Source organism: Halomonas garicola (genome assembly GCF_055382465.1).
Genome location: NZ_AP043931.1, coordinates 1466221 through 1523504, shown reverse-complemented (window position 1 = coordinate 1523504; position 57284 = coordinate 1466221). Strand labels below are relative to the sequence as shown.

General features: G+C 62.8%; 49 protein-coding genes, 2 tRNA genes and 3 rRNA genes (2 of these 54 only partly in view). 19 read left to right on the top strand and 35 right to left on the bottom strand.

Annotated elements, in window-relative coordinates; translation table 11 throughout:
• From ACZ46Y_RS07455 to ycaO, 4 genes are all read left to right on the top strand, one after another.
• Positions 1–586 carry the 3' portion of a microcin C ABC transporter permease YejB gene (locus ACZ46Y_RS07455; protein ID WP_311952695.1) on the top strand. The gene continues 488 nt to the left of window position 1, outside the view, so 586 of the gene's 1074 nt are visible here — the last part of the coding sequence; its start codon lies beyond the left edge, outside the window; its stop codon occupies positions 584–586.
• Between the two features lie 3 nt (positions 587–589).
• Positions 590–1624 carry an ABC transporter permease gene (locus ACZ46Y_RS07450; protein WP_311952693.1) on the top strand — a complete coding sequence of 345 codons (1035 nt, stop codon included), beginning with the start codon at positions 590–592 and terminating at the stop codon, positions 1622–1624.
• Positions 1621–3228, top strand: a complete 1608-nt coding sequence (locus ACZ46Y_RS07445) for an ABC transporter ATP-binding protein (protein ID WP_311952691.1) — start codon at positions 1621–1623, stop codon at positions 3226–3228. The genes ACZ46Y_RS07450 and ACZ46Y_RS07445 overlap by 4 nt, the downstream gene beginning before the upstream one ends.
• 99 nt (positions 3229–3327) lie before the next feature.
• Entirely contained in the window at positions 3328–5052 is a 1725-nt protein-coding gene (gene ycaO / locus ACZ46Y_RS07440) for a 30S ribosomal protein S12 methylthiotransferase accessory factor YcaO (protein ID WP_311952689.1), read from the top strand.
• Between the two features lie 2 nt (positions 5053–5054).
• Here the strand turns inward: ycaO and ACZ46Y_RS07435 are convergent, their stop codons facing one another.
• The 3 genes from ACZ46Y_RS07435 to ACZ46Y_RS07425 all read right to left on the bottom strand — a co-directional run bounded on the left by ACZ46Y_RS07435 (position 5055) and on the right by ACZ46Y_RS07425 (position 8185).
• Positions 5055–6491 (bottom strand): NfeD family protein, encoded by a 1437-nt coding sequence (locus tag ACZ46Y_RS07435; RefSeq protein ID WP_311952683.1) that lies wholly within the window; start codon positions 6489–6491, stop codon positions 5055–5057.
• Between the two features lie 91 nt (positions 6492–6582).
• Positions 6583–7287, bottom strand: a complete 705-nt coding sequence (locus ACZ46Y_RS07430) for a pseudouridine synthase (RefSeq protein WP_311953079.1) — start codon at positions 7285–7287, stop codon at positions 6583–6585.
• A gap of 64 nt (positions 7288–7351) precedes the next feature.
• The gene (locus ACZ46Y_RS07425) at positions 7352–8185 is read right to left on the bottom strand and encodes an amidohydrolase (protein ID WP_311952676.1); all 834 of its coding nucleotides are present in this window, start codon (positions 8183–8185) and stop codon (positions 7352–7354) included.
• Positions 8186–8323: 138 nt separating this feature from the next.
• Between ACZ46Y_RS07425 and rarD the strand changes: the two genes are divergently transcribed.
• Positions 8324–9220: an EamA family transporter RarD gene (gene rarD / locus ACZ46Y_RS07420; RefSeq protein ID WP_311952673.1), complete on the top strand. Its 897-nt coding sequence runs from the start codon at positions 8324–8326 to the stop codon at positions 9218–9220.
• 10 nt (positions 9221–9230) lie between these two features.
• Here the strand turns inward: rarD and ACZ46Y_RS07415 are convergent, their stop codons facing one another.
• A complete protein-coding gene (locus ACZ46Y_RS07415; protein WP_311952669.1) occupies positions 9231–10502 on the bottom strand; it encodes an O-acetylhomoserine aminocarboxypropyltransferase/cysteine synthase family protein in 1272 nt (423 codons plus the stop codon).
• A gap of 118 nt (positions 10503–10620) precedes the next feature.
• Here ACZ46Y_RS07415 and ACZ46Y_RS07410 point away from each other — a divergent pair, with 118 nt between their 5' ends.
• Positions 10621–12327: a SulP family inorganic anion transporter gene (locus tag ACZ46Y_RS07410; protein WP_311952666.1), complete on the top strand. Its 1707-nt coding sequence runs from the start codon at positions 10621–10623 to the stop codon at positions 12325–12327.
• Positions 12328–12421: 94 nt separating this feature from the next.
• On the opposite strand, the gene ACZ46Y_RS07405 is transcribed toward ACZ46Y_RS07410, so the two are convergent.
• The 6 genes from ACZ46Y_RS07405 to ACZ46Y_RS07380 form a co-directional block, all read right to left on the bottom strand.
• A complete protein-coding gene (locus ACZ46Y_RS07405; RefSeq protein WP_311952663.1) occupies positions 12422–13168 on the bottom strand; it encodes an ABC transporter permease in 747 nt (248 codons plus the stop codon).
• Positions 13152–14117 (bottom strand): ABC transporter ATP-binding protein, encoded by a 966-nt coding sequence (locus tag ACZ46Y_RS07400; protein WP_311952660.1) that lies wholly within the window; start codon positions 14115–14117, stop codon positions 13152–13154. The genes ACZ46Y_RS07405 and ACZ46Y_RS07400 overlap by 17 nt, the downstream gene beginning before the upstream one ends.
• A complete protein-coding gene (locus tag ACZ46Y_RS07395) occupies positions 14114–15226 on the bottom strand; it encodes an ABC transporter permease (RefSeq protein ID WP_311953074.1) in 1113 nt (370 codons plus the stop codon). Before ACZ46Y_RS07395 ends, ACZ46Y_RS07400 begins: the two co-directional genes overlap by 4 nt.
• 82 nt (positions 15227–15308) lie before the next feature.
• A complete protein-coding gene (gene osmF / locus ACZ46Y_RS07390; RefSeq protein ID WP_311953068.1) occupies positions 15309–16196 on the bottom strand; it encodes a glycine betaine ABC transporter substrate-binding protein OsmF in 888 nt (295 codons plus the stop codon).
• Positions 16197–16373: 177 nt separating this feature from the next.
• Positions 16374–17774, bottom strand: coding sequence for a cysteine--tRNA ligase (gene cysS, locus ACZ46Y_RS07385; RefSeq protein WP_311952656.1), 1401 nt, complete (start codon positions 17772–17774; stop codon positions 16374–16376).
• A 24-nt stretch (positions 17775–17798) separates the two neighbouring features.
• The gene (locus ACZ46Y_RS07380; RefSeq protein ID WP_311952652.1) at positions 17799–19478 is read right to left on the bottom strand and encodes a glutamine--tRNA ligase/YqeY domain fusion protein; all 1680 of its coding nucleotides are present in this window, start codon (positions 19476–19478) and stop codon (positions 17799–17801) included.
• Between the two features lie 147 nt (positions 19479–19625).
• Between ACZ46Y_RS07380 and ACZ46Y_RS07375 the strand changes: the two genes are divergently transcribed.
• A complete protein-coding gene (locus ACZ46Y_RS07375) occupies positions 19626–20138 on the top strand; it encodes a peptidylprolyl isomerase (RefSeq protein ID WP_311952647.1) in 513 nt (170 codons plus the stop codon).
• Positions 20139–20150: 12 nt separating this feature from the next.
• Positions 20151–20924: a UDP-2,3-diacylglucosamine diphosphatase gene (locus ACZ46Y_RS07370; RefSeq protein WP_311952644.1), complete on the top strand. Its 774-nt coding sequence runs from the start codon at positions 20151–20153 to the stop codon at positions 20922–20924.
• Between the two features lie 110 nt (positions 20925–21034).
• Here ACZ46Y_RS07370 and ACZ46Y_RS07365 read toward each other — a convergent pair whose 3' ends face one another.
• The 8 genes from ACZ46Y_RS07365 to ACZ46Y_RS07330 all read right to left on the bottom strand — a co-directional run bounded on the left by ACZ46Y_RS07365 (position 21035) and on the right by ACZ46Y_RS07330 (position 30538).
• Positions 21035–22858: a SurA N-terminal domain-containing protein gene (locus tag ACZ46Y_RS07365; RefSeq protein ID WP_311952639.1), complete on the bottom strand. Its 1824-nt coding sequence runs from the start codon at positions 22856–22858 to the stop codon at positions 21035–21037.
• 165 nt (positions 22859–23023) lie between these two features.
• Entirely contained in the window at positions 23024–23296 is a 273-nt protein-coding gene (locus ACZ46Y_RS07360; RefSeq protein ID WP_079550908.1) for an HU family DNA-binding protein, read from the bottom strand.
• A 201-nt stretch (positions 23297–23497) separates the two neighbouring features.
• Complete coding sequence (gene lon, locus ACZ46Y_RS07355) at positions 23498–25921, bottom strand: endopeptidase La (RefSeq protein WP_311952631.1); 2424 nt, start codon at positions 25919–25921, stop codon at positions 23498–23500.
• Positions 25922–26121: 200 nt separating this feature from the next.
• Positions 26122–27402: an ATP-dependent Clp protease ATP-binding subunit ClpX gene (gene clpX / locus ACZ46Y_RS07350; RefSeq protein ID WP_311952628.1), complete on the bottom strand. Its 1281-nt coding sequence runs from the start codon at positions 27400–27402 to the stop codon at positions 26122–26124.
• A gap of 72 nt (positions 27403–27474) precedes the next feature.
• Entirely contained in the window at positions 27475–28092 is a 618-nt protein-coding gene (gene clpP, locus ACZ46Y_RS07345) for an ATP-dependent Clp endopeptidase proteolytic subunit ClpP (protein ID WP_311952626.1), read from the bottom strand.
• Between the two features lie 73 nt (positions 28093–28165).
• The gene (gene tig, locus ACZ46Y_RS07340) at positions 28166–29509 is read right to left on the bottom strand and encodes a trigger factor (RefSeq protein WP_311952622.1); all 1344 of its coding nucleotides are present in this window, start codon (positions 29507–29509) and stop codon (positions 28166–28168) included.
• 201 nt (positions 29510–29710) lie between these two features.
• Positions 29711–30073, bottom strand: coding sequence for a hypothetical protein (locus tag ACZ46Y_RS07335; RefSeq protein WP_311952619.1), 363 nt, complete (start codon positions 30071–30073; stop codon positions 29711–29713).
• Positions 30074–30538, bottom strand: a complete 465-nt coding sequence (locus ACZ46Y_RS07330) for a flavodoxin domain-containing protein (RefSeq protein ID WP_311952616.1) — start codon at positions 30536–30538, stop codon at positions 30074–30076.
• 149 nt (positions 30539–30687) lie between these two features.
• On the opposite strand from ACZ46Y_RS07330, the gene ACZ46Y_RS07325 reads away from it, so the two are divergent.
• The 4 genes from ACZ46Y_RS07325 (at position 30688) to ACZ46Y_RS07310 (ending at position 33298) form a co-directional block, all read left to right on the top strand.
• Positions 30688–30906: a DUF2788 domain-containing protein gene (locus ACZ46Y_RS07325; RefSeq protein WP_311952614.1), complete on the top strand. Its 219-nt coding sequence runs from the start codon at positions 30688–30690 to the stop codon at positions 30904–30906.
• Positions 30907–31059: 153 nt separating this feature from the next.
• The gene (locus ACZ46Y_RS07320) at positions 31060–31821 is read left to right on the top strand and encodes an amino acid ABC transporter substrate-binding protein (RefSeq protein WP_311952609.1); all 762 of its coding nucleotides are present in this window, start codon (positions 31060–31062) and stop codon (positions 31819–31821) included.
• A 17-nt stretch (positions 31822–31838) separates the two neighbouring features.
• A complete protein-coding gene (locus tag ACZ46Y_RS07315; protein ID WP_311952606.1) occupies positions 31839–32513 on the top strand; it encodes an amino acid ABC transporter permease in 675 nt (224 codons plus the stop codon).
• Positions 32510–33298, top strand: a complete 789-nt coding sequence (locus tag ACZ46Y_RS07310; protein ID WP_311952603.1) for an amino acid ABC transporter ATP-binding protein — start codon at positions 32510–32512, stop codon at positions 33296–33298. The genes ACZ46Y_RS07315 and ACZ46Y_RS07310 overlap by 4 nt, the downstream gene beginning before the upstream one ends.
• A 27-nt stretch (positions 33299–33325) precedes the next feature.
• Here ACZ46Y_RS07310 and ACZ46Y_RS07305 read toward each other — a convergent pair whose 3' ends face one another.
• The 9 genes from ACZ46Y_RS07305 to ACZ46Y_RS07265 form a co-directional block, all read right to left on the bottom strand.
• Positions 33326–33643 carry an integration host factor subunit alpha gene (locus ACZ46Y_RS07305; protein WP_311952598.1) on the bottom strand — a complete coding sequence of 106 codons (318 nt, stop codon included), beginning with the start codon at positions 33641–33643 and terminating at the stop codon, positions 33326–33328.
• 63 nt (positions 33644–33706) lie between these two features.
• Positions 33707–36088, bottom strand: coding sequence for a phenylalanine--tRNA ligase subunit beta (gene pheT, locus ACZ46Y_RS07300; protein ID WP_311952595.1), 2382 nt, complete (start codon positions 36086–36088; stop codon positions 33707–33709).
• A 26-nt stretch (positions 36089–36114) separates the two neighbouring features.
• The gene (gene pheS, locus ACZ46Y_RS07295) at positions 36115–37134 is read right to left on the bottom strand and encodes a phenylalanine--tRNA ligase subunit alpha (RefSeq protein WP_311952592.1); all 1020 of its coding nucleotides are present in this window, start codon (positions 37132–37134) and stop codon (positions 36115–36117) included.
• Between the two features lie 159 nt (positions 37135–37293).
• On the bottom strand, positions 37294–37647 hold the full coding sequence (rplT, locus tag ACZ46Y_RS07290; protein ID WP_311952587.1) for a 50S ribosomal protein L20: 354 nt from the start codon (positions 37645–37647) through the stop codon (positions 37294–37296).
• Positions 37648–37710: 63 nt separating this feature from the next.
• Entirely contained in the window at positions 37711–37905 is a 195-nt protein-coding gene (rpmI, locus tag ACZ46Y_RS07285; RefSeq protein WP_311952584.1) for a 50S ribosomal protein L35, read from the bottom strand.
• Positions 37906–37986: 81 nt separating this feature from the next.
• Positions 37987–38478, bottom strand: a complete 492-nt coding sequence (gene infC / locus ACZ46Y_RS07280) for a translation initiation factor IF-3 (protein WP_464380029.1) — start codon at positions 38476–38478, stop codon at positions 37987–37989.
• A gap of 60 nt (positions 38479–38538) precedes the next feature.
• A complete protein-coding gene (gene thrS, locus ACZ46Y_RS07275; protein WP_311952581.1) occupies positions 38539–40461 on the bottom strand; it encodes a threonine--tRNA ligase in 1923 nt (640 codons plus the stop codon).
• 209 nt (positions 40462–40670) lie between these two features.
• Entirely contained in the window at positions 40671–41540 is an 870-nt protein-coding gene (locus tag ACZ46Y_RS07270) for an OmpA family protein (RefSeq protein ID WP_311952578.1), read from the bottom strand.
• Between the two features lie 232 nt (positions 41541–41772).
• Positions 41773–42240, bottom strand: coding sequence for a DUF2489 domain-containing protein (locus ACZ46Y_RS07265; protein ID WP_311952575.1), 468 nt, complete (start codon positions 42238–42240; stop codon positions 41773–41775).
• A 192-nt stretch (positions 42241–42432) separates the two neighbouring features.
• Between ACZ46Y_RS07265 and ACZ46Y_RS07260 the strand changes: the two genes are divergently transcribed.
• Entirely contained in the window at positions 42433–42654 is a 222-nt protein-coding gene (locus tag ACZ46Y_RS07260; RefSeq protein WP_311952572.1) for a hypothetical protein, read from the top strand.
• A 67-nt stretch (positions 42655–42721) separates the two neighbouring features.
• Here ACZ46Y_RS07260 and rrf read toward each other — a convergent pair.
• The 7 genes from rrf to ACZ46Y_RS07225 all read right to left on the bottom strand — a co-directional run bounded on the left by rrf (position 42722) and on the right by ACZ46Y_RS07225 (position 50413).
• Positions 42722–42837 (bottom strand): 5S ribosomal RNA (rrf, locus tag ACZ46Y_RS07255).
• Positions 42838–42923: 86 nt separating this feature from the next.
• Positions 42924–45913 (bottom strand): 23S ribosomal RNA (locus ACZ46Y_RS07250).
• A 214-nt stretch (positions 45914–46127) separates the two neighbouring features.
• Positions 46128–46203: transfer RNA gene (locus tag ACZ46Y_RS07245), tRNA-Ala, on the bottom strand.
• 120 nt (positions 46204–46323) lie between these two features.
• A tRNA-Ile gene (locus ACZ46Y_RS07240) sits at positions 46324–46400 on the bottom strand.
• A gap of 168 nt (positions 46401–46568) precedes the next feature.
• Positions 46569–48101, bottom strand: a 16S ribosomal RNA gene (locus ACZ46Y_RS07235).
• Together the 16S, 23S and 5S rRNA genes with 2 tRNA genes alongside form the textbook arrangement of a ribosomal RNA operon.
• A gap of 289 nt (positions 48102–48390) precedes the next feature.
• Positions 48391–49401 carry an adenosine deaminase gene (locus ACZ46Y_RS07230; RefSeq protein ID WP_311956914.1) on the bottom strand — a complete coding sequence of 337 codons (1011 nt, stop codon included), beginning with the start codon at positions 49399–49401 and terminating at the stop codon, positions 48391–48393.
• A gap of 40 nt (positions 49402–49441) precedes the next feature.
• Positions 49442–50413, bottom strand: coding sequence for a calcium/sodium antiporter (locus ACZ46Y_RS07225; RefSeq protein ID WP_311956912.1), 972 nt, complete (start codon positions 50411–50413; stop codon positions 49442–49444).
• 153 nt (positions 50414–50566) lie between these two features.
• Between ACZ46Y_RS07225 and ACZ46Y_RS07220 the strand changes: the two genes are divergently transcribed.
• The 6 genes from ACZ46Y_RS07220 to ACZ46Y_RS07195 all read left to right on the top strand — a co-directional run bounded on the left by ACZ46Y_RS07220 (position 50567) and on the right by ACZ46Y_RS07195 (position 57278).
• Positions 50567–51934, top strand: a complete 1368-nt coding sequence (locus ACZ46Y_RS07220; RefSeq protein ID WP_311956911.1) for a paraquat-inducible protein A — start codon at positions 50567–50569, stop codon at positions 51932–51934.
• Positions 51927–53624, top strand: coding sequence for an intermembrane transport protein PqiB (gene pqiB, locus ACZ46Y_RS07215; protein WP_311956910.1), 1698 nt, complete (start codon positions 51927–51929; stop codon positions 53622–53624). The genes ACZ46Y_RS07220 and pqiB overlap by 8 nt, the downstream gene beginning before the upstream one ends.
• A gap of 45 nt (positions 53625–53669) precedes the next feature.
• Positions 53670–54257: a PqiC family protein gene (locus ACZ46Y_RS07210; protein ID WP_311956909.1), complete on the top strand. Its 588-nt coding sequence runs from the start codon at positions 53670–53672 to the stop codon at positions 54255–54257.
• A gap of 110 nt (positions 54258–54367) precedes the next feature.
• Positions 54368–55636 carry a DEAD/DEAH box helicase gene (locus ACZ46Y_RS07205; RefSeq protein ID WP_311956908.1) on the top strand — a complete coding sequence of 423 codons (1269 nt, stop codon included), beginning with the start codon at positions 54368–54370 and terminating at the stop codon, positions 55634–55636.
• A 47-nt stretch (positions 55637–55683) separates the two neighbouring features.
• On the top strand, positions 55684–56184 hold the full coding sequence (locus ACZ46Y_RS07200; RefSeq protein WP_311956907.1) for a hypothetical protein: 501 nt from the start codon (positions 55684–55686) through the stop codon (positions 56182–56184).
• A 20-nt stretch (positions 56185–56204) separates the two neighbouring features.
• The gene (locus ACZ46Y_RS07195; protein WP_311956905.1) at positions 56205–57278 is read left to right on the top strand and encodes an asparaginase; all 1074 of its coding nucleotides are present in this window, start codon (positions 56205–56207) and stop codon (positions 57276–57278) included.
• On the opposite strand, the gene ACZ46Y_RS07190 is transcribed toward ACZ46Y_RS07195, so the two are convergent.
• Positions 57275–57284, bottom strand: the final stretch of a protein-coding gene (locus ACZ46Y_RS07190) for an SRPBCC family protein (RefSeq protein ID WP_311956902.1). It continues 413 nt past the right edge of the window; only the last 10 of its 423 coding nucleotides appear in the window; its start codon lies beyond the right edge, outside the window — the gene reads right to left on this strand; its stop codon occupies positions 57275–57277. The genes ACZ46Y_RS07195 and ACZ46Y_RS07190 overlap by 4 nt on opposite strands.

Below are 57284 nucleotides of genomic sequence, written 5' to 3'. Positions count from 1 at the left end.
GTTTGTCATCGTGGGCTACGCCGTGCCCGGCTTTCTGTTCGCCATTTTGCTCATCGTGCTGTTTGCCAGCGGCGCCTACTTCGACTGGTTCCCCCTGCGCGGGCTAACCTCGCCGGACTTTGCCGATCTTAGCGCCTGGGGCAAGGTCAAAGACTACGCCTGGCACATGACGCTGCCGGTACTGGCCGCCTCCATCGGCAGCTTTGCCACCCTCACCATGCTGACCAAAAATAGTTTCCTGGATGAAATTCACAAGCAGTACGTGCTCACCGCCCGGGCCAAGGGCGCTGGCGAGCAGCGCATTCTCTACGGCCACGTGTTTCGCAACGCCATGCTGATCATCATCGCCGGGCTGCCCGCCGCGCTGGTGGGCATCTTCTTCACCGGGGCGCTATTGATCGAGGTGATTTTCTCCCTGGACGGCCTGGGGCTTCTGGGCTTTGAGGCGGTGATGCAGCGCGACTATCCGGTGATTTTCGGCACGCTGTTTTTGTATACCCTGGTGGGTCTGGTGCTCAAGCTGGTCTCGGACCTGACCTATGTGTGGGTGGACCCGCGCATCGACTTTGCCACCCGGGAGGCCTGAGCCATGCGCCTGTCACCCATTACCCGCCGGCGCATCGCCGGGTTCAACGCCAACCGCCGGGCGCGGGTCTCGCTGTGGCTGTTCGTGGCGCTGTTTGTGCTTAGCCTTGGCGCCGAGCTGATCGCCAACGACAAGCCCATCGTCATGCAGTTTGACGGCGAGTGGTACACGCCGCTGCTTCACGACTACCCGGAAACCGAGTTTGGCGGCTTTTTGCCCACCCGGGCGGACTACCTTGACCCTTTCATGCAGGAGCAGATCAGCGAGCACGGCTGGGCGCTGTGGCCGCCGGTGCGCTTTTCCTACCAGACGCTAGATATGCAGATGACCCGGCCCTCGCCCGCACCGCCGAGCGAGCGCCACTGGCTGGGCACCGACGACCAGGGCCGGGACGTTCTCGCCCGGGTGATCTACGGCTTTCGCCTGTCGGTGGTGTTTGCCCTCGTCCTGACCGCGGGCTCGCTGGTGCTCGGGGTGGTGATCGGCGGCGTACAGGGCTACTTTGGCGGCAAGGTGGATTTGATTGGCCAGCGGGTGACCGAGATCTGGTCCGGGCTTCCGGTGCTGTTTTTGCTGATTATTCTGGCAAGCTTCGTCCAGCCCGGCTTCTGGTGGCTTTTAGGGGTCATGCTGCTGTTTTCCTGGCTGGGGCTCGTCGATATCGTCCGCGCCGAGTTTCTCCGCGCACGCAACCTGGAGTACGTCCGCGCGGCCAAGGCCATGGGGCTGCCCTCGCGGCTGATCATGCGGCGCCACGTGCTGCCCAACGCCATGGTGGCGACGCTTACGTTCATTCCGTTTTTATTTACCGGGGCGATCAGCACGCTCACCGCGCTGGACTTTCTCGGCTTCGGCCTGCCGCCTGGCTCGCCGTCGCTTGGGGAGCTCGCCGCCCAGGGTAAAAACAACCTGCACGCGCCCTGGCTTGGCATCACCGCCTTTTTAACGCTGGGGATCATGCTTTCGCTGCTGGTGTTTATCGGCGAGGGACTGCGCGACGCCTTTGATCCGCGCCACGCTCAGGGGGCCCTCACATGACGCCATCCATCGCGCCACCGCTTTTGTCCACCGAGGGGCTATCCATTGCGTTTGACGGCGTACCCGTGGTGGAAGCGCTGTCGCTACACCTGAACGCCGGGGAAACCCTGGCGCTGGTCGGCGAATCCGGCTCGGGCAAGTCGGTGACCGCCCTTGGGCTTTTGAACCTGCTGCCGCCCAACGCCCGGGTGCAGGGCGCGCGCACCCTTGAAGGCACCGACCTTGCCCGGCTGAGCCGGAACCAGTGGAACGCCGTGCGCGGCGGCCGGGTGGGGTTTGTCTTCCAGGAGCCCATGACCTCGCTCAACCCGCTGCATAAGATCGGCAGGCAGATTGCCGAGACCCTGCGGCTGCACCAGGGGCTTACCGGCGCGGCGGCCCGGGCCCGGGTGCGAGAGCTTTTGGAGCGGGTCAAGCTGCCTCGGGCCGGCGAGCTTGTGGACGCCTGGCCGCACCAGCTCTCCGGCGGCCAGCGCCAGCGGGTGATGATCGCCATGGCCATTGCCAACAGCCCCAGGCTGCTGATTGCCGACGAGCCCACTACCGCGCTCGACGTCAGCGTCCAGCAGGAGATTCTTGCGCTTTTGCGCGAGCTGCGCGACGACTACGGCATGGGGCTTTTGTTCATCACTCACGATTTGAACCTGGTGCGCCGCCACGCCGACCGCGTCTGCGTGATGCGCGCCGGCCGCGAACAGGAAACCGGCGCGGTCGACGACGTCTTCAGCGCGCCGGCAACCGACTACACCCGGGCGCTTTTAGCCGCCGAGCCCGACGGCCGCCCGGCCCCGGTGACAGACAACCCGCCGCTGCTCACCGCCCGGCAGCTCGCCGTGAGCTTCCCCCGGCCTCGGCGCGGGCTCTTTCGCCCGGCGCCGCCGGCCTTTGCCGCCGTCAAGCCGCTGGATCTTACCCTGCGGCCGGGGGAAACCTTGGGGATTGTCGGCGAGTCCGGCTCGGGCAAGACCACCCTTGCCTCGGCGATTATGCGGCTGGTGGCAAGCCGGGGCCAGATTACGCTGGGTACCGCGCGGCTGGATACGCTTTCCGGCGGCGCCCTGCGCCGCCGGCGCCACCGCCTGCAGATGGTGTTTCAGGACCCCTACGGGGCGCTGTCGCCGCGGATGCCGGTGTTTGACATCATAAGCGAAGGCCTGCGCTTTCACTTCCCCAAACTCGGCGAGCAGGCCGTACGCGAGCGGGTCTATCAAACGCTTGAAGACGTTGGCCTGCCCCGGAGCGTGGCGGCGCGCTACCCCCACGAGTTTTCCGGCGGCCAGCGCCAGCGCATCGCCGTGGCCCGGGCGATCATCCTCGAGCCCGAGCTTCTGGTGCTGGACGAGCCGACCTCGGCGCTCGACCGCCAGGTACAAAAGCAGCTGATCGAGCTTTTACGCCGGCTCCAGGCCGAGCGCGGGCTGGGCTACGTCTTCATCAGCCACGATCTCGCCGTGGTGCGCGCCATGGCCCACCGGGTGATGGTGCTCAAGGACGGCGAGGTGGTAGAAGAGGGCGAGTGCGAGGCGCTGTTTGACGCGCCCCGCCACCCCTATACCCGCCGGCTGATCGAGGCGGCAAAGCCCGAGCGCGACACGCGCGTATAGCGACATCCCGGGCACAATGATACAGTGCGCGCCCTTGTTTGACGGCCTCGTATAACAGCCTCGCTGCCTGGGCCATTTTTCCACACTCCGGGACGCCCCATGACCGCTACGTTTATCCCCGGCAAGGATGCCGCCCTTGAAACCTCGCTGGATACGCTCAAAGGCCACATCGAGGGCCTCGGCTTTCACATCGTGGAGGCGCGCTGGCTGAACCCGGCGCCCTATATCTGGTCGGTGCACATCCGCGACCGCGACTGCCCCCAGGTGTTCTCCAACGGCAAGGGCGCTACCCGCAAAGCAGCGCTGGCCAGCGCCTACGGCGAGATGCTCGAACGCCTGGCCACGCGCTATCTGTGGGCGGATTTTTACCTGACCCCGGCGCAGAACCACTTCCCCTTCATTCATCAGGCCGAAGAGCAGTGGTTTGCCCCGGAGACGCCGCTCGCCGACGTTCTCGATGACGTTTTTTATCGGCGCTACGGCGACGACCTGACCCTGGCCGAGCTCCGCGACATGAACGGCGGCGATGCCGCCCAGAGCGTCTGCACCCTGCCCTACGTGCGCCAGCGCGACGGCAAGACCGTCAACGTGCCGGTTAACCTGATCGGCAACATGTTCGTCTCCAACGGCATGTCCGCGGGCAACACCCGGGACGAGGGCCAGGTCCAGGGGCTGTCGGAGATCTTCGAGCGCGCGATCAAGGAGCGCATCATCCGCGATGCGATCACGCTGCCCGAGATTCCCGCCGAGGTGCTGGCGCGCTACCCCCGGGTACAGCAGGGCATGGCCGCCCTCGAAGCCAGCGGCTTTCAGCTGCGCGCGCTGGACGCCTCCCTGGGCGGCAAGTACCCGGTGATCAGCGTGGTGCTGCTGAACCCCGACGACGGCGGCCTCTACGCCTGCTTTGGCGCCCACCCGCGCTTTGAAGTGGCGCTGGAGCGCGCGCTCACCGAGCTGGTTCAGGGCCGGGCGCTGGACGAGCTGGGCGGCTTTCCTCCGCCGACGGCGGATATGGACCTGGTCACCGATCCGCACAACCTCGAGCTTCACTTCATCGATGCCAGCGGCTACGTCAGCTGGGCGCTTTTGGGTGAGACGCCGGACGTGGCGTTCAGCGACTGGGACGACTCGCACAGCAACGCCGAGCAGCGGGAGAGCCTGATCGAGCTTTTGCACGACGAAGGCCACGACGTCTACATCGCCGAGCACACCGAGCTTGGCGCCTACGCCAGCCGCATTCTGGTCCCGGGCTTTTCCGACATCTACCTGCCCGACGAGCTGAAGTGGCACAACAACAACCAGGCCGTGCCCCACCGCGCTACCCTCTTTGCCCTGCGCGATGCCGGGCAAAACGCCTGGCAGGCGCTGCTGGACTGCCTGGAGGACGAAAACGTCAACGACCAGATGAGCGTGCTGGAGTGGGCCGGCATTGTGCCCGACCCCAACACCGCCTGGGAGCGGCTGCGGATAGGCGAACTCAAGCTGTGGCTGCTGCTGGCGCTGGGCGAGCCGGACGCGGCGTTTGAGCAGCTGGGTATGGTGCGCGCCTCGGGCAACCTGGTCGCTGAAGACGTGCGCCGCCTTGACGCCCTGGCGAGCGTGCTGGAGCTGACGGTGGCCGATGAGCCCATCGACGACTACGCCCGGGCGCTTTCCTTCTACCACGGTGAGGCCTTTGCCGACGCCAGGGCGCTGGCCGACGGAGTCGCGACGTTCCCCGGGCTTGACGCCATGAATCCGGACGCCCCTACCGTTGGCCACAAGCGCCTGCTGGAAGGCTACGCCAAGGTGCTCAGGGGCCAGCAGCGCGCCGCCCGCGCCTAGTTTTATTCCGCAGCCAGCGGCTCGACCTCCAGGACGAGGCCGTCGACCGCGGTCACGCGCACCGCCTGATCGCGGCTCAGCGGGCCCGCGCTGCGGGCCTTCCAGCGCTCGCCTTTCAGGCGCACGTGCCCGCTGCCCGAAAACGCCGCCTCCACCCGGGCCCGGCAGCCGACAAGCTCATCCTGGCCGGTGCGCGGCGGATGCCGGCGCAGGGCGAGAAAGCGGGTCACCACCCACAGCATCAGCCCCGCCGCCAGCAGGGCGATGCCGCCGATTATCGGCAGCGAGATCCTCAGGGACTCCGCGTCCATCAGCATAACTGACCCCATCACAAAGGCGACGATGCCGCCTATTCCAAGAATGCCGAAGCTGGGCATCAGCGCCTCGCCCACGATCAGCCCCAGCCCCAGGAGTATCAGGCCCAGCCCCGCATAGTTGATCGGCAGCACCTGGAAGGCGAATAACGCCAGCAGCAGGCTGACGGCGCCGATGGTGCCCGGCACCAGCGCCCCCGGGCTCATCAGTTCAAATACCAGCCCGTAAAAGCCGATGATCATCAGCAGATAGGCCACGTTGGGGTTGGTGATCACCGCCAGCAGCTCGGTTCGCCAGTCCGGATCGAAGCGCTCGAGGGTCAGATCCGCGGTGGCAAGCGTTTGCGTGCCCTCGGCCATGACCACTTCCTGGCCATCGATCTGGGCGAGCAGCGCTTCGATATCGCCCGCGACCACGTCGATGACGTTCTGCTCCAGGGCCTGGCGGGCGCCCAGGCTGACCGCCTCGCGCACCGCCTCTTCGGCCCAGTCGGCATTGCGGTCGTGACGCTCGGCCAGCGAACGGATATAGGCCACCGCGTCTTCCAGCACCTTGCGCTCCATGGCCGTCTCGCCGCGACGCTTCTCGGGCTCGGCTTCGTCGCTCCCCTCAGCGGGCGCCTCGCCCTCCGACGTATCCTCATCCTCGCCGTTGTCGGGCGTCTCCGGCTCGCCCAGGCCCGGAAGCCCACCGCCGCCGAGCTGCACGGGCGTGGCCGACCCCAGATGGGTGGCCGGCGCCATGGCCGCTACGTGGCTGGCATAGAGCAGGTAGGTGCCGGCGCTGGCGGCTCGGGCGCCGCTGGGCGCGACGTGGAAAACCACCGGCACCTCGGAGGCCAGCATGGCCGAGATCATAGCGCGCATCGAGGCGTCGAGGCCGCCGGGGGTATCCAGCTGCACCACCACCAGCTCGGCGTCATCCTCGGCGGCGATATCAAGGCCGCGCTGGAAATAGTCGCCGATGGCCGGCCCGATGGCGCCGTCGATTGTCATCACCAGCGCGCTGCGTTCGTCCTGCTGGGCCTGGGCCTGCCAGGCCAACAGGGCACCCAGCGCCAGACACAGCAGGCTTGCCAGCAGCAGAAAGCGCCCGGTCACGCCTTGGCGAAGTGGAGTCGTCATCTCGTGCCTACCCTGAAAAACTCAGTCGTTGCCGGTCTCAGCGTAGCACACGGCCTTCAAGGGCATGCCCTCCAGAAGAGAGAACGCCGGCCTAAAACAGGGCGATTTCGTCCTCGGTCAGCGCCCGCCACTCGCCGGGGGCGAGATCCGCATCCAGCTCAAGCGGGCCGATGGCCCGTCGGTGCAAATCCACCACGCGGTTGCCCAGGGCAGCGAACATGCGCTTGACCTGGTGGTAGCGGCCTTCGCTGATGGCAAGCTCGGCCTCCCTGGGGCCCAGCATCCGCAGGGTCGCCGGCCGAGTGGGCGTCTCGTCGCCGTCAAGCCACAGGCCTTCGGCCACCCGGGCAATGGCGTTCGCGGCCGCCTCGCCTTCCAGCGGCTCGGCCAGGGTGGCACGGTAGACCTTGCCGCAGCGGCGCTTGGGCGCGGTAATGCGGTGCAGCCACTGGCCGTCGTCGGTCATCAGCAAAAGCCCGGTGGTATCCACGTCGAGCCGGCCCACCGGCTGCAGCCGCTCGACTTCGGGTACGTCCAAAAGGTCGATGGCGCGCGGGTAAAGCCCGCGGCGGGCCGTGCACTCCACCTCCAGCGGCTTGTGCAGCATAAGGTAGCGCTTGCCCAGAAGCGCCAGCGGCTCGTCCTGCCAGGTAACGGCGTCTTTTTCAGGGTCGATTTGCCGGGCGCCCTGCTTAACCGGCTCGCCGTTAAGCGCAACCTCCCCGGCCTTGAGCGCACGTTTGGCCAGGCTGCGGGTCAGCGGCGTGGTTTCGCTTAAGAAGCGGTCAAGACGCATGGTGGCGGGTTGGCTCATAAAGGGGCACTCGCTTGGCTGTGTTTCATGCTTGGCTATTTATAGCTCATGGGGAAGTGACGTCGTCGGCAGCGGTACCGGGCAGCAGCTGAAAGCGGTCGGCGTCCTGCCAGGCGGGAAACTTCTCGCGGAAGGCCGCCAGCGCTTCGGTATCCAGGGTGCCGGTTTCAATGCAGGCCGTCTCTGCCGGCGGATCGATCACCGCCTCGCCCTTGAAGTCCACCAGCATCGAATCCCCGCTGTAGGACAGGCCGTTGCCGCCTTCGCCGACGCGGTTGACGCCGATGACGTAGCACAGGTTCTCGATCGCTCGGGCCTGGAGCAGGGTGCGCCAGGCATGGCGGCGCGGCGTGGGCCAGTTGGCCACGCACAGAAGCGCATCGTACTCGAACGGCGCCTCGCCTTCGGGCTGCTGGCGAAGCCAGACGGGAAAGCGCAGATCGTAGCAAACGGTCAGCAGCAGGCGCACGCCCTTGTACTCGATTACCGGGCGCTCGCTGCCGGCGGCGTAGCGTTCGTGCTCTCCGGCCATGCGGAACAGATGGCGCTTGTCGTAAAGGATCAGCTCGCCGTCGGGCTGCGCCCAGACCAGGCGATTATAGTGCTTCCCGCCGTCTTCGACGGCCACGCTGCCGGTGATGACGCAGCCGCGCGCCTCGGCCTGGCGGCAAAGCCAGGCCACGCTTTCGCTCTGCGCCATGGGCTCGGCCATCTCCCGAGAGTTCATGGTAAAGCCGGTGGCGAACATTTCCGGCAGCACGATCACGTCGGTTTCGTGACTGCCAAGCTCGCCCAGCTGATCCTCCAGCTGCCGGTGGTTGGCGTCCGGGTTCTCCCAGCGCAGGTCGCACTGCACCAGGCTCACGGTTAGCTTGCTCATTGTGTTCTCCCTGACTCTCGGGTGAATGTGGTAGGTTAGCGCGGTTCTGCCGTGCTTTTCCGGCGCTGTCCGCCGGGTTTGTCAGGCACGAAGTCGCATCCGCTATCCTGCAGCCACCATCTCCCTAGCGAGGCCGCCATGTCCAGCCATTCCGTTCGTGACCCCGAGGCCGCCAAGGGCGTCGGCTTCGGGCTCGTTGCCTATCTTATGTGGGGCTGTTTCCCGCTGTTTTTTGCCCTGTTCGACGGCGTGCCGGCGTTTGAGATCGTGCTGCACCGGATCATCTGGTCGTGTCTGTTTCTCGCCGGGCTGATCACTCTGCTGCGGCGCTGGTCGCCGGTCAAGGCAGCGCTGCGCCACCCCGAGCGCCTGGGACGGGTGCTGGCCTGCGCTATTCTTATCGGCCTGAACTGGGGCATTTACATTTACGCGGTGGAAACCCGGCACGTGCTCCAGGCGAGCCTGGGCTATTTTCTGACGCCGCTGGTCAACGTCGGCCTAGGCGTTATCGTGCTGCGCGAAACCATGGTCAAGGCCCAGCTGGTGGCCCTGGGCCTTGCTACCCTGGGCATCGGCATGCAGTTTTTGCTGCTCAACGAGCTCCCCTGGCTCAGCCTGATGCTGGCGTTTTCCTTCGGCACCTACGGGCTCTTTCGCAAGCAGGTTCCCCTTGATGGCCTTTCCGGGCTGTTTGTAGAAACGCTGCTTCTGCTGCCGGTGGCGCTGCTGGTCTTTGCCTGGCTGGAAACCCAGGGGCTTTCGCACTTTACCCAGTCGACGCGCTCCATGACGCTGCTCATGGCCGCCGGGGTGGTCACTGCCCTGCCGCTGCTGGCCTTTGCCGGCGCGGCGCGGCGGCTGCGCCTGGCAACGCTTGGGTTTTTAATGTATCTCAACCCCAGCATCCAGTTTTTTATCGCCCTGCTGGTGTTCCAGGAGCCGCTGAGCCCCGTCCAGCTGGGCACCTTCGCGCTGATCTGGACGGGGCTTGCGCTCTACTCCTGGTCCGCCTGGCAGCAGTCGCACAGCGAGTAACGCCGCCTGCTTAGCGGCTGGCGGCAAGCGCCTGGTCGAGATCGGCGAGGATATCGTCCCGGTGCTCGATGCCGATGGAAAGACGCACCATCTCCGGCGTCACACCGGCGCTTTTCAGCTCCTGCTCGTCGAGCTGGCGGTGGGTGGTGGCGGCGGGAATCGACGAGCAGCTCTTGGCATCGCCGATGTTAACCAGCCGCAGGATCAGCCCCAGGGCATCGTAAAAGCGCTCGGCGGCGGCCTGCCCGCCCTCGATGCCGAAGCTTAAAATGCCCGACGCCTGGCCGTTCATGTAGCGCTTGGCCAGGGCGTGGTCCAGGTGGCTCTCAAGGCCCGCGTACTGCACCCAGCTGACCCGGGGGTGGGCTTCCAGGTGGCGCGCCACGGCCAGGGTGTTGTCACAGATGCGCTCGATGCGCAGCGACAGCGTTTCCAGCCCCTGGAGCAGATTCCACGCCGCCTGGGCGGAAAGCGCCGCGCCCATGTTGCGCAGCGGCACCACCCGGGCCCGGGTGATGAACGCCGCCTCGCCAACGTCCCGGGTATAGCTGATGCCGTGGTAGGAGGCGTCGGGCTCGGTAAGCAGCGGGAAGCGGTTGGCATTCTCCGCCCAGGGAAACTTGCCGCTGTCCACGATCACGCCGCCAAGGGTAGTGCCGTGGCCGCCGATATACTTGGTCGCCGAGTGGATGACGATATCCGCCCCGTGCTCGATGGGCCGCCAGAGAAACGGCGTGGCCGTGGTGTTGTCGACGATCACCGGTACGCCGTGGCGATGCGCCACTTCGGCGAGGCCGGCGATATCGACAACGCCGCCGGAGGGATTGCCCACGCTTTCGCAGAATATCGCCTTGGTACGGCCGTCGATGCATGATTCGATGGCGTCCAGGTCGTCCTTGTCGGCAAAGCTGACGCTGATGCCCTGACGCGGCAGCGTGTGGGCAAAGAGGTTATAGGTGCCGCCGTAGAGCTCGCTGATGGAGACGATGTTATCGCCGGCCTCGGCAAGGGTCTGGATCGCGCAGGTAATAGCGCTCATCCCCGAAGCCAGGGCCAGGCCCGCGATGCCGCCTTCCAGCGCCGCCACGCGCTGCTCGAGCACGCCGCAGGTGGGGTTCATGATGCGCGAATAGATGTTGCCTTCTTCTTTCAGGTCAAACAGGTCCGCGGCGTGCTGAGCGCTGTCGAAGCTGTAGGACGTGGTTTGATGAATGGGAACGGCAACGGCGTTCTGGCTATCCGCCGAATAGCCGTGGTGCAGGGCAATAGTATCGCGCTTCATGTGAGCTCCTTGGGAGACAAAAACGGGCCTGATAAAAGCCCAATGCTAATCAACCCTCAACCTTCAGGCCAATATCGTTTAGGCTTATCGCCATGTTATTCGATGCTGCGCTGATTCCATGCTGAAACGCTACCTGCCCGCGCTGGCCTGGCTGCCGCACTATCAGGCACGACTTTGTGGCGCCGACCTGCTGGCCGGGGCCATCGTCACCGTCATGGTGATACCGCAGTCGCTGGCCTATGCGCTGCTGGCCGGCCTGCCGGCCGTCGTCGGGCTATACGCCAGCATTCTCCCCCAGCTGGTTTACGCAGTCTTTGGCACCAGCCGCACACTGGCGGTAGGACCCGTGGCGATTATCGCGCTGATGACCGGGGCGGCGCTGAGTCAGATCGCCGTGCCCGGCAGCGCCGAATACCTGGAAGCCGCGCTCGTACTGGCGCTGCTTTCCGGCGCCATTCTGGTGGTCATGGGCGCGCTGCGCATGGGCTTTTTCAGCAACTTCTTGAGCCACCCGGTGATTTCCGGCTTCCTTACCGCCTCGGGCATCCTTATTGCCACCAGCCAGCTCGGCGGCCTGCTGGGCGTGGAAAGCGACGGCTTTACCCTCTGGGAACGGCTGGCGTCGCTGTGGCGCAACCTGCCCGGGGCTAGCCTGCCCACCCTGCTGATGAGCGTTCTCGTGCTGGGCTTTCTGGTCGGGGTGCGCCGCTACGGCAGCACGCTGCTCAGGCGGCTGGGACTGGCCGCCGGCACGGCCAACCTGCTGGCCCGAGCCGGGCCGATCCTTGCCGTGGTGGCCACAACCCTGGCAACCCGACAGTGGCAGCTGCAGGACGCCGGGGTAGCGGTTGTCGGCGCGGTGCCCGGCGGACTGCCGCCGCTTGCCCTGCCCTGGCCCGACGCGGCGCTGTGGCAAACGCTGCTGGTACCGGCGCTGCTGATCAGCCTGGTAGGATTTGTGGAGTCGGTCTCCATGGGCCAGATGCTGGCCGCCAAGCGCCGCCAGCGGATCTCGCCTAACCAGGAGCTCATCGGGCTGGGGGTTGCCAACCTCGCTGCCGGCGTTTCCGGCGCCATGCCCGTCACCGGCGGCCTGTCGCGTACCGTGGCCAACTTCCACGCCGGCGCGCAGACCCCCGCGGCGGGGGCCTTTGCCGCGCTGGGCATTGGCGTGGTCACCTATACGCTGACCGACTGGCTCTACTACCTGCCCATCGCTACGCTTTCAGCGTTCATCACGGTGTCGATTCTGACCCTGGTGGATATCGCCACGCTGCGCGCCACCTGGCGCTATTCGCGCAGCGATTTTGCCGCTCAGGCCATCACCATCGGCCTGACCCTGGCCGAAGGCATCGAGGCCGGCATCATCGGCGGCATCGCCGTCTCCGTGGCGCTGTTTCTCTACCGCACCAGCCGTCCGCACAGCGCGCTGATCGGGCGCGTGCCGAACAGCGAGCATTTTCGCAACATGGCCCGCCACGAGGTGGAAACCACGCCCGGGGTCGCCCTGCTGCGCATCGATGAAAGCCTCTACTTTGCCAACGCGCGCTATCTCGAAGACACCCTGTACAACCTGGTCGCCAGCCGGCCGGCGCTGGAAAACGTGGTGATTGTGTGCTCGGCAGTGAATCTGATCGACGCCTCGGCGCTGGAAAGCCTCGAGGCGATCAACGCCCGCCTCAAGGATTCCGGCGTCACGCTGCACCTGGCCGAGGTTAAGGGCCCGGTGATGGACCGGCTGAACCACAGCAGCTTCCCCGAACAGCTCACCGGCCGGGTCTTCCTGAGTACCTACGCCGCCTGGCAGGCGCTGCGCGATCGATAAACTGATGTCGGAAAGGCACAGTTTTAGTGGGAGCGCTGCAGAAGATAACGGTATAAATTTCATCCCTGAGAAGCACCCGCTCGACACACTGCCCTCAGGTGCGCCGCATCCGCTGCTGCCATACGCTGAACAGGCTATCTACGCTCAGGGCCAGCAGCGCAATCATCACCGTTCCCTGCACCACGTAGGCGGTATTGCCGTTGACGATGCCGGCGATAATCGGATCGCCCAGGTTGCTCGCGCCCACGGTGGCCCCCAGCGCCGCCGTGGCAATATTGATGGTGATCGAGGTGCGCACTCCGGCAAGAATCACCGGCGCGGCCAGCGGCAGCTCGACCTGCCAGAGCCGCTGGCCGGCGGTCATGCCTACGCCCCTGGCCGCCGTTATCGCGGCGGCATCGACGCCCTTGAGCCCGGCGATGGTATTACGGACCACGGGCAGCAGCCCGTAAAGCGACAGCGCCACCACGATGGGAAACAGGCCAAAGCCCAGCGCCGGCACCGCCAGCGCGAGTACCGCCACCGGCGGAAACGTCTGCCCTAACGACGCCAGCTGAGCCACCAGCGGCAAAAAGTCTCGCCCGGCGGCGCGGGTTACGGCAATGCCCGCGGCAAGGCCCAGGCTCACCGTAATCGCCGCGGCCAAGCCGACGGTCAGCGCATGGCGGCCCAGCAGAGTCAAAAACGCCGCGCGCTGGTAAACCAGCTGACGAGCGTCCGGCGCCAGCCACTGCCACAGCGGCTCGGCCAGCGGCATGGCCCAGCCGGCGAGCAGCAGTAGCCCAAGCCACGCCGCGGGCATCAGCCAGCGACTCGGGGGGGCTTCAAGTCTCAGCGGCATCGGCCTGCTCCGTTCGCGCGTTGGCGACCAGTCGGCCAAGGGTCAGCTCGCCCACCGGCGCGTCGTGCTCGTCTACGGCAATCACGCGCTCGCAGCGATCGCGCAGCATCACCGACAGCGCCTGGCGCAGGGTATAGCTAGCGGGCAGGCGCGGGGCATCGGCGGAGGCAGGCCCCAGGGGGGCCAGGTGATCGCGTACCCGGGCCAGCGACGCCTGCTTGAGCCCCCGCTCAAGGCCGCCCAGCAGCGACTCGACGAAGGCGTTCGCGGGCTGCTGCAGCACCGTCAGCGGGCTGCCCTGCTGAACGATCCGACCGTCGCGCATGACCACCAGGTGATCCGCCAGGCGCAGGGCTTCGTCCATGTCGTGGGTGACCAGCACCACGGTTTTATGCAGGCGCGCCTGGAGCTTTGCCAGCATGGTCTGCAGCTGCTCCCGGGTAATCGGGTCCAGCGCGCCGAACGGCTCGTCCATCAGCAGGATATCGGGGTCCGCCGCCAGCGCCCGGGCAACGCCTACGCGCTGGGCCTGGCCTCCGGACAGCTGGTGTGGGTACTTGTGCGCAAACTCGGCGACCGGCAGGTTGAGCATGGGCATCAGCTCTTCCACGCGTTCGCGCACTCGATCGCTCGACCACTGCAGCAGCCGCGGCACGGTGCCGATGTTGCGCGCCACGCTCCAGTGGGGAAATAGCCCGGTATCCTGGATCACGTAGCCGATGCGGCGGCGCAGCTGCACCGGATCGTAGGCGCCGATCGCCTGACCGTCGAGCACAATCTCGCCGCTGCTGTGCGCGGTCAGCCGGTTGATCATGCGCAGCGTAGTGGACTTGCCGCACCCCGAGGTGCCCACCAGCGCGCAAAATTTGCCCCGGGGGACGCTAAGGCTGATGTCGTCCACCGCCGGCGTTTCGCCGAAGCGTTTGCTGACGTTGCGTAGCTCGATCACGGCGCGTCTCCCCGGCGAAAGTGGTCGGCCAGAGCGCCCAGCAGCATATCGGCCACCAGCGCCATGGCAATGATCGGCAGCGCGCCCAGCAGCACCATGTCCATGGCGGCCTGCCCCAGCCCCTGAAAGATGAAGTCGCCCAGCCCGCCGGCGCCGATCAGCGCGGCCACGGCGGTAAGCCCAATGGCCTGCACCGTGGTAATCCGCACGCCTTCGAGCAGCACGGGAAGCGCCAGCGGCAGGCGCACCTGCCAGAAACGCTGGATCGGGCGCATGCCCATGCCGCTGGCGGCGTCCAGCACCGCCGGATTGACCGCCTCCAGCGCCACGCAGGTATTGCGCACCACCGGCAGCAGGCTGTAGACCGTCAAGGCCAACAGTGCCGGCGTCCAGCCGATGCCGCTAACGCCCAGCGCAGCCAGCCACTCGACGTTGGCCCCCAGCCAGGCAAGCGGCGCCAGCAGCAGGCCAAAAAGCGCCAGGCTGGGCACGGTTTGCAGAAAGTTGAGCACCGCAAAAGCCGCCGACTGGCTGGCGTTGAAGCGGCGAATCAAAAGCGCCGTGGCCACGCCGAGCACAACGCTTGCGCTAACGGCGATGCCCACCAGGGCCAGGTGCTCCCCAAGGGCACGGTAAAACAGCGCGCTGCGCGCCTGGAACTCCTGCACCAGCGCCAGCGGCTCGAGCCAGAGCGCCGCGCACAGCCACCAGACGCCGGCGACGCCGGCCAGCAGTAGCGCCATTCGGCTTCGCGTCAGGCCCATGGTCAGGCGCAACTCCACCAGGCAAAGGGAGAGCACAAACAGCATCACCCAGCTCGCGGGGCCCAGGCTCAGCCTGGCCTGGGGCATATCTGCGCTGATCAGGCGCTGGGCGGCCAGCATCAGGCCAAACGGCAGCAGCACCAGCAGCAGCGTGCCAAGCGCGAGCAGCGCCGGATAGCGGTAGCGCGCCGGATACGCGGCGAGCGCCGCCATCGCCCCCCACAGCAAGGTAGCGAGCCCGGCGGCGGGCCAGCCCAGCGCCTGCCACAGCGGATAGCCGGTACTTTCCACGATGCGGTTCGGCGCCACGCTTGCCGCGTCCAGCCCCCAAAGTGCGACCAGCATGGCCACGGCCAGGCTGAACAGCACCCGGTTGGGCAAAAAACGCCCCTGATGCCCCGACCGGGCTTTCCTCAATAGCACAGGATCAGCGATCCAGGCCGTCGAGATAGTCGCCGGCCACCTTGTCGGCGGCCCGGCCGTTCACCGCAACGTCGGCGTTAAGCCCCTGCAGGGTGGTTTCATCGAGGGTATCGAACACGCTTTCCAGCGCCGCTTCTACCTCAGGGTAGGCCTCGAGCACCCACTCCCGCGCCACCGGCGCCGGCTGATAAATCGGCTGCACGTTGCGGGTGTCCTCCAGCACCGTAAGCCCAAGGGCAGCGAGACCGCCGTCGGTGCCATAGGTCATGGCGCCGTTGACGCCGCTGGTCTGGCGAGCGGCGGCGCGCATGGTCGCCGCGGTGTTGCCGCCGGACAGGACCAGCAGCTGATCTTCGTCCAGAGTGAAGCCGTAGGCCTCCTGAAACGCCGGCAAGGCCTGCTCCGACTCGATGAACTCAGCGCTGGCGGCGAACTTGAACTCGCCGCCGTCGGCCAGGTAGCCGGCCAGGTCGTCGAGGGTGGCCAGGTCGTGCTCTTGGGCCAGATCCTCGCGCACGCTCATTGACCAGGTGTTGTTGGCGCTTGCCGGCGACAGCCACACCAGCCCGTTGTCGGCGTCTTTATCGCGGACGGTCTGCCAGGCTTTCTCGGCGTCGTTCCACACGGGGCTTTCGGTCATGTCGAAGAAAAACGCGCCGTTGCCGGTGTATTCGGGGTAGAGATCGATTTCGCCGGTCTTGAGCGCCTGGCGCACCACGCTGGTCACGCCGAGCTGCAGCCGGTTTTCCACGGGCACGTCATTGCGCTCAAGCGTCTGCAGCACCAGCTCGCCGAGCACGGCCCCTTCGGTATCGATCTTGGAGCCAATCACCACGGCCCTGTCTTCCGACGTCGAGGCGGCAACCGCCTGAGTGCCGATCGCCGGCGCCATCAAAACCGCCGCCCCGAGGCCGGCGTACATCCAGGAAAGAGACCAGCGCATTGTCATCGTCCTTTTTATCGTGGCGTGAGGAGTCTGGGTTCGTGCCGAGCCCTGCCGGCACCAACCATAACCGCACTATAGCCGCACAGGCCGGCCGGTAATAGCCAAAAGTCATTCAAATGACGCTCAGGCGTCACCCGCCTGAAAGACCCAGCGCGTGCCTTCCCGGGAGTCCTTGAGTATCACGCCTTCGGCGGCGAGCTCGTCGCGGATGGCGTCGGCCAGAGCAAAGTCTCTCTCGGCCTTGGCCGCGGCCCGCCGGGCGATCTGCTCCTCGATATGGGCTTCATCCAGCGCCGCGTTTTCGCCGTGGAGGAAAGCCCCCGGCGGCTGGGACAAAATCCCCAGCACGCCGCCGAGTGCGCGCAGCTCGCCGGCCAGCCGAGGGGCACTAGCGGCGCTTTCGGCCTTGGCGCGGTTCAGCTCCCGGGCAAGCTCGAACAGCACCGCCAGCGCTTCCGGGGTGTTGAAGTCGTCATCCATGGCCTGGACAAAGCGCCGGGCGCAAGGGCTCTGCGGGTCGGCCACGTCGGTAGCCATCGGCTCGGCCTCGACGCCTTCCAGCGCCGTGTACAGCCGCGTCAGCGACCTGCGCGCCTCAACCAGGGAATCCGCCGAGTAGCTGATCGCGCTGCGGTAGTGGCTCGCCACCAGCAGGTAGCGCACCACTTCGGGGTCGTGCTCGGCCAGCACGTCGCGGATGGTAAAGAAGTTGCCCAGCGACTTGGACATTTTTTCCTCGTCGACCCGCACGGCGCCGGCGTGCATCCAGGTATTGACGTAGGTCTGGCCGGTAGCCGCCTCGGACTGGGCGATCTCGTTTTCGTGATGGGGAAAGGTCAGATCCGGCCCGCCGCCGTGGATGTCGAAAGTGTTGCCAAGGCTGCAGGTGGACATGGCCGAGCACTCGATGTGCCAGCCCGGCCGGCCCTTGCCCCAGGGCGACGGCCAGTGCGCCTCTTCGGGCTTGGCCGCTTTCCACAGCACAAAGTCCAGCGGGTCTTCCTTGTTATCGTCCACCTCGACCCGGGCCCCGGAGCGCATGTCGTCGAGCCGTCGATTGTTGAGCTTGCCGTAGTCGGCGAACTCGCGCACGCGGTAGTAGACGTCGCCGTTGGCGGCCGGGTAGGCGTAGCCTTTATCGATCAGCACCTCGATCATGGCGATGATCTCGTCGACGTGGCCGGTGGCCCGGGGCTCGGCGTCCGGAGGCAGTACGCCGAGCCGCGTTTCGTCTTCGTGCATGGCACCGATCATGCGCTCGGTCAGCGCCTCGATGCTTTCGTTATTGTCGGCGGCGCGCTTGAGGATCTTGTCGTCGATATCGGTGATGTTGCGCACGTAGGTGACGTCGTAGCCCCGGGCGCGCAGATAGCGGCTGATCAGGTCGAACGCCACCATGACCCGGGCGTGGCCCAGGTGGCAGTAGTCGTATACCGTCATGCCGCAGACGTACATGCCGATTTTTCCCGGCTCGCGCGGCGTCAGCGGCTCCTTGCGCCGGGTCAGGGTGTTGTAAATTTGCACAGCGGTCTCCTCGGTCCTTGCCGTTTAGCCTTTTTTTCGGATCTTCGCCCAGGTGTCCTTGAGCCCCACGGTGCGGTTGAACACCAGGTGCTCAGGCGTTGAGGCGTGACGGTCGGTACAGAAGTAGCCCACGCGCTCGAACTGGAAGCGCGTTTCGGGCGCCGTGCCGGCAAGGCTCGGCTCGCCGATGGCCCGGTAGGTAATCAGCGACTCGGGATTCAGGTGATCGAAAAAGTCGGCGTCCTTGTCGCGGTCGGGCTGCTCTTCGGTGAACAGGTTGTCATATAGCCGCACTTCCAGGGGCACGCCGTGCACCGCGCTGACCCAGTGAAGCACGCCCTTGACCTTGCGCCCTTCGGGGTTCTTGCCCAGGGTGTCGAAGTCGACCGAGCAGCGCAGCTCGACCACCTCGCCGCTGGCGTCCTTGATCACCTCATCGCAGCGGATGACGTAGCTGTTGCGCAGGCGTACTTCCTTGCCCGGCGCCAGACGGAAGAACTTCTTCGGCGGCTCTTCCATAAAGTCGTGGTGGTCGATGTAAAGCTCCCGGGTGAGCGGCACCCGGCGCACCGCCATGTCGTCCCGGGCGGGGTGGCCGGCGACGTCGTAGGTTTCCTCGAAGTCCTCCGCCACGTTGGTCAGTACCACCTTCAGCGGCCGCAGCACGCACATGGCCCGGGGGGCGTTGTCTTCCAGGTCCGAGCGAATGGCGTGGGTCAGCATGGCGATATCCACCAGCCCGCTGTCCGAGCGGCTAACGCCGACCATGTCGCAGAACTTGCGGATCGAGGCCGGCGTATAGCCCCGGCGGCGCATGCCCGAGATCGTCGGCATGCGCGGGTCGTCCCAGCCGTCGACGATGCCCTCGTCCACCAGCAGCTTGAGCTTGCGCTTGGAGGTCAGGGTGTAGTTGAGGTTCAGCCGGGCGAATTCGATCTGGCGCGGCCTGGCGGGCACCGGCAGGTTGTCCAGAAACCACTCGTAAAGCGGCCGGTGATCCTCGAACTCCAGCGTGCACAGCGAGTGGGTAATGCCTTCGATGGCATCGGACTGGCCGTGGGTGAAGTCGTAGGACGGATAGATGTGCCACTTGTCGCCGGTCTGATGGTGGGTGGCGTGGCGGATCCGGTAAAGGATCGGGTCGCGCAGGTTGATATTGGGCGAGGCCATGTCAATTTTGGCGCGCAGCACCTTGCCGCCTTCGGCGAATTCGCCCTGGCGCATGCGCTCCAGCAGGTCGAGGTTTTCGTCAACGCCGCGCTCGCGGTACGGGCTCGGCGTGCCAGGCTCCGTAAGCGTCCCGCGGTACTCGCGAATGTCGTCCGGCGAGAGGTCATCGACGTAGGCCTTGCCTTCGCGCACCAGGTGCTGCGCCCAGGCGTAAAGCTGGTCGAAGTAGTCCGAGGCAAAGCGCACCGGGCCTGCCCACTCGAATCCCAGCCAGTTGACGTCCGCCTTGATCGCATCGATGTAAACCTGCTCTTCCTTGGCCGGGTTGGTGTCGTCAAAGCGCATGTGGCACTGCCCGCCGGTCTCCTCGGCGAGGCCGAAGTTCAGGCAGATCGACTTGGCGTGACCAATATGCAAAAAGCCGTTCGGCTCCGGGGGGAAGCGCGTCACGATGCTTTCGACCTGGCCGCCCGCAATCTCTTCGCGTACCTGATTGCGGATAAAGTTGGGCGCTTTAGGGGTCTCGGTGGTCATGGTGGCGTTGAAAACCTCATAGTCGATGGCGTGCCGGCCTTCGCGGTACCGGGCAAAACCCGTATTATAACGTGACGCCGCTGCCGAGGGCCAAGGCAAATGCCCTGCCGGGCAGGGCGAACGCCCTTATTGAACAGGAATTTATCCATGATCGTACTACAGACCAATCGCGGTGATATCACCGTCAAGCTGAATCACGACAAGGCCCCCAAGACCGCGGCCAACTTCGAGCGCTACGTGCGCGACGGCTTTTACGACGGCACGCTGTTTCACCGGGTCATCGACGGCTTCATGGTCCAGGGCGGCGGCTTTGATCAGGACTTCAACCAGAAGCCCACCCGCGCGCCCATCAACAACGAAGCCGACAACGGGCTGAAGAACGTCAAGGGGGCGCTGGCCATGGCGCGTACCCAGGACCCGCACTCGGCTACCGCGCAGTTTTTCATTAACGTCGGCGACAACGACTTTCTCAACCATACCGGCAAGAATCTCCAGGGCTGGGGCTACGCCGTGTTTGCCGAGGTGGTGGACGGCATGGACGTGGTCAACGACATCAAGGGTGTCGCCACAACCCGCCGGGGCATGCACGCCGACGTGCCCGCCGATGACGTGATCATCGAGCGCGCCTATGTAAAGGACGCGGCCAAGGACGCCGACTGATACGGAGCTTCCATGCGCACGCTACTGGTCGCCGACCTGCACTTGAGCGAGCACACCCCGGCCATGACCCGGGGATTTATCCGCTACCTGAAAACCACCGCGCCCGGCGCCCGGGCCCTTTATATCCTCGGCGATCTGTTCGACGCCTGGCTTGGGGATGACCTGCTCGACCAGCCCCACCCGATGGCCGAAACGGCCTGGCGAGTGATCGACGCGCTGCGCCACCTGGCCGACAGCGGCACCGCGGTGTACTTCACCCACGGCAACCGCGACTTTTTGATCGGCGAGCGTTTCGCCGGCGCCTGCCGGGCGACGCTGCTGCCCGACGTGCAGGAAGTCGAGCTGCACGGCATGGCCGCGGTGCTGCTGCACGGCGATAGCCTGTGCACCCGGGATAGCGCCTACATGGCGTTTCGTCAGCAGTCCCGGGACCCTCAATGGCAGGCGCAGATGCTGGCCATGCCCATCGCCGAGCGCGCGGCGCTGGCGCGGCAGCTGCGCGAGACCTCCGGCGAAGCCAACGCCGCCAAGGCGGAGGACATCATGGACGTCACGCCGTCCGAAGTCGTCGAGCTGATGGACGCCTACGGCGTGGCCACCATGATTCACGGCCACACCCACCGCCCCGACGTTCATGACGTCACCGTGGCAGGCGCGCCCGCCAGGCGCTACGTGCTCGGCGACTGGAGCGACGAGTACGGCTGGGACATCGTGGTTGACGAAGGCGACACGCCCTCCCCTCGGCTGCGCCGGTTTTCGCTGGACGCTCCGCCCGACGCCGATTGAGCTTTTAGCAGATTGAGCCTTTAGCAGACATCAAAACGCCGGCTTGAAAGCCGGCGTTTTTTTACGCGCGTTCTCTACTGCTTACGTTGCCAGGCCCCCAGGGGCTTGGCTCAGAGGTCCGACTCGATCGAGCCTTCCTCGCGCAGATAGTCGACCAGCCCCTGAACCGCCGCCTGGGAGCGCATCTGCTCGGCCATCCGGGAGACAAAGGCTTCCACCTCGTCATTGGGCTCACCTTCGGCGACGCGCTCAAGGGCAATGACCGCCACGCCGTCGGGCGTGATGACATGCCCGTAGGTGGTCTGCCCGCCGTCGGGCTTGGGCAGGCGGAAAGCGGCGCCGACGATATCGCCGGGGACAGAAGTCTCGGCCTGGCGGGAAACGTCGTTGGCCTGCTGCCAGCGAAGATCGACGTCTTTGTCCGCTTTGAGACGCTCAATCAGCGTCTCTGCCCGACCGGCCAGCGCTTCTTCCTGCTGCTGCGCCGTGACCCGCTGCTCAACCTCGTCGCGCACGTCGGCAAGCGGTAGCGTAGTGGCGTCGCGATGTTCGGTCACGCGCAGCACCAGGCGCCGGTCTTCATCCAGCTCGATCACATCGCTATTATAGCCGTCTTCCAGCACGTCTTCGGCAAACGCCTTGTCCATGACGCCGGGTTCGGACAGCACGCCGTCGCCGCCTTCCCGGGAGACCCAGCCGCTGTGCTGCACGGTGAGGCCGATGTCGTCGGCCACGCCCTGCAGATCGTCGGCGGCAAAGCTTTCGTCGATCAGCTGCTGGGCGCGGTCGTTAAACTCGCCCTCTACCTGGCGAGCCGCGAGCATCTGGCGCAGCTTGTCGCGCTGCTCGTCAAACGGCGGCCGGTCAATATCGGTCACCTTGATGATGTGCAGGGCATTGTCCATGACCACCGGCTCGGAGACGTCGTTTTCCTCGAGCGAGAACGCCGCTTCGTCAAAGGCGTCGCCGAAAAAGCCGCGGCTGATCTCGCCCAGGTCGCCGCCGTTTTCGGCGCTGGCGGTATCGTCCGAGTAGCGCGCGGCGGTATCGGCAAAGCTTTCCCCGGCTTCAAGATCAGCGCGCGCCTCGTCGGCAATGGCCTTGGCGTCTTCGCGGCTGCGCTCGTCGCCAAAGCCGACCATGATGTGGGAAATGCGCCGATCGGCCTCGTCGTTTTGCTCGCGCCACACCTGGCGCAGCTTCTCTTCGCTGACCTCGGCGGTATCGGCCATGGTCTGGCGATCGAGCACGACGTAGTTGAGCTTGACCTGTTCCGGCCGGCGGAAAAGCTCGGTGTGGGAATCGTAGTAGGCCTGGAGGGCCTCTTCGTCGGGGCTTACCTCGACGTCTACGCTGTCCGGCGTCAGCAGGGCGTAGCGAAAGCTGCGCGACTGGCGCTGCAGACCGGCCAAGCGTTCGCGCTCCGCGTCAAGGGTAAAGTCGCTGAGGGCAAGCCCCTGCTGCAGCTGGCGGCGCATGATATCGGCGCGCAGCTCGTTACGAAACGCCAGCGGCGTATAGCCGGCGCTGGACAGACGATTGCGGAACAGCTCGGATGAGAAGTTGCCTTCCTGGTCCTCGAACTCGTCCAGGTTGACGATGAGCTGATCCAGCTGGTCGTCGGAGACCCGGAACCCGCCGTCTTCGGCATACTGGGTCAGCAGTTTTTGCGTGATCAGCTGGTCGAGCATGTCCCGGCGCAGCGCCTTTTCCTGCTCGGGGGGTACCTGCCCCGAACGCATGGTGCGCTGCACTTCCAGCTCGACCTGCTGGCGGGTAATGGTCTCGCCATTGACCTTGGCCGTCTGTTCGGGGTCCTTGCCGAAGACGCTGAACAGCGACTCCACGCCAAACAGCGCCATGGCAGCGACCATGACGCCGATGATGATTTTCGCGGCCCAGCTTTTGGCCCCGTCTCGAATACTTTGCAGCATGCTTGCCTCAGATAAACACGACCCGTTCCGCGTTTTTTCCCGCGTTAAAAAATGACATGGGCGCACCGCTGTGGCGATGCGCCCATGTCACCATGTCTTGAGAGCGTTGTTGACAGCGCCACCGTTATCCGCGCCGCTCAAGTCTCGCCACAGCGCCCGACATCGTTAGTTGACGGCATCCTTGAGCGCCTTGCCGGCCTTGAAACTGGGCACCTTGGCAGCGCTGATTTCGATCGGCTGGCCGGTTTGCGGGTTGCGGCCGGTACGCGCGGCACGCTCTTTGATCGTAAAGGTACCAAAGCCTACCAGTGACACGCTCTCGCCTTGCTTGAGGCTATCGGTGACGGATTCCACCATGGCATCCAGCGCGCGGGTCGCCGCTGCCTTGGGTATATCGGCAGAGGCCGCAATGGCTTCAATCAGCTCGGACTTGTTCACTCTTCACCCCTTGACTGGTTCAAAAAATGGCTCTGAAAGGCACGGTTAGCGGTTGGCTTGACGATCAAAGCGTAGCTGCAATTTATAGCAACGCGGCGAAATGACTGTCAAGCGACCGTGCCGCAAAATGCCCGCCATACAAGGCTTTGGGCGCTACTCGGTTATCGAAAAGCCGCCACCTGGGCGGCCCCTCGATGCGTATTAATGGGTGTTGACCAGCGCTTCGTCTGCCGCCGCCTTGCTTCCCTGATCGGCCACCACACGGCTATCCTCGCCGCTTTCGCTCAAGGCAACCTCGAGCACGTCGTCGATCCAGCGCAGCGGGCGGATATCCAGCGCGTCCTTGATATTATCCGGCACTTCCTTGAGGTCCCGACGGTTTTCCTCGGGGATCAGGACGGTCTTTATACCACCGCGCCGGGCCGCCAGCAATTTCTCCTTGAGCCCGCCGATGGGCAGCACTTCGCCGCGCAGGTTGACTTCGCCGGTCATCGCCACTGCCGAGCGCACCGGGCGCTTACTGTAAGCCGACACCATGGCCGTGACCATGGCGACCCCCGCGCTGGGTCCGTCCTTGGGCGTGGCGCCTTCGGGCACGTGGATATGCAGATCTTCCTTTTCGAAGCGCTCGGCGTCGATACCATACGCCTCTGCGCGGGCGCGCACCACCGTATGAGCGGCACTGACGGATTCTTTCATCACGTCGCCAAGCGAGCCGGTCTTGTTGACCCGCCCCTTGCCCGGCGTGACCACCGACTCAATATTCAAAAGCTCGCCGCCTACGGACGTCCAGGCAAGCCCGGTCACCCGGCCGACCTGATCGTTCTGATCGGCCAGGCCGTAGCTGTAACGGCGCACGCCGGCGTAGCCCTCGATGTCCCGGGCGGCCAGCACGCTGTCCGTTTCGCCGTCTTTTTTCGCCTCGCCCTTGCGCTCCTGCTCGACCTGCTCGCGCAGCACCTTGCGCGCCACCTTGGCGATCTGGCGCTCGAGCTCGCGCACGCCGGCTTCGCGGGTGTAGTAGCGGATCAGCTCCAACAGCGCCTCGTCGTCCAGGTCGAACTCGCCTTTTTTCAGGCCGTTGGCCTTGATCTGCTTGGGCAGCAGGTAGCGTTTGGCAATAGCCAGCTTTTCGTCTTCGGTGTAGCCCGGCAGCCGGATGATTTCCATCCGGTCGAGCAGCGGCTCGGGAATGTTCATCGAGTTGGCGGTGCAGATGAACAGCGTTTCCGACAGGTCGTAATCCAGCTCCAGATAGTGGTCGCTGAAGCTGTTGTTCTGCTCCGGGTCCAACACTTCCAGCAGCGCCGACGACGGGTCGCCGCGATGGTCCATGCCCAGCTTGTCGACCTCATCGAGCAGGAACAGCGGGTTTTTCACCCCCGCCCGAGTCATCCGCTGAATCATCTTGCCGGGGAGCGATCCGATATAGGTGCGCCGGTGTCCGCGAATTTCGGACTCGTCGCGCACCCCGCCCAGCGCCAGACGCACGTACTTACGGTTGGTGGCTCGGGCGACGGACTGCCCGAGCGAGGTCTTGCCCACCCCGGGCGGGCCGACCAGGCAGAGCACCGGCCCCTTCATCTTGCGCACGCGCTTCTGGACCGCCAGATACTCGAGGATACGCGACTTGACTTCGTCCAGGCCGTAGTGGTCTTCGTCGAGCACCTGCTGGGCCTTGACCAGGTCGTGCTTGATCCGGGTGCGCTTCTTCCACGGCACGGCGACCAGCCAGTCGAGATACGAGCGTACCACCGTGGCTTCGGCGGAGTTGGCCGACATCATCTTGAGCTTGTTGAGCTCCTGGGTGGCCTTCTCGGCGGCCTCTTTGGGCATGCCGGCAGACTCGATGGCCTGTTCGTACTTTTCGACCTCGTTGGGCACGTCATCCAGCTCGCCCATTTCTTTCTGGATGGCCTTCATCTGCTCATTCAGATAGTACTCGCGCTGGGTCTTTTCCATCTGCTCCTTGACCCGGGAGCGGATGCGCTTTTCTACCTGCAGAAGGTCGATTTCCGACTCGATCAGCGCCATCAGATGCTCGATGCGATCGCGAACGCGATCCATCTCCAGCAGCTCCTGCTTGTCACCGATCTTGAGCGACAGGTGCGCGCAGATGGTGTCCACCAGGCGGCTGGGATCTTCAATATCCGAAAGCGAATTGAGTACCTCGTTGGGCACTTTCTTGGACAGCTTGACGTACTGCTCGAACTGGTTGAGCAGGACGCGCACCAGGGATTCGCGCTCGCGATCGGTCAGCGGCTCGCTGTCCCGGGGCGTAATATACGCCTGGGTATAGCCTTCTCCGTGCTCTTCGATGCCGTCGACATCGGCGCGAAACCCGCCCTCAATGAGCACCTTGACCGTGCCGTCAGGCAGCTTGAGCAGCTGCATGATGTCGGCCACCGTGCCCATGGCATAGAGGTCGTCGTTGTCGGGTTCGTCCTGGGACGCCTCGCGCTGGGCCACAAGCAGCACGCGCTTGTCGGCCTCCATGGCCGCTTCGAGGGCCTGAATGGATTTTTCGCGTCCGACAAACAGCGGAAGAACCATCTGCGGGTAGACGACTACGTCCCGCAGCGGCAACAAGGGAAAACACTGTGACTTTTCGGCGTTCTGCTGCATCGCAGACGTTCCTCAACAAATCGGGTGAGCTCCCGGACGGGCAAGGGCGCCCGGGAAAAACTGAAGCGAATACCGGATACAGGCACGCCTCAACCGGCAACGCCGGCCGGGCAAGCGCCGCCGGCCAAACAAAAGGGGCCGCCAAGGCGACCCCTTCAACTGGCGCAAGCGGTATCAGCCAGGCCGGCACATGAGCGGCTTCAGCCGTCGGTGCCGTCGCTGCGTGCCTGCTCCTGTTGCGCATAGATCAACAGCGGCTCGCTTTCCTTGGCAATCACCGACGCGTCGATGACGACTTTGCTGACCCCTTCCAGCGAGGGAATCTCGTACATGGTATCCAGCAGCACCGACTCCAGGATGGAGCGCAGCCCGCGAGCCCCGGTCTTGCGCGACATGGCGTTGGCGGCCACGGCGCGCAGCGCGTCCTCGCGGAACTCAAGCGTGACGTCTTCCATTTCGAACAGCTTGACGTACTGCTTGATCAGCGAGTTCTTGGGCTCGGTCAAAATCTGGATCAGCGCGTCTTCGGTCAGCTCGGTCAGCGTGGCGATGACCGGCAGGCGGCCAACGAACTCGGGGATCAGGCCAAACTTGACCAGATCGTCGGGTTCCACGTCGGCCAGGATCTCGCCAACGCCGCGCTCGGTGTCCTTGCTCTTGACGCTGGCATTGAAACCGATGCCGGCCTTGTCGGAGCGGTCGCTGATGACCTTGTCCAGACCGGCAAAGGCGCCGCCCACAATAAACAGCATGTTGGCCGTATTGACCTGCACAAACTCCTGCTGCGGGTGCTTGCGACCGCCCTGGGGCGGTATCGAGGCCGTGGTGCCCTCGATCAGCTTGAGCAGCGCCTGCTGCACCCCTTCACCGGAGACGTCCCGGGTAATGGAGGGGTTATCGGACTTGCGGGAAATCTTGTCGATTTCGTCGATATAGACAATGCCGCGCTCTGCTTTTTCGACGTCGTAGTCGCACTTCTGCAGCAGCTTCTGGATGATGTTCTCGACGTCCTCGCCCACGTAGCCGGCTTCCGTCAGCGTGGTGGCATCGGCGATGGTAAAGGGTACGTTCAACAGCCGCGCCATGGTCTCGGCGAGCAGGGTCTTGCCGCTGCCCGTCGGGCCAATCAGCAGGATGTTGGACTTGCCGAGCTCGACATCATCCTCCGCTACGCCGGATTTCAGCCGCTTGTAGTGGTTATACACCGCGACTGACAGCACCATTTTGGCGCGATCCTGCCCGATGACGTAGTCATCCAGGGTGTAGCGGATCTCGCGAGGAGTTGGCAGACGCTCATCATCGCTCTCGGCATCGGCTTCGAGAACTTCCTCGCGAATGATGTCGTTACATAGATCGACACACTCATCGCAGATATACACGGACGGACCGGCAATCAGCTTGCGTACTTCGTTCTGGTTCTTGCCACAAAACGAGCAGTACAGCAGCTTGCCTTCTTCGTCCTTGCCTTTGCCGTCGGCCATTGGCGTACCTCTTTCGCTGCGGCGGCAACTGCCGCCGGAAAAGCTCGTTGGAAAAGCGGGCCCATCACGCTATCAGGATGTCGGCCGCTTATCCAGCACTGCGTCGATCAGGCCGTATTCGGTGGCCTGTTCGGCGTTCATGAAGTTGTCGCGGTCGGTATCGCGCGCCACCGTATCGATATCCTGGCCGGTATGGTGGGCCAGGATCTGATTGAGGCGGTCACGGATGCCGAGAATCTCGCGGGTGTGGATTTCGATATCCGACGCCTGACCCTGATAGCCGCCCAGCGGCTGGTGGATCATCATCCTTGAATTGGGCAGGCAGAAGCGCTTGTCCGCCGCGCCGCCGGCCAGCAGCAGCGCGCCCATGCTCGCCGCCTGGCCAATGCATACCGTGGAGACATCGGGCTTGATGAACTGCATGGTATCGTAAATCGCCATGCCGGCCGTTACCGAGCCCCCCGGCGAGTTGATGTAGAGATGCACGTCCTTGTCGGGGTTCTCCGACTCAAGGAACAGAAGCTGAGCAACGATCAGGTTGGCCGTGTAGTCTTCTACCGGGCCCACCAGGAAAATCACGCGCTCTTTGAGCAGGCGCGAATAGATATCGTAGGATCTTTCCCCTTTGGCGCTTTGCTCAACCACCATGGGCACTAAACCGCCGGCGTTTTGAATATCCAACTCACTCATTCGGGTGATTCCTTGCGTCCGGTCAGGGAAAGGCGCGCCGTTGGCACAGCGCGCCGCGTAGGGTCAGCGGGCGTCAGGCCTCCGCTTGTTCTTCGGCGCCTTCTTCCCCGCCCTGCTGCTGGGCCGCGGCAAGGGCCTGCTGGTAGCTCATCTCGACATCGCTCACCTGAGCCTGATCCATCAGCTGGGCCACGGCCTTGTCTTCGAGGATGGCGGACTTCACCTGGGTCTTCAGCTGGTCGTTACCCATGTAGTAGTCAACGACCTCCTGGGGGTCCTGGTACTGGCCGGCAAGCTCTTCGACCTTGGCCTTGATTTCGTCGTCGCTGGCGTCAAGCTCGCTCTGCTTGATGACCTCGGCCAGCAGCAGGCCGGTCTGAACCCGGCCCTTGGCCTGCTCTTCAAACAGCTCGTTGGGCAGCTGGCTGACGTCAAAGTCTTCGCCCAGGCCAAACTGCTGCGCGGCCTGGCGCTTCATGCCGTCGGTCTCCTGCTGCACCAGCGCGCCCGGTACCGGAATATCGTTGGCCGCCTTGAGCGCGTCGAGCACCTGCTGCTTGACGCGGTTGTCCACCGCCTGCTCGGCCTCGCGGGTCATGTTCTTCTTCACTTCCGCACGGAATTCGGTGGCGTCTCCGCCTTCCACGCCGAAGCGCTCGATGAACGCGGCGTCAACCTCGGGCAGCACCTGCGCCTTGACCTCGTGAACCTTGACCTTGAAGGAGGCTTCCTTGCCGGCCAGATGTTCTGCCTGGTAGTCCTCGGGGAAGGTAACGCTGATGGTCGTTTCGTCGCCGGGCTTGGCACCTTCCAGCTGCTCTTCAAAGCCGGGAATAAAGCTGTTGGAGCCCAGCACCAGCTCGTGGCCTTCGGCGCTACCGCCCTCGAAGGGCTCGTCGTCGATGAAGCCCTGGAAATCGATCTTGGCCTGGTCGCCTTCGGCGGCGGCGCGCTCGACGTTTTCCCAGTCGGCGTTCTGCTTGCGCAGGGTTTCGATCATTTCCTCGACGTCGGCATCGGTAACCTCGACGACCGGGCGCTCAACGGCGGTGCCCTCAATAGAGGCCAGCTCTACCTTGGGGTACACCTCCATGGTAGCAACAAACTCCAGATCCTTGCCGGCTTCGTTGACGGTGGCGTCAATGGAGGGATAGCCCGCCGGGTTCAGCGCCTCATCGGTAATCGCGCGAACGTAGCGCTCGCGCATGACTTCACCGACAATCTCGTCGCGCACGCTCTGACCATAGCGCTGCTCGACAACGGACATCGGCACCCGTCCCTGGCGGAAGCCATTCAGGCGCACGTTCTTCGCGGTGTCTTTCAAGCGAGCGCTGACGGCCTCGTCGATTTCGGCGGCCGGTACCTGGATGGTAAGGCGGCGTTCAATCGGGGTGGTCGTCTCGACGGAAACTTGCATGAAATGTCCTCTAGCGGCTGGGCGATATGGTGTTGGCGAAAAAGATCAAGGGATCGATTTTAAGAATCCTTGAGCACGCTGGCAAGCGCCATGCGCGTAATGATGGGGGCCCTTGCGTGGATTACAACCCTGCCGGCGCGGTGAGGGGCGTTTTTCGGCATCGCAAGGCGAAGCGGGCGTACCCGCAAGCCTGAAAGGCGCTCAGCGGCGCCACAGCGTAACGGCATAAAGCAGTAGCCCAAGCGTGGCCCCGTGGGAGAGCCCTACGGCCATCAATCCTTGAGCAGTGCCCACCGCCGCGTACCAGCCCAGGGCCAGCACAACGCCCAGGGCCAGCAGCCCGGCCAGGCGCGCAAAAAGCCCCGGCAGACGCTGCCTGCCGGCCTGATCCAGCCAGCGCCACTGTACCGCCGTCACCACCAGGATGGCGACTGCCCCCCCCAGCATGAGCACCAGGCGGGTGTCATGGCCGCCGGCAACGTAGCGCGGCAGCGTCGCCAGCATGATCGCGCAAAGCCCCGCGCCCAGACTGATCCGCTCGGGAGATGTTGGCTGTGCGTTCATTCAGGCGACCTTGAGCTGCTGCTCTTCGATCCACTCTTCCACCCAGGGAACCGCAGCATCGTCGGCCATGAAGGTCTCCATGGCGTCAACTTCCAGACGCTCGCCCAGCCGCGTAGCGCCCAGGTCTTCGAGCAGCGCATTAAGCGTACGCCCGGCGCCGCAGAAGCTCTCCCCGTAGGAGCTATCGCCCAGGGCGATAAGGCCGTAGCGAAGCCCGCCAAGGAAGGGGCTTTGCTCCTGCAGCGCGCGCGCAAAGGGCATAAAGTTGCCGGGAAAGTCGCCGCTGCCGGTGGTGGAAACGCAAAACAGCACCAGCGTTGTGTCCTGCGCGGTCAGCATGTCCGGCGTTGCCTGCTCGGTAATCTCGACGCTGTAACCGGCCTCTTCAAACAGCGGCATGACCTGCTCGGCCACGTCCAGCGCGCCGCCGTACATGGTGCCGACCAGTATTTTGAGCTGCGACATGTAACGTTTCTCTCCTTTTCATGGCATGACTGCCGAAGTTGCTGCGGCAAAAGTCGACAAATACCCGATGAATTTGCTCAAATATTAGCACGTTGATATTTGTTGGCACACGCCGCGAAGGCGCGCACACAAACCTAGCCGAGGACCCCATGTCACCCACCCTGCAACAGACATTCGAAGCCTGGATCACGCCGCTGATGATTGGCGGGCTCATTATCTTCATGTGCTTTATCATCTGGGATCTAGCCAAGAAGTCCAATGCCGGGCGCTTCGGCACCATCATGCTGTTTATCATACTGGGAGCGGGCATGTTCGGCTACGTGCTCAAGGTGGTGATCACCTGGATCCTTGAAGGTGGCCTGGGCTGACCGCATCGACGTAGCGCGCAAATCCGGCATTTTTTCACGCCGACCTGTTGGCGGCGGAAGCACTTTCCTTTATCGTCCCTCTAGCTCAGGAATAAGAAAAACCACTTTAATTCCTGTAAAGAATATAAATAGAGATGAATTGCTGGAGTACTCATGCTACGAACCTTTAGCCTGCTTCCCCTGCTGACCTCCACCGCCCTGGCGCTGGCCGGTACTGCTCACGCGGATGATGACGTGCTGAAGGTCGGCATGTCGGGCAGCTACTTCCCCTTCACGTTTGTCGAAAAAGACACGCTGCAGGGCTTTGAAGTCGATGTCATGCGCGCTGCTGCCCAACAAATGGATACCGACGTTGAGTTCGTCACCGCCAGCTTTTCGGGGCTGTTCGGCATGCTCGAGTCGGGGCGCGTGGATACCATTGCCAACCAGATCACCATCACCGATGAACGCCAGCAGAAATATCTGTTTTCCGAGCCCTACGTGTATGACGGCGCCCAGGTGGTAGTAAAGCGCGGCAACAAGGAGATCAAGGGCGTCGAGGATCTGGCCGGCAAAACTGTGGCCGTCAACCTTGGCTCCAACTATGAACAGCTGCTGCGCGAGCTGCCCTACGCCGACGACATCGAGATTCGCACCTACGAAAGCAACATCGAGCAGGATACGGCGCTGGGCCGCGTGGATGCCTTTGTCATGGACCGGATCAGCGCAAGCCAGGTCATCCAGGAAAAGCCGCTCCCCCTGGCGCTAGCCGGCAAGCCGTTTTCCAAACTGCGTAATGCCCTGCCCTTCCGCGACACGCCGGCCGGCCGCACGCTGCGCGATCGGGTCGACAGCGCTCTGGAAAAACTTCGCAAGTCCGGCAGGCTCGGCGAAATATCCAAGCGCTGGTTCGGCAATGATATTACTCGCCCCTGAGGGAACGTTGATTTTTCATGAACCTGCTTGACGTTCCCTACATGCTCGAGCTGGTGCCGATCCTGCTGCGCTACCTGCCCCTGACGCTGGGCATGGCCGCCGCGGGAATGGTGCTGGCGCTGTCGCTAGCCGCCGGACTGGCCGTCATTCGCGTGTTGCGCCTGCCGGTGCTTAACATGGCGACGCTGCTGTTCATCTCGTTTTTTCGTGGCACACCGCTGCTGGTCCAGCTTTTCCTGTTCTACTACGGCCTGCCCCAGATCATGTCGGTGCTGACCACCATTAACGGCATAACGGCTACCATCATGGGGCTGACGCTGCATTTTTCTGCCTATATGGCAGAGTCGATTCGCGCCGCCATTGTCGGGGTGGATCGCAGCCAGACCGAGGCGGCGCTGTCCATCGGCATGACCCAGGGCCAGCTGATGAGGCGCATCGTACTACCCCAGGCCACGCGTATTGCGGTACCCACGCTGATGAACTACTTCATCGACATGATCAAGGCCACCTCGCTGGCTTTCACACTGGGCGTGACGGAGCTGATGGGGGCAACGCAAAAGGAAGCAGCGGGCAGTTTTCTATATTTCGAAGCCTTTATTGTGGCGGCGGTGATCTACTGGGCCATTGTCGAACTGCTGGCCTGGTGTCAGCGGCGGCTGGAATATCGACTCAACAAGGCATATCGCCGATGATTCGGATAACCAACCTCGTCAAGCGCTTTGACGGCACCGCGGTCCTCGACGGCATCGACATGGATATTGCCCGGGGCGAGATTATCGTGGTGATCGGCCCTTCGGGCACCGGAAAGTCGACGCTGCTGCGCTGTTTGAATTTTCTCGAACGCCCCGACGCCGGGCACCTTGTACTGAATGATCTCGACATGGACGTGGCGACGGCCAGCGCGCGCTCGATACTTGCGGTCAGGCGACGCACGGCCTTTGTCTTTCAGAACTATGCGCTGTTTGCCAACAAGACAGCGCTGGAAAATATCGCCGAAGGTCTGCTCGTGGTCCATCGCTGGCCCAGACACAAAGCCCATGCCCGAGCGCGTGACATTCTCGAGCGTATCGGGCTGGCCGACAAGGGTGACGCCTATCCGGCCTCCCTGTCCGGCGGGCAGCAGCAGCGCGTCGGCATCGGGCGAGCCATGGCCGCGCGGGCCGAGGTCATTCTCTTTGATGAGCCCACCTCTTCGCTGGACCCCGAGTGGGTGGAAGAAGTCCTGGAACTGATGAAGCAGCTGGCCGCCGAGCGGCAGACCATGCTGGTGGTCACCCACGAGATGAACTTTGCGCGCGACGTGGCCGACCGGGTCATCTTCATGGAAGGCGGACGCATTGTTGAGCAGGGCCCGCCATCGCAGCTGTTCAGCGCGCCGCAGGATCCGCGCACCCGCGCTTTTTTACGCAAGATGCTTGCCGGTCAGCCCGCGGAAACCCTGCCGGACACTCCGACGGCAACGCTCTCCGATTTATAGCCGCAGCGGGCCGGGGAGACCATGACATCAGGCGTCCTGGTCAGAATCCTTTTTCGCCGTGAGCTCCTCGACCTGCTGCTTGAGCTTCTGCCCGGGACGAAAGGTCACCACCCGGCGGGCCGAAATCGGGATCTCTTCGCCGGTCTTGGGGTTGCGCCCCGGCCTTTCACGCTTGTCGCGGAGCTCGAAGTTACCGAACCCGGACAGCTTGACCTGCTCGTTTTCCCGCAGACAGCTGCGGATTTCCTCGAAAAAGGTTTCTACCACCGCTTTGGCTTCGCGCTTCGACAGCGCAAGCTCGGTGTGCAGATGCTCAGCAAGCGCTGCTTTGGTTAATGCACCCATATGGCCTCTCCTCCCGCCGGCGCCACCTTGCATGATGGCGCCGGCTTTCGGCGGCAGACTCAATTATCCGCGCAGCCCGGCATTAAACTCGCGCTTTACCTGCTCGACGATTGAATCCACCAACTGATTGATTTCATCGTCATTTAGCGTGCGCGATGGATGCTGCCAGGTCAAGCCCAGGGCCACACTCTTGCAGCCGTCGGCCACGCCCTCTCCGGCATAGACATCAAACAGGCGCGTTTCGCTCAGGTACTCTCCGGCGTGGGCACTGGCCACATCCAGCAGCGCCTGCACGGGCACGGAGTCGGCGACGCTGAAGGCCAGGTCGCGGCGCACTTCGGGGTAGCGCGACAGCGGCTCGAACCCGGGCACCCGGCCTTGGCTCAGGGCGTCGAGGCTGACCTCAAACCCGACCGCATCGACCTTGAGCCCTACCCGGCGGCGGACCTCGGGGTGCAGCGTTCCCAGCCAGCCGACGGCCTCTCCCCGGTAGAGAATGCGCGCGCGCTGCCCCGGATGCAGCGCCGGATGATCGCCTGGCTCCATACGCCAGTCCGTGGGGCAGCTGCCCAGGGCAAACAGGCTTTCCAGATCGCCCTTCACGTCGTAAAAATCCAGCGGCTCGGCGCTCTCGCTCCAGCTTTCGGGGTAACGCGACCCGCAGGCCAGCGCGCCGAGCATCGGCGTCTGGCGCAGGTTGTCGAGGTGGCCGTTGAAAACAAGGCCGGTCTCAAATAGCCGCACGCGCGGCTGCTGGCGCTTGAGGTTGTAGTCCATGGCCCGAACCAGTCCGGGAAGCAGACTTGCCCGCATCACGGAGAGATCGCTGGAAATCGGGTTGGCCAGCGCCGGCGCCACGGCTTGCGGCAGCAGGGCTTCCTGAAGCTCGGGGGCCACAAAGCTGTAGGTAATCGCCTCCTGGTAACCCCGGGCTACCATTTGCCGGCGCAGCTGTGCCTGGCTGACGCCGGCCTCGTTATCCGGGCGCAGCGCCAGGCGCGCCGCCGGCCGACGGACCGGGAAGTTATTGTACCCGTGGATGCGCGCCACTTCCTCGATCAGGTCTTCCTCGATCGCCGCATCAAAACGCCAGCTGGGCGCGGTCACGTCCCAGCCGTCGGCCGTTGCCGCCACGTCAAAGCCCAGCCGAGCCAGGATGTCTTCCACGTCCCCGGCGTCAAGCGCCTTGCCCAGCACTTTTTCCAGCCGCCGAGCGCGCAGGCTGATTTGCCGGGTATCGGGGCAGTGCGTTTCGCTTGTCACTTCGGTCAGCGGGCCGGCCTCGCCGCCGCAGATCTCCAACAGCAGCGCGGAAGCCCGCTCGATGGCCACCGCGGTCAGCCGGGGGTCCACACCGCGCTCAAAGCGGTGCGAAGCATCGGTGTGCAGCCCGTAAGAGCGCGCCTGGCCGGCAACGGCCAGCGGCGTGAAAAAGGCCGACTCAAGAAAAATGGTGCGAGTGGCCGGGCTGACGCCGGAATCCTCTCCGCCCATAACTCCGGCGATCGCCAGCGGCTTCTGGTGGTCGGCAATCAGCAGCGTTTCCGGGCGCAGCGAGATCTCCTGGCCGTCGAGCAGCGTCAGGCGCTCGCCGTCCCGGGCCTTGCGTACAACGATACCGCCGTCAAGGTTATCGCGATCGAAAGCGTGCAGCGGCTGGCCAAGCTCGAGCATGACGTAGTTGGTCACATCCACCACCGGATCAATGGCGCGAAGGCCGCTGCGGCGCAGGCGTTCGGTCATCCATAGCGGGGTCTCGGCGCCCACGTCTACGCCCCGGATGATCCGCCCCACATAGCGGGGGCACAGCGCCTCCGCCTCGACGTCAATCGGCAGCGCCGTATCGTGGCCGGCCGGCACCGGCGTCATGTCAGGCGGTGTGACAACCAGGCGATTCAGCGCGCCGACTTCCCGGGCCAGCCCTTTCAGGCTCAGGCAATCGCCGCGGTTGGGCGTCAGGTCGACTTCGATGGCGTTATCATCGAGAGCCATATAGCGGCGGAAGTCTTCGCCCACCGGCGCCGCCGCCGGCAGCACCAGAATGCCCGGCGAGGCTTCTTCTTCAAGTCCCAGCTCGGACGCGGAGCAGATCATGCCGCGGGATTCCACGCCGCGCAGCTTCGCCTTTTTGATCTTGAAGTCTCCGGGCAGCACTCCGCCCACCCGAGCAAAAGCCACTTTCTGCCCGGCTTCGACGTTGGCCGCGCCGCACACCACCTGCACCGGCTCCGCCGAGCCGTCGTTGACGGTGCAGAGGCTCAGCTTGTCGGCATCGGGGTGCGGCTCCCGAGTCAGCACTTCGGCCACGACAACGCCGGTAAACGCCTTGGCTACTGGCTCAATGGCATCGATTTCCAGACCTGCCATGGTGACCTGATCGGCCATGGCCTGGGTATCCAGCTGCGGAGATACCCACTCACGCAGCCACTGTTCAGAAAACTTCATGTTCTATCCCGTATTCAGCGCAAGGCTCAGGCAAACTGCTGCAAAAAGCGCAGGTCGTTATCGAAAAACAGGCGCAGATCGTTCACGCCGTAGCGCAGCATCGCCAAACGCTCGGCGCCCATGCCGAAGGCAAAGCCGCTGAAGCGCTCGGCATCGATAGCCGAGTGGCGAAACACTTCGGGGTGCACCATGCCGCAGCCCATGACTTCAAGCCAGCCGCTGTGGGAGCACACGCGACAGCCTTCGCCGCTGCACATCACGCATTGAATATCCACTTCCGCCGAGGGTTCGGTAAACGGAAAGTACGAGGGCCGAAAACGAACGGATAAATCCTCGCGCTCGAAAAAGCCGTGGAGGAAATCCTCGATGGTTCCCTTCAGGTCGGCAAAACTGATGCCTTCATCGACCAGCAGCCCCTCTATCTGATGGAACATCGGCGTATGGGTCAAATCCGAGTCGCTGCGATACACTCGCCCCGGGCAAACAATGCGGATGGGCGGCGCCTTGGCTTCCATGGTGCGCACCTGCACCGGCGAGGTGTGGGTGCGCAAAAGCCTTGTGGCATCAAAGTAGAACGTATCGGCCATGCCCCTCGCCGGATGGTGCGCAGGAATGTTCAGCGCCTCGAAGTTGTGATAGTCATCTTCGATTTCCGGACCCACGGCCACGTCAAAGCCGATCCGGGTAAAAAGCCCCTCGATGCGCTCGAGCGTGCGCGTCACCGGATGCAGACCGCCAGGCGACTGGCCGCGGCCGGGCAGCGTGACGTCCAGCGTTTCGGCAGCCAGCCGGGCGTCGAGCGCGGCCTTTTCCAGTTCCCGGCGCTTTTGTTCGATATCGCCTGCAAGCGCCTGCTTGGCCTGGTTGATACGCTCACCGGCGGCGGGACGCTCTTCCGCCGACAGCTTGCCCAGCCCCTTGAGCAAGGCCGTAACCTCGCCTTTTTTCCCCAAATAGCGGACACGCAGTTCTTCGAGCGCCGCGACGCTTTGTGAAGCCTGTATGGCGGCACGCGCGTCAGCGACCAGGCTAGGAAGATGATCCATCCGATTGACTCCGAGTTAGGCGTTTGCCTTTGCAGCAAAAAGTATCAAAAAATGGCGCGCTGGCAGTGACAAAAAAACAGGGGAAGAGCGGCTGCTCTTCCCCTGTATGGGTCACGTGATGAGACCTATGGCATTGCGTACACGCCGGTACGCAGTGCGTTATTGGGCAGCCTTGGCTTTTTCCACGATGGCCGCAAAGGCCGCTTTCTCGTGAACAGCCAGGTCAGCCAGCACCTTGCGGTCGATTTCGATGCCGGCTTTCTTCAGGCCGCCAACGAAACGGCTGTACGACAAGCCGTGCTGACGGGCGCCGGCGTTGATCCGCTGGATCCACAGGGCACGGAACTGACGCTTGCGGTTGCGGCGGTCACGGTAGGCATACTGGCCTGCCTTGATGACGGCCTGTTTGGCCACGCGGAAAACGCGCGACCGGGCACCGTAGTAGCCCTTGGCCTGCTTCAATACTTTTTTATGACGACGACGGGCGACAACGCCACGCTTGACACGAGTCATAACACACTCCTGACTTGGATAGGCTGGATGAGCGCAGCGATGCGCTCCCAGAAAATTCGACCTTTACAGATTCGGCAGCATACGCTGGATCAACGGCTTGTCGGCTTCGTGGATCTGCTTCATACCACGCAGCTGACGCTTACGCTTGGTCGACTTCTTGGTCAGGATGTGGCTACGAAAGGACTGCTTGTGCTTGAAACCGTTAGCGGTTTTCTTGAAGCGCTTGGCAGCACCGCTGTTACTCTTGATTTTCGGCATGAGGATATACTCCGCTCGATATTCTTTAGAAAACCCAAGGCCTGCCAGCGTCACCGCTGGCCCGTTTAACCGGCCGCTGGATCACTTCTTCTTGGGGGCAAGAATCATGATCATCTGGCGCCCTTCCATCTTGGGGAAAGACTCCACTGACCCTAAGCCCTCGAGGTCTTCGGCGATCCGTTCCATCAGCTTGCGGCCGATATCCTGGTGCGCCATTTCACGACCCCGGAAGCGCAATGTGACCTTACCCTTGTCACCACTTTCCAGAAAGCGCGTCAGGTTTTTCAGCTTCACCTGGTAATCGCCTTCATCAGTGCCAGGCCGGAACTTGACTTCCTTGACCTGGATGTGCTTCTGCTTTTTCTTTTGAGCCGCTTTTTGCTTTTTCTGCTCAAAAACGAATTTGCCGTAGTCCATGATCTTGCAGACGATGGGGTCGGCATTCGAAATTTGCACGAGATCCATACCCGCTTCCCCGGCACGCTCAATGGCGTCGCGCGTGGGCACAATGCCCAGCTGCTCGCCGTTGCTATCAATGAGGCGTACCTGGTCATCGGTAATTCGCTCGTTCATTGGTGGGCGTTTGTCTTGTGGACGCCCGCGCTGGTTGCTTCGCTTGATTGCTCCGTCTCCTTAGGCAATTGACGATGTCGTCAGAACCGCTCTCTCAGTGTCAAGACGCTGAATAAGCGCATCAACGGTCATGGTACCAAGATTTTCGCCGCCGCGCGTACGTACGGCGACCGAGTCAGTTTCAACTTCCTTATCTCCTACCACCAGGAGATAGGGAACTTTTTGCAGCGTGTGCTCACGGATTTTAAAGCCGATTTTCTCATTCCTCAAGTCGGCGTTGATCCGCAGCCCGGTTTGCGCCAGTCGCTGCTCCACGGCCAGGGCATAATCCCGCTGGGCATCGGTAATGGTCATGACCACGGCCTGCTGAGGGGCGAGCCACAGCGGCATGGCCCCGGCGTAGTGCTCAATCAGGATGCCCAGAAAGCGCTCGAAGGAGCCCAGAATGGCGCGGTGAAGCATAACCGGCACCTGGCGGCTGCCGTCTTCATCCACGTACTGGGCACTCAGCCGGCCGGGCAGATTGAAGTCGAGCTGTAGCGTACCACATTGCCACACGCGATTGAGACAGTCACGCAGAGAAAACTCGATTTTGGGGCCGTAAAACGCGCCTTCACCCGGCTGCAGCTCCCATTCGAGCCCGGTCGCGTCGAGCGCCGACTCCAGCCCTTTTTCTGCCTGGCTCCACAGCTCCGGCTCGCCCAGAAAATCATCCGGCCTCGTGGACAGCTTCAGCTCGACGTCTTCAAAGCCAAGCGTCTTGTAGACTTCCAGCGTTTGCGCAATAAACGCCTCGGCCTCGGACTGGATTTGCCCCTCGGTACAGAAGATATGCGCATCGTCCTGGGTAAAGCCGCGCACGCGCATCAGGCCGTGCAGCGAGCCCGAAGGCTCGTTGCGGTGGCAGCTGCCGAACTCTGCCAGGCGCAGCGGCAGATCGCGATAGCTTTTCAGCCCCTGGTTGAACACCTGGACGTGACACGGGCAGTTCATCGGCTTGACCGCGTATTCGCGCTTTTCCGACTCCGTGGTGAACATCAGCTCGCTGTAGTGCCCCCAGTGGCCGGACTTTTGCCACAGGGAAAGATCAACGACCTGAGGCGTCTTGATCTCCTGGTAGCCGTGCCGCAGCTGGACGTCGCGCATATAGTCCTCAAGCGCCCGATACATGCTCCAGCCGTTGGGATGCCAGAACACCATGCCCGGCGCTTCTTCCTGGAGGTGAAACAGGTCCATCTTGCGCGCAAGCTTACGATGGTCGCGCTTCTCGGCTTCTTCGAGACGCTTGAGGTAGGCCTTGAGCTGCTTCTTGTCTCCCCAGGCGGTGCCGTAGATGCGCGTCAGCATGGGGTTTTCCGCATCCCCGCGCCAATAGGCACCGGCCAGCTTGGTCAGTTTGAACGCCTTCAGGTGGCGCGTGTTGGGCACGTGGGGCCCGCGGCACATGTCAATATATTCTTCGTGATGATAAAGCCTGATGGTGGCGCCTTCGGGAATATCCCGCACAACTTCCTGCTTATAAGGCTCGTCACGGTGCAAAAACGTCAGCATCGCCTGGTCGCGATCGACGTACTCGCGAACTACGTCGTATTCCCGCTTGATCAGGGATTCCATGCGCGCTTCGATGGTTTCCAGGTCTTCCGGCGTTACCGATTGCCCGAAGTCGACGTCATAGTAGAAGCCGTCGTCAATGACCGGCCCGATTGCCATCTTCGCATCCGGATAGAGCTGCTTGACCGCATGCCCGACCAGATGGGCGCAGGAGTGGCGAATGATGTCCAGCCCTTCGGTATCGCGCGACGTAATGATGGCAACCTCAGCATCGTGCTCGATGACATCGGCGGCATCCACGAGTACGCCGTCAATTTTTCCGGCAATGCAGGCTTTGGCCAAACCTGGGCCGATGGACTCAGCCAGCTGCATAATGGAGCGGGGTTCATCAAGCGTGCGCTGGCTACCGTCAGGCAGGGTAACAATGGGCATTCAATTTTCCTTGAGCGCAGTGGTGATCCATACCAAGGATCACATGTCGCTATCAATGGGCTTTATCAGCGATATAGCAACAGCAAAAGCTGCAGCGGACAAAAGACTAACAAAAATAGCGGGCGGCTTAAATAAAAGACGGGAGGCATCAATGCCTCCCGTCCATTAGGTGACGCGGCTATGCCGCTATCAGCTTTCAACTGAGTGAGTTAGTTCCACTCATCGAGCTCTACACGGCGGTTTTCAGCGCGGCCGGCGTCGGTATCGTTGGACGCTACCGGACGCTCTTCACCGTAACCGGTGGAGTTCATGCGATTTTTCTGAATGCCGTGGCTCTGCAGGTAGCTGGCAACGGACTCAGCGCGACGCTGGGACAGTTCCTTGTTGTACTGCGCGCTGCCTACGGAGTCGGTGTGACCGTCAATGCGCACGCGTACGTCGGTGTTGTGCTCAAGCTTCTCGGCCACTTCGCTCAGCTCCTGCTCGGCCTGGCGAGTCAGCTTCGCCGAGTCAAACTCGAAGTTGACGCCTTCCAGCACCAGGCTTTCCTGGCAGCCAAGCGCGTTGACTTCTACACCGGCCGGCGTGTTCGGGCACTGGTCACGGAAGTCCGGAACGCCGTCGTTATCGGAGTCAAGCGGGCAGCCCTTGGCATCGACTTCAACGCCTGCCGGTGTGCCGGGGCACTCGTCGCGGTAGTCCGGAACGCCGTCGTTGTCGGAGTCGAGCGGGCAACCTTCGGCATCAACGGCGACGCCTGCCGGCACCTCACCGTAGCTCGGGCACTGCGGCTTGACTTCTTCGCTCTTGTCGGCACACAGGTAGGCTGCCAGGGCCGCACCAGTCGTTGCGCCAATGGCCGCACCGCTTTCCTCGTCAGAGTCACCGCTGGTGGCATAGCCCAGGCCGCCACCGATCAAACTGCCAGCGAGGCCACATACCGCAGGATGCTGGTACCAGCTGTTATCGGCATCGCTGCCCGACGTCTGACCGCCGGTTTGTGACGCTGAGTTAGCACAGCCGGAAAGCCCCAAAGCCAGAGCGGAACCGAGCAGCAAGCCAGTCGTTGATTTCTTCATGTATGACTCCTTTTTGATCCAATGCGTGAGGCCATATGATGCCAGCCTCGTTGTTCGTGCTTCTTCTGTTCAAACGGCTTTTTACTCAAGCACCCTCATCATTACCCTTTCATCCGGCAAAAGGCGACGTCTTTTTGACCCACGCAGTGATGGTTCGCGTCACCGCACACTCATGAGAAGGCACAGGTAGCCTAGCATAAAGCCCACAGATGTATTTTCAATGGTATATCGCTTAATGCAGCGTTTTTCCACCCTTCGAGCGCCAGAGCATCACGGCTTTTGCCGCGTCAATGACTGGCTGGTGCATTTCCTCTTCCACCTGCAGTCGTTCTTTATCTTCCCCCATACGCTCACGAGGGGAAAGACCCCTTCTCGCCGAATGGGTCTTCAAATGACGCGTTCTGCTATAAACATCGGAGAAAGCGCGAAATTCTTCGCGCTCGACCAGAGTAGGCTCTATTATTTCGAGCAGCACCTTGCAACGCCAGGCACCCTCGGTGATATTTACCTGTTCCTGCACTAGAGCAGCCGACACGTAATCCAGGTTTTCCAGGCTGTTGGTAATGGCCCGCGAATCTTCTTCCTTGCGAAACGCATCGCGCCGCCTTACTTCCCGGCGCAGCCGTGCGGCGTAGGCGGCTAATAGCAGAATGATGATAACGCCAGCGGCCAAAAGTATCATCGCTGTGCCTGAGCTCATAAGATCACCATCCCGACGGGTTGAAATTTCTACATCAATTGTACACAACGCTACTGCCCGAGAACACCTGGCCACGCTATTTTATGCCAGCCCCCATCGGCAACCTCAGCGGTCGGGCCTGTGTTTACTCCTTGCCTGTGTTAACTTTTCATAACCGCTGCCCGCAGCACAACGCGATAGAAGGAACTAACCGTGCGCCAACTCTACCTGACTTTTTTATGTGGCTTTTTAATAGTCGGCGCGGCCGGCTGTACTACCTATACCTGGCCTGACGGCTCAAAGGAAACCGTGCTCGGCGTGCCGGCAGAAAAAGAAAATGCGCGCTACGAGGATGACCGTAATGAGGCTATACGCTATCGCCTTCCCGGGGAAACTGACGATGAGGAAAAAGGCACTAGCCGCCCGATCCCTTGATTACTCGCCATGCCACAGCCACGCACACAAAAAACCCGGCGCGGGGCCGGGTTCTTTGCGTATAGATGCCTGACGATGTCCTACTCTCGCATGGGGAGGCCCCACACTACCATCGGCGCTGAGCGGTTTCACTGCTGAGTTCGGCAAGGGATCAGGTGGTTCCCGCTCGCTATGGCCGTCAGGCGTAACCGGTGATATATCATGCTGTTCGTGATCGTCTTGCGTATCCGGCTTGTCGTTGTCCTGCGACCCGACCCCTTGGGTGTTATAGGGTCAAGCCTCACGGGCACATTAGTACCGGTTAGCTCAACGCCTTGCAGCGCTTCCACACCCGGCCTATCAACCAGCTCGTCTTGCTGGGCCCTTCAGGAGGCTCAAGGCCTCGGGGATGTCTCATCTTGAAGGGGGCTTCCCGCTTAGATGCTTTCAGCGGTTATCCCGTCCGCACTTAGCTACCCGGCAATGCCACTGGCGTGACAACCGGAACACCAGAGGTGCGTCCACTCCGGTCCTCTCGTACTAGGAGCAGCCCTTCGCAAACATCCTGCGCCCACGGCAGATAGGGACCGAACTGTCTCACGACGTTCTAAACCCAGCTCGCGTACCACTTTAAATGGCGAACAGCCATACCCTTGGGACCGACTTCAGCCCCAGGATGTGATGAGCCGACATCGAGGTGCCAAACACCGCCGTCGATGTGAACTCTTGGGCGGTATCAGCCTGTTATCCCCGGAGTACCTTTTATCCGTTGAGCGATGGCCCTTCCATACAGAACCACCGGATCACTAGAACCTGCTTTCGCACCTGCTCGACGTGTCTGTCTCGCAGTCAAGCACCCTTGTGCTCTTGCACTCACTGCACGATGTCCAACCGTGCTGAGGGTACCTTCGTGCTCCTCCGTTACGCTTTGGGAGGAGACCGCCCCAGTCAAACTACCCACCACACACGGTCCTCGATCCGGATCACGGATCGGAGTGAGAACGCCAATGATGCCAGGCTGGTATTTCAAGGGTGGCTCCCCCCGGTCTGGCGACCGGGGTTCCAAGCCTCCCAGCTATCCTACACAAGCAACATCGGCGTCCAGTGTGAAGCTATAGTAAAGGTTCACGGGGTCTTTCCGTCTGGCCGCGGGTACACCGCATCTTCACGGCGATTTCAATTTCACTGAGTCTCGGGTGGAGACAGCGTGGCCATCATTACGCCATTCGTGCAGGTCGGAACTTACCCGACAAGGAATTTCGCTACCTTAGGACCGTTATAGTTACGGCCGCCGTTTACCGGGGCTTCGATCAAGCGCTTCGCCGAAGCTAACGCCATCACTTAACCTTCCGGCACCGGGCAGGCGTCACACCCTATACGTCCGCTTGCGCGTTAGCAGAGTGCTGTGTTTTTAGTAAACAGTTGTAGCCACCTGGTATCTTCGACCGCCTTCCGCTCCCCCCGCGTGGGGGTTCACGTACCGGCGGCGTGCCTTCTCCCGAAGTTACGGCACCATTTTGCCTAGTTCCTTCACCCGAGTTTTCTCAAGCGCCTGGGGATTCTCACCCTGACCACCTGTGTTGGTTTGGGGTACGGTCTCGCAGTATCTGAGGCTTAGAGGCTTTTCCTGGAAGCGTGGCATCGATGACTTCCAGCCCGTGGGCTGTTCGTCTCGTCTCTCGGCCTGGAACCACCGGATTTCCCTGATGGTTCAGCCTACGGACTTTCACCAGGACGACCGTCGCCTGGCTCACCTAGCCTTCTTCGTCCCCCCATCGCAATACTGTGAGGTACGGGAATATTGACCCGTTTCCCATCGACTACGCCTTTCGGCCTCGCCTTAGGGGCCGACTCACTCTGCTCCGATTAGCGTCGAACAGAAACCCTTGGTCTTCCGGCGAGGGCGTTTTTCACGCCCTTTATCGTTACTCATGTCAGCATTCGCACTCGTGATACCTCCAGCAGGCTTCTCAGCCTCCCTTCATCGGCTTACACGACGCTCCTCTACCACGTATCTAAAAAGACACGTCCGTAGCTTCGGTATCTGGTTTAGCCCCGTTACATCTTCCGCGCAGGCCGATTCGACTAGTGAGCTATTACGCTTTCTTTCAAGGATGGCTGCTTCTAAGCCAACCTCCTAGCTGTCTAAACCTTCCCACATCGTTTCCCACTTAACCAGAATTTGGGGACCTTAGCTGACGGTCTGGGTTGTTGCCCTTTCCACAATGGACGTTAGCACCCACTGTGTGTCTCCCACGCTGGCACTCACCGGTATTCGGAGTTTGCCTCGGGTTGGTAAGTCGGGATGACCCCCTAGCCGAAACAGTGCTCTACCCCCGGTGGTGATACGTGAGGCGCTACCTAAATAGCTTTCGAGGAGAACCAGCTATCTCCGGGCTTGATTAGCCTTTCACTCCGACCCACAGCTCATCCCCGCATTTTTCAACATACGTGGGTTCGAGCCTCCAGTTGATGTTACTCAACCTTCACTCTGGCCATGGGTAGATCGCCCGGTTTCGGGTCTATTCCCCGCAACTTGTCGCCCTGTTAAGACTCGCTTTCGCTACGCCTCCCCTACACGGTTAAGCTCGCTACGGAAAATAAGTCGCTGACCCATTATACAAAAGGTACGCGGTCACCCCATCACTAAGCCACCTCTGCTTGATTTTTGGGTTGAACGTTGCAGGCAACGTTAACCCTCAAGCGGATGTGATAATGATGAGCTCATCACGAAGAAGCTTAGTGATGGGGCTCCCACTGCTTGTACGCACACGGTTTCAGGATCTATTTCACTCCCCTCACTGGGGTTCTTTTCGCCTTTCCCTCACGGTACTGGTTCACTATCGGTCAGCCAGGAGTATTTAGCCTTGGAGGATGGTCCCCCCGTCTTCAGTCAAGGTTTCTCGTGCCCCGACCTACTCGATTTCACGCGATCGGATTTTCGACTACGGGGCTATCACCCACTATGGCGGCCCTTCCCAGGGCCTTCGTCTAATCGGTCACGCGCTTAAGGGCTACTCCCCGTTCGCTCGCCGCTACTGGGGGAATCTCGGTTGATTTCTGTTCCTCGGGGTACTGAGATGTTTCAGTTCCCCCGGTTCGCCTCGTATCCCTATGGATTCAGGATACGATACTCATCTTGTGATGAGTGGGTTGTCCCATTCAGAGATCGCCGGGTCAAAGGGTGTTTGCCACCTCGCCGACGCTTATCGCAGGCTTCCACGTCTTTCATCGCCTCTGGCTGCCTAGGCATCCACCGTGTGCGCTTCATTGCTTGACCCTATAACCCGAAGGAGTCGGGGTCGCAATGACAACGATATTGCCGGATACGCTTGAGACGTATCACATGATCTTCTCAAGGAAGATCGTTTTATCAGCATGATATATCTTGTTAAAGAGCGACTGTTCAATGAACAGTGATAAGCACGGCCCTGCGGCCGGTTCTTATCAGTGGTCACGGAACAACAAACGGTCAGTCAAGCCGGCGGGCGTATTGGTGGAGCCTAGCGGGATCGAACCGCTGACCTCCTGCGTGCAAGGCAGGCGCTCTCCCAGCTGAGCTAAGGCCCCAAATCGTCTTGCTATTTTGCTACCACACTGTTTTCACCAGAATTTTTGTAAGGCTAGGCAAAGTGCAGCGACGTATAGCCTGCTATACGAGCTGTGCTTTAACGCCGCATTACGAAAATTTGGTGGGTCTGGGCAGACTCGAACTGCCGACCTCACCCTTATCAGGGGTGCGCTCTAACCAACTGAGCTACAGACCCGGTACCGTGCAACTGCGACTCAATTCAACTGAGCTACAGTTCCGGTCTTTTCACCGCTTTCATGGCGACGAAGCATCGCCACAAGAACGGTCAAAAACTACCGTTTGCTCGATAAGTTTGACCAGGTAATTCACTGTGGGCACTTGCCGGGCGGGTAGACGCATCGGTTAAGGAGGTGATCCAGCCGCAGGTTCCCCTACGGCTACCTTGTTACGACTTCACCCCAGTCATGAACCACACCGTGGTGATCGCCTTCCGAAGTTAGGCTAACCACTTCTGGTGCAGTCCACTTCCATGGTGTGACGGGCGGTGTGTACAAGGCCCGGGAACGTATTCACCGTGCCATTCTGATGCACGATTACTAGCGATTCCGACTTCACGGAGTCGAGTTGCAGACTCCGATCCGGACTGAGACCGGCTTTATGGGATTCGCTCACTCTCGCAAGTTAGCTGCCCTTTGTGCCGGCCATTGTAGCACGTGTGTAGCCCTACCCGTAAGGGCCATGATGACTTGACGTCGTCCCCACCTTCCTCCGGTTTGTCACCGGCAGTCTCCCTAGAGTTCCCACCATTACGTGCTGGCAAATAGGGACAAGGGTTTCGCTCGTTACGGGACTTAACCCAACATTTCACAACACGAGCTGACGACAGCCATGCAGCACCTGTCACTGCGCTCCCGAAGGCACCCCGAGATCTCTCTCGGGTTCGCAGGATGTCAAGGGTAGGTAAGGTTCTTCGCGTTGCATCGAATTAAACCACATGCTCCACCGCTTGTGCGGGCCCCCGTCAATTCATTTGAGTTTTAACCTTGCGGCCGTACTCCCCAGGCGGTCGACTTATCGCGTTAACTTCGCCACAAGGGTCTCAAGGACCCCAACGGCTGGTCGACATCGTTTACGGCATGGACTACCAGGGTATCTAATCCTGTTTGCTACCCATGCTTTCGCACCTCAGCGTCAGTGTCAGTCCAGAAGGCCGCCTTCGCCACTGGTATTCCTCCCGATATCTACGCATTTCACCGCTACACCGGGAATTCCACCTTCCTCTCCTGCACTCTAGCGCGACAGTTCCGGATGCGATTCCCAGGTTGAGCCCGGGGCTTTCACAACCGGCTGATCGCGCCGCCTACGCGCGCTTTACGCCCAGTAATTCCGATTAACGCTTGCACCCTCCGTATTACCGCGGCTGCTGGCACGGAGTTAGCCGGTGCTTCTTCTGTGAGTGATGTCTCCCTGCCGGGGTATTAACCCGACAGCGTTCTTCCTCACTGAAAGTGCTTTACAACCCGAGGGCCTTCTTCACACACGCGGCATGGCTGGATCAGGCTTTCGCCCATTGTCCAATATTCCCCACTGCTGCCTCCCGTAGGAGTCCGGGCCGTGTCTCAGTCCCGGTGTGGCTGATCATCCTCTCAAACCAGCTACGGATCGTTGCCTTGGTAGGCCGTTACCCTACCAACCAGCTAATCCGACATAGGCTCATCCGATCGCGGGAGCCAAGGCCCCCTTTCTCCCGTAGGACGTATGCGGTATTAGCCTGAGTTTCCCCAGGTTATCCCCCACGACCGGGCAGATTCCTATGCGTTACTCACCCGTCCGCCGCTCGACGCCCAGGAGCAAGCTCCTGTCGTTTCCGCTCGACTTGCATGTGTTAAGCCTGCCGCCAGCGTTCAATCTGAGCCATGATCAAACTCTTCGGTTTACGATCATTGTGATCCTTGCTTTCCGCTGCCCGAGGGCATTGGAAAAAGCGGATCAAACTTGGCTCAAGGTTCCAAACGTTCTCAAAAAATCCAGAAATCGAGATTTCCAAATTCTGACGAGTCGCTTGCCTTGATAGTAGGTGATTTGTCACCCACCCAGGCAAGCGCCCACATGAATTACCTGATCAACTTGTTAAAGAGCTTGAGAAGTCGCGCTTGGCGCTGCCTCTCGATGGGTGCGTATCATACCAGCGATTAAACCGGCGTCAATTGTTCGCCGCGCTTTTTTTACTTCCCCGACGCCCACGCCAGGTCGGCGAGGCGGCCCAGCAGCGTTTGGCGCCTTGCTTCGGGCATAAAGCCTGCGCTGATAGCGCTTTGGCTGAGCGACAGGAACGTCGTTGCGTCCCAGCCAAACGCCTCCGCGCACGCCAGATGATTGCTTAGCATGCCGCCGCCGAAATACGCCGGATCATCCGAGCTGAGCGTAACATTGAGACCCGCCTCCCGCATGGCAGGCAGCGGATGCGCCGCCATCCTGTCGACGATGCCAAGGCTGACGTTGGAAAGCGGGCAAACGGTGAGCACCGTTTGCTCACGCCTCAAGCGCTCTACCAGCGTGTCGTCGGTCATGCACTGTATGCCGTGATCGATGCGCTCAACGCCAAGCTCGTCAAGCGCCTCGCGCACATAGGCAGCCGGCCCCTCTTCGCCGGCATGCGCCACCCGGGCCAGCCCGAGCTCGCCGGCCCGAGCAAATACGTCGGCAAAGCGGCCCGGCGGATAGCCACTCTCCGCGCTGTCCAGGCCGACGGCGTGCAGGTCCGGCCAGTAGTCGCGCGCCTGCTCGAGCAGAGAAGCCGCCTCAGCCACCGGGCGATCGCGCAAAAATGCCATGATCAGGCCTACGCTCAGATCAAGCGCCTGCTCGGCCTGGCGCACCGCGCCCAGCAGGCCCTGCATCACGCTTGCCAGAGGCACGCCCCGCTGTATATGCGCCTGGGGGTCAAAATGCATATCGATATGCATCACGCCCTCATCCCGGGCACGAATGAAATAGTCCATGGCCAGGTCATGAAAGTCCTGCGGCGTGCACAGCACGTTCATTCCCTGGTAATAAAGATTTAGAAATTCCTGCAGGTGACGAAAGCGGTACGCCTCTTCTACCTGCTCGATATCGGCGTAGAGCAGCGTAATACGGTTGCGCTCGGCCAGCCGGAACATCAGCTCCGGCTCAAGCGTTCCCTCGATATGCAGGTGCAGCTCCGCCTTGGGTAAGCGTTGCAAAAAATGCCGCATGGTCGTTTCCTTTTTTGTTATTGCATCGCCCAGAATCGCGTCAGGCGATGACCATGGATACCATGTAGGTAGTGTACGCCACGAACAGGGCGAGCAGGATGCCCCCTTCGAGGCGATTAATCTTGCGCGGGCGCCCGCGCCAGGAAAACGCAAAGATGATCATCAGCAGGGTCATCACCGTCATCACGATCCAGTCCCGGGTAAGCACGTCCGGCCCTGCTTCAATCGGAGTAATCACCCCGGCGAGCCCTACCACCCCAAGCGTATTGAAAAGGTTGGACCCCACCACGTTGCCCAGCACCATATCGTGCTCCTTGCGCCGCAGCGCGCTGACCGATGAAGCAAGCTCGGGCAGCGATGTGCCGATGGCCACCACGGTAAGCCCGATAACCAGTTCGCTGACGCCAAAGGCCGTGGCAATATCGACCGCGCCCCATACCAGCAAACGCGAGCTGCCGATCAGCACGACCAGGCCAGTGAGCGTCCAGCCAAGCGCGGCGCCCCGGGACATGGGCTGGCTATCCAGCGAGTCGCTGACCTCATCCATCAGCGCGTCGTCCTTTTGCGCTCGCGACTGCAGGATGCTCAGCGTCATGAAACCGCCGAGAATCAGCAAGATCATCGCCGCTTCCCAGCGGGCCACAAAACCGTCGAGCAGGATAACCCCGGTCAGCACCGTGACCATCATCAGCACCGGCATTTCCTTGCGGATGACGCTTGAGTGCACGGCAAGGGGTGCCAGCAGCGCCACCAGCCCCAGCACCAGACCAATGTTGGCAATATTGGAGCCGTAGGCGTTGCCCACGGCAAGCCCGGGGCTACCCTGTAGCGCGGCAAGCACCGACACCATCATTTCCGGCGCCGAGGTGCCAAAACCGATCACCAGCATGCCGATGAGCAGCGGCGACAGCCCGAGCCAGCGCGACGTCGCCGCCGCGCCGTCAATGAACTTGTCGGCACTCCAGACCAATAACACCAGGCCGGCTATCACGGCCAGGACGGGAAGCAGCATAACGTTTCCTTCGTGGGTTTATCTGGGTACTATCGCCGCTGCATCGTTATGGAAGCGGCCGGGCGCGTCAAGCGCTGATCCACGCTCAGGAAAAAAGCGTGCCGAACATGCCCCGAGGCTTGCCAACGCATTAGCGCGTAGTAAGGAGAAGGATTGGTTCAGTATCGTCTGCTCAAACGGCCTGCGCTCCCCCGCCAGGCCCCCTATGTAGACCGTTCGCCGCCCGAGATCCACACTCGGCGCCGGCGGCTGCGCGCCTGTCACGAATGCGACTGGCTCTGTGCTCTGCCGCCGCTGAGCCCCGGCGAAAAAGCCGCCTGCCCGCGCTGCCACCATGCGCTGGTCAGGCGCCATCACCACCCGGCCCAGCGCAGCATGGCGCTAGCCTTTGCCGCCTTCATCGCCCTGCTGGTAGCCGTCTCGTTTCCCTTTATCAGCTTCAGCGTCAGCGGCGTCAGCAACCGTATCGAGCTGCACCAGACCGCCACGGCGCTCATCAACTTTCATCAGCCGGTAGTAGCCGTTGTGGTTATCCTGACCATCGTGGTGCTGCCGGCCTGCTACCTGCTGGCCGTCATGTGGCTACAGCTGGGGCTGATGCGCTATCGCCCGCTGCCGTTCAGCCGCGATATTGCCCGGGCGCTCACCCACCTGACGCCCTGGATGATGGCCGATGTCTTCATCATTGGCGCCCTGGTTAGCCTGATCAAGATTTCCGGTCTGGCGCAGATATCGCTGGGGCTATCGTTCTGGGCGTTTTGCGTTTTCGCCTTTTTATTGCTGCTGACCAGCCAGTCGCTGGATGCCGACTGGCTGTGGTTTTCCCTCGACGGCGAACCCCTGGCACCGGAAGGCGCTCAAACAGGCGCTCCCGCCGCGGCCCAGCAGCTGACCGGCTGCGCCACCTGCGGGCTGGTCAACCGCCTGGAAACCACAGGCAAGACGCGCTGCCGGCGCTGCGGAGAGCGCCTTCACGCCCGCCATCCGCACAGTATTCAGCGCACCTGGGCATTTCTCGTCGCCGCGGCGATCCTGTATATTCCGGCTAATCTGTACCCGATCATGAACGTGACCAGCCTGGGGGAAGCCTCCTCGTCCACCATCATCGGCGGCGTCGTTGAGCTCTACCAGTCAGGCTCGTGGCCCATTGCGCTGGTTATTTTCGTTGCCAGCGTCATGGTGCCGGTCGGCAAGCTGTTCGCCCTTAGCTGGCTATGCCTTGTCACCCGTCGAGGCCGCACGATCAACGCCCAAAGCCGCACTGTCCTCTATCGCGTCACCGATTTTATCGGCCGCTGGTCGATGGTCGACGTCTTTGTTGTGGCCATCCTTGTGGCGCTGATCCGCGCCGGGACGCTGATGTCGATCACTCCCGGCCCCGCTGAGCTGGCTTTTGGCGCGGTGGTCATCCTTACCATGCTGGCCGCCATGTCGTTTGACCCGCGCCTGATCTGGGACGCTCCCTTGCCGGCTGCCAAAGCGCAAACTCACACCGCCTTTCAGGGAACTGTCGATGGCTAATGAAACACCAAATGACCACCGCACGCCCAATGATCCCACGCCGACCTCGGGGCTGGATCGGGCCAAGGCGTCGGCTCAGGCAAGGCTATCGCCTATCTGGATCATTCCGCTGATCGCCGTGGTCATCGGCATGTGGCTGGTTTACGACAACTACTCCAGCCGCGGCACCCAGATCAAACTCACCATGGAAAACGCCGAAGGCATCGAGGCCGGTAAGACCCTGATCCGCACGCGCAACGTCGAAGTCGGCCAGGTCCAGAGCGTGCGTCTGTCCGACGATCTCTCCCACGCCGTTATCGGCGCCCGGATCCATCCCGAGGCCGAAGACATGCTCACCGAAGACAGCCGCTTCTGGGTGGTCAAGCCGCGCATTGGCCGGGAAGGCATCAGCGGGCTTAACACCGTGCTGTCCGGCGCCTATATCCAGCTTGAGCCGGGCAGCTCCGACGAGCTCAAGCGCGAGTTCACGGTCAGCGACGTGCCGCCGGTAGCGCCAACAGGCGTCGCCGGTCTGCAGCTCACCCTGGTCAGCGAGCTTGGCAACTCGATGAAGGTAGGCGACCCGGTCTCCTATCAGGGCTACACCGTAGGCCGCGTCGAAGAAGTCAATTTCAAGCCCGAAGAGCGCCAGGTGTCGCACAACATCTTTATCGAAAAACCCTACGCCAGCCTGGTCACCGACAACACGCGGTTCTGGAACACCAGCGGCATTGACTTTCGCCTGGATGCCGACGGCATCAGGGTCAACCTGGAATCCCTCGAAGCCCTGCTGGGCGGCGGCGTCACCTTTGGCGTCCCCGCCGACCTGCCCACGGGCCAGGCCGTCGACTCCAACACCCGCTTCAGCCTGTATGCCGATGAGGACAGCGCGCGCCAGGGCACCTTCGATCGCTACATCGAATACGTCCTGCTGGTCGACGACACCGTGCGCGGCCTGAAAAAAGGCGCTCCGGTCGAGTTTCGCGGCGTCCGCGTGGGGACCGTCGCCGCCGTGCCCTGGAACTTTACCGCGCCTCAGCCGGACTCGCGCTCAAGCTTTGCCATCCCCGTGCTGATCCGGATCGAGCCTCAGCGCCTGGGCATTGCCGATGAAGGGCTCGACCTTGACGAGTGGCAGACGCGCTTTCGGCAGATGTTCGATATCGGCCTGCGCGCCACCCTCAAAAACGGCAACCTGCTCACCGGTGCCCTGTTTGTCGACCTGAACTTCCAGGATAGCGAAAGCGACGACTACGCTGCCGAAACCTTTGCCGACGTGCGCGTCTTCCCCACTACCACCGGCGGTTTCGCGCAGATTCAGGCGCAGATCACCACGCTGCTGGAAAAGCTCAACGAGCTCGATGTCGACCCGTTACTCGACGGGCTGGACCGCAACATGCAGGCGGCCGAAGCCACGCTCAACGAAGTACAGGGCGTCTCCGAGTCGCTCAACAACCTGCTCGACAGCCCCGAAACCCAAAACATCGGCAGCAATCTGAACGAGACGCTCAAAGAGCTTCGCACTACGCTTGAGGGCGTATCGCCGAATTCGCCGGCGTACCGGGACATTCTTTCGACCATGGAACGCATCGAACGCTTGCTGCGCGACCTGCAGCCGCTAACCAAAACGCTGAACGAGAACCCGCGGGCGCTGCTGTTTGACAACCTTGATACCGAAGATCCCGTGCCGCGGGCACCGGAAGCTCCCTGATCACGCACCGGCGCCCGATGTCAACGCCACTAAAAAGGAAATGCCATGCTTGTCTTCCAGCGCCTTTTGCCATTGCTCGCCGTGCTGTTGCTGGGCCTCGGGCTTGGCGGCTGTGCCGGTAAGGTGTCGCCGTCCTCGCGCTACCTGCTGCCGGCCGCTACCCCTGAAGTGCCCAGCGCGCCCGAGGCGACGCTGGCGCTTGGGCGGCTACGCCTGGCGCACTACCTGGACGTCGAGGGCATCGTCATGCAGCTTGACGACATCGAGCTTCGCGAAGCCCGAGAGCACCGCTGGGCCGAAGGCCTTGATCAGCAGCTGACGCGCAATCTCAAGGCGCACCTGTCCCAGGACTTGCCGGCCTGGCGCGTCACCCAGGCAAGCCCGGGCGACAACGACGCCTATAACTTGGACGTCAGCATCGACCAGTTCCAGGGACGCCACGACGGCTACGCCGTGGCCAGCGGCCAGTGGCAGCTGCGAAGCGCCGAGGGCCGCCTTTTGCACATGGACAGCTTCAGCGCCCGCACCGCCCTTGAGCAAGACGGCTACCCCGCCTTGGTGCGCGCCCTGGGCCAGAGCCTTGAGCAAGCCGCCGACGAGATTGCCGCCGGCATCCGGCGCGCCGTGTTATGATGCGCGACCGCGTTTAGCGCGCGACGCTTTTATTATTGTTGACTACGCCGGGCAGCGCTTGCCGGCGTTTTATCACACGGCGATCGTTTCCGGCGCCGTGCGGAGATACTATGGATTTTTCTGACCTTGGCTTAACGGCCGAACTGCTTGAAGCGATCAACGCCGAAGGCTATACCACGCCCACCCCTATTCAGGCCCAAGCGATTCCTACGGTCCTTGCGGGCCACGACCTGCTGGCCAGCGCCCAGACCGGCACCGGCAAGACCGCCGGCTTCGGCCTGCCCATGCTTCAGCTCCTTGAGCGCGGCCGGCCGGCGAAAAGCCGCCAGGTACGCTCGCTGGTGCTGGCGCCGACCCGGGAGCTCGCCGCCCAGGTGGGCAAGAGCATTGCCGCTTACGGCGCCGGGCTCAAGCTGCGAACTCAGGTCATCTTTGGTGGCGTGGGCCAGAACCCCCAGGTCGAAGCGCTCAAGCGCGGGGTCGATATCCTCATCGCCACGCCCGGGCGGCTGCTGGACCTGCACCAGCAGGGCCACGTCGACCTCTCGAGCCTGGAAATTCTCGTGCTTGACGAAGCCGACCGCATGCTCGACATGGGCTTTATTCACGACATCAAGCGGCTGTTGCGGCTGATGCCGACCAAGCGTCAGAACCTGATGTTCTCCGCCACTTTCTCCAACGATATTCAGGCGTTGGCCAAACAGCTGCTGGACGACCCCAAGCAGATCGACGTGGCGCCGCGCAACACCACCGCGGAAAAGATCGAGCAGACCGTCTATCAGGTCGACCGGGAGAAAAAGCGCGAGCTGCTGGCCCACCTGATCGACACCCAGCAGTGGTATCAGGTGCTGGTCTTTACCCGCACCAAGCACGGCGCCAACCGCCTCGCCGAACAGCTCTCCAAGCGCTCCATCCCCGCCATGGCCATCCACGGCAATAAAAGCCAGGGCGCGAGAACTCGGGCGCTGGGGGCCTTCAAGAGCGGAGATCTGCAGGTGCTCGTCGCCACCGACATTGCCGCGCGCGGGCTGGATATCCACCAGCTGCCCTACGTGGTCAACTTCGATTTGCCCAACGTCGCCGAAGACTACGTGCACCGCATCGGCCGCACCGGGCGCGCCGGCAGCCAGGGCGAAGCCGTCTCGCTGGTCTGCATCGATGAAGCCCAGCTGCTGAAAAACATCGAGCGGGTGATCAAGACCTCGCTCGAGCGCCGGGTGGAGCCGGGCTTCGAGCCGGATCCCAACGCCGTCGCCCAGCCGATTGAAAACGGCCGCCGCTCCGGCAAACCGCGCAGCGACAGTCGCGCGCCCAGCTCCGACCGCAACCGCAAGCCGCGGCGCTCGCGCAACCGTCAGCGCAGCTCCCAGAGCCGCTAGCGCCCAGCGCGGCCTGCCCTTTTTTATTGACACAACGTGGAGTGACTATGGCGTCGTCCAGCCTAATTGCCGATTACCGCCGCTGGCTCACCTTTCAGCGCCAGGAACAGCTGAGCCGGGAGCACGCCGGCATCGTCCAGCGCCTGGAAGAGGCCCACGCCTCCTCCCGGCAGGTCATGCAGGCCTACCGCAGCATGGCGGAAAAAGCCGCCGCCGAAGGCGCCTGCTACCGCACGCTGTTTTTGCGCACCCGGGAAGACGGCGAAGCGCTGGTATGCGAAGGCTGGCTGTTTATCCGCCGCCTGCTCAGCGAAGGCCAGCAGGCGCGGATACGCGCCACCCTGCTGGAAACCTTCACCCTGGAAGACGGCGTCATCGCCCCCGGCGACAAGCCCGCGCGCAAGGTCACCCTGGAAATTTTCGATCGCGTGCACATGGACAAAGGCATGCGCACCAACGTTCAGGTGGACTGCCTGGATAACGACCACGACTACCACTTCATCACCCTGCTGGACGCCGTGCGCGGCGACCTGCGCCCCCACCTCTAACCGAGGATCAGGAGAGCCGCATGGACGATACCGTTAACCGCCGTCAAGCCCTGCCGGTGCGGGTCATCTATACCGGCGGCACCATCGGCATGCTGCCCGGCGAGGGCGGCCTGGCTCCGGGCGGCGACTTCGCCGCTCGGCTGGAAAAAGCGCTGGCCACCCTGCCGGTAGACAGGCGTCGGGCGCTACCGGCGCGGGCGGTACACAGCTACTCGCGCCTGATTGACTCAAGCGCGGTCACGCCGCGGGACTGGCACACCCTGGCCGAAGATATTCGAGCGCATCGCGCCGACTACGCCGGCGTCGTGGTGGTGCACGGCACCGACACCCTGAGCTGGACGGCGGCGAGCCTTTCCCTGCAGCTGCGCACCCCGGGCTTTCCGGTCATCGTCACCGGCGCCATGCAGCCGCTGGAAGCGCCGGGCAGCGACGCGCTTGATAACCTTGAGGGCGCGCTGCGCTTCGCCGCGGAGCCTGGCCTTGACGGCGTCGCGGTGTATTTTGCCGGCCGCCTGCTCCACGGCGCCCGGGCCATCAAAGAGCACGCCTCGGCGGCGGATGCGTTCGCCAGCCCCAACGCCCGGTTGCTGGGCGAATACCGCGGGGCACCGCGGCTGTTCGCCCCTCCCCGGAACACCGGCCCCGACGCCGACGTCGTCAGGCTGTTGACCCGCGCGCCGGCGGACTATGGCCAGGTGAATCAGGGTGAGGTCGCAAGAATCGTGCTGTGGCCGGGCATGGCAGCCTGGCAGCTGGGCGCCTGGCTGGAGGATAGCCGGGTGGCAGGGGCGCTTTTAGAGCTGTGGGGTGCGGGCAACATTGCCGACGACCCGGCGCTGCTCGAGGTGCTCAGGCGGGCGGGCGACCGGGGCAAGCTGATGGCCGCAGTCAGCCAGTGCCCCCGGGGCAGAGTAGCCATGGGAGCCTACGCCGCCGGCCAGGGGCTTAACCGGGCCGGGGTGCTTTCCGGCGCCGATATGACCCCGGAAGCCGTCTACACTAAGCTTGTTCACCTGCTCGCCCTGCCGCTTGACAGCGCCGCGCGCCGCCGGCTATTCATCGCGCCCTGGGCCGGGGAGCGCAGCGACGACTAATCGCCG

Bases quoted from the DNA above. Each gene is read 5' to 3' on its own strand.
- ACZ46Y_RS07450 (WP_311952693.1), top strand. From the start codon at position 590: ATGCGCCTGTCACCCATTACCCGCCGGCGCATCGCCGGGTTCAACGCC.
- ACZ46Y_RS07445 (WP_311952691.1), top strand. From the start codon at position 1,621: ATGACGCCATCCATCGCGCCACCGCTTTTGTCCACCGAGGGGCTATCC.
- ycaO (WP_311952689.1), top strand. From the start codon at position 3,328: ATGACCGCTACGTTTATCCCCGGCAAGGATGCCGCCCTTGAAACCTCG.
- ACZ46Y_RS07435 (WP_311952683.1), bottom strand. From the start codon at position 6,491: ATGACGACTCCACTTCGCCAAGGCGTGACCGGGCGCTTTCTGCTGCTG.
- ACZ46Y_RS07430 (WP_311953079.1), bottom strand. From the start codon at position 7,287: ATGCGTCTTGACCGCTTCTTAAGCGAAACCACGCCGCTGACCCGCAGC.
- ACZ46Y_RS07425 (WP_311952676.1), bottom strand. From the start codon at position 8,185: ATGAGCAAGCTAACCGTGAGCCTGGTGCAGTGCGACCTGCGCTGGGAG.
- rarD (WP_311952673.1), top strand. From the start codon at position 8,324: ATGTCCAGCCATTCCGTTCGTGACCCCGAGGCCGCCAAGGGCGTCGGC.
- ACZ46Y_RS07415 (WP_311952669.1), bottom strand. From the start codon at position 10,502: ATGAAGCGCGATACTATTGCCCTGCACCACGGCTATTCGGCGGATAGC.
- ACZ46Y_RS07410 (WP_311952666.1), top strand. From the start codon at position 10,621: ATGCTGAAACGCTACCTGCCCGCGCTGGCCTGGCTGCCGCACTATCAG.
- ACZ46Y_RS07405 (WP_311952663.1), bottom strand. From the start codon at position 13,168: ATGCCGCTGAGACTTGAAGCCCCCCCGAGTCGCTGGCTGATGCCCGCG.
- ACZ46Y_RS07395 (WP_311953074.1), bottom strand. From the start codon at position 15,226: ATGCTGGTCGCACTTTGGGGGCTGGACGCGGCAAGCGTGGCGCCGAAC.
- osmF (WP_311953068.1), bottom strand. From the start codon at position 16,196: ATGGCGCCGGCGATCGGCACTCAGGCGGTTGCCGCCTCGACGTCGGAA.
- ACZ46Y_RS07380 (WP_311952652.1), bottom strand. From the start codon at position 19,478: ATGACCACCGAGACCCCTAAAGCGCCCAACTTTATCCGCAATCAGGTA.
- ACZ46Y_RS07375 (WP_311952647.1), top strand. From the start codon at position 19,626: ATGATCGTACTACAGACCAATCGCGGTGATATCACCGTCAAGCTGAAT.
- ACZ46Y_RS07370 (WP_311952644.1), top strand. From the start codon at position 20,151: ATGCGCACGCTACTGGTCGCCGACCTGCACTTGAGCGAGCACACCCCG.
- ACZ46Y_RS07365 (WP_311952639.1), bottom strand. From the start codon at position 22,858: ATGCTGCAAAGTATTCGAGACGGGGCCAAAAGCTGGGCCGCGAAAATC.
- lon (WP_311952631.1), bottom strand. From the start codon at position 25,921: ATGCAGCAGAACGCCGAAAAGTCACAGTGTTTTCCCTTGTTGCCGCTG.
- clpX (WP_311952628.1), bottom strand. From the start codon at position 27,402: ATGGCCGACGGCAAAGGCAAGGACGAAGAAGGCAAGCTGCTGTACTGC.
- clpP (WP_311952626.1), bottom strand. From the start codon at position 28,092: ATGAGTGAGTTGGATATTCAAAACGCCGGCGGTTTAGTGCCCATGGTG.
- tig (WP_311952622.1), bottom strand. From the start codon at position 29,509: ATGCAAGTTTCCGTCGAGACGACCACCCCGATTGAACGCCGCCTTACC.
- ACZ46Y_RS07335 (WP_311952619.1), bottom strand. From the start codon at position 30,073: ATGAACGCACAGCCAACATCTCCCGAGCGGATCAGTCTGGGCGCGGGG.
- ACZ46Y_RS07330 (WP_311952616.1), bottom strand. From the start codon at position 30,538: ATGTCGCAGCTCAAAATACTGGTCGGCACCATGTACGGCGGCGCGCTG.
- ACZ46Y_RS07325 (WP_311952614.1), top strand. From the start codon at position 30,688: ATGTCACCCACCCTGCAACAGACATTCGAAGCCTGGATCACGCCGCTG.
- ACZ46Y_RS07320 (WP_311952609.1), top strand. From the start codon at position 31,060: ATGCTACGAACCTTTAGCCTGCTTCCCCTGCTGACCTCCACCGCCCTG.
- ACZ46Y_RS07315 (WP_311952606.1), top strand. From the start codon at position 31,839: ATGAACCTGCTTGACGTTCCCTACATGCTCGAGCTGGTGCCGATCCTG.
- ACZ46Y_RS07310 (WP_311952603.1), top strand. From the start codon at position 32,510: ATGATTCGGATAACCAACCTCGTCAAGCGCTTTGACGGCACCGCGGTC.
- ACZ46Y_RS07305 (WP_311952598.1), bottom strand. From the start codon at position 33,643: ATGGGTGCATTAACCAAAGCAGCGCTTGCTGAGCATCTGCACACCGAG.
- pheT (WP_311952595.1), bottom strand. From the start codon at position 36,088: ATGAAGTTTTCTGAACAGTGGCTGCGTGAGTGGGTATCTCCGCAGCTG.
- pheS (WP_311952592.1), bottom strand. From the start codon at position 37,134: ATGGATCATCTTCCTAGCCTGGTCGCTGACGCGCGTGCCGCCATACAG.
- rplT (WP_311952587.1), bottom strand. From the start codon at position 37,647: ATGACTCGTGTCAAGCGTGGCGTTGTCGCCCGTCGTCGTCATAAAAAA.
- rpmI (WP_311952584.1), bottom strand. From the start codon at position 37,905: ATGCCGAAAATCAAGAGTAACAGCGGTGCTGCCAAGCGCTTCAAGAAA.
- infC (WP_464380029.1), bottom strand. From the start codon at position 38,478: ATGAACGAGCGAATTACCGATGACCAGGTACGCCTCATTGATAGCAAC.
- thrS (WP_311952581.1), bottom strand. From the start codon at position 40,461: ATGCCCATTGTTACCCTGCCTGACGGTAGCCAGCGCACGCTTGATGAA.
- ACZ46Y_RS07270 (WP_311952578.1), bottom strand. From the start codon at position 41,540: ATGAAGAAATCAACGACTGGCTTGCTGCTCGGTTCCGCTCTGGCTTTG.
- ACZ46Y_RS07265 (WP_311952575.1), bottom strand. From the start codon at position 42,240: ATGAGCTCAGGCACAGCGATGATACTTTTGGCCGCTGGCGTTATCATC.
- ACZ46Y_RS07230 (WP_311956914.1), bottom strand. From the start codon at position 49,401: ATGCGGCATTTTTTGCAACGCTTACCCAAGGCGGAGCTGCACCTGCAT.
- ACZ46Y_RS07225 (WP_311956912.1), bottom strand. From the start codon at position 50,413: ATGCTGCTTCCCGTCCTGGCCGTGATAGCCGGCCTGGTGTTATTGGTC.
- pqiB (WP_311956910.1), top strand. From the start codon at position 51,927: ATGGCTAATGAAACACCAAATGACCACCGCACGCCCAATGATCCCACG.
- ACZ46Y_RS07210 (WP_311956909.1), top strand. From the start codon at position 53,670: ATGCTTGTCTTCCAGCGCCTTTTGCCATTGCTCGCCGTGCTGTTGCTG.
- ACZ46Y_RS07205 (WP_311956908.1), top strand. From the start codon at position 54,368: ATGGATTTTTCTGACCTTGGCTTAACGGCCGAACTGCTTGAAGCGATC.
- ACZ46Y_RS07200 (WP_311956907.1), top strand. From the start codon at position 55,684: ATGGCGTCGTCCAGCCTAATTGCCGATTACCGCCGCTGGCTCACCTTT.
- ACZ46Y_RS07195 (WP_311956905.1), top strand. From the start codon at position 56,205: ATGGACGATACCGTTAACCGCCGTCAAGCCCTGCCGGTGCGGGTCATC.